The 56344-nt window shown below is 43.8% G+C and carries 60 protein-coding genes, 2 pseudogenes and 1 riboswitch (2 of these 63 running past the window's edge); of the genes and pseudogenes, 23 read left to right on the top strand and 39 right to left on the bottom strand.

The genetic code is table 11. The annotated features are described in order from the left end of the window. A protein-coding gene (locus tag M1K46_RS06190; protein ID WP_256225375.1) for an NAD(P)-dependent oxidoreductase crosses the window boundary here: on the top strand, window positions 1-365 show its 3' end. It extends 502 nt beyond the left edge of the window; only the last 365 of its 867 coding nucleotides appear in the window; its start codon lies beyond the left edge, outside the window; it ends in the stop codon at window positions 363-365. Window positions 366-442: 77 nt separating this feature from the next. Here M1K46_RS06190 and M1K46_RS06185 read toward each other — a convergent pair whose 3' ends face one another. Continuing rightward, the gene (locus M1K46_RS06185; protein ID WP_256225374.1) at window positions 443-1615 is read right to left on the bottom strand and encodes an aminotransferase; all 1173 of its coding nucleotides are present in this window, start codon (window positions 1613-1615) and stop codon (window positions 443-445) included. Then, window positions 1612-2106: an Lrp/AsnC family transcriptional regulator gene (locus tag M1K46_RS06180; protein ID WP_091006006.1), complete on the bottom strand. Its 495-nt coding sequence runs from the start codon at window positions 2104-2106 to the stop codon at window positions 1612-1614. Before M1K46_RS06180 ends, M1K46_RS06185 begins: the two co-directional genes overlap by 4 nt. A gap of 188 nt (window positions 2107-2294) precedes the next feature. Here M1K46_RS06180 and M1K46_RS06175 point away from each other — a divergent pair, with 188 nt between their 5' ends. The 4 genes from M1K46_RS06175 to M1K46_RS06160 all read left to right on the top strand — a co-directional run bounded on the left by M1K46_RS06175 (window position 2295) and on the right by M1K46_RS06160 (window position 6707). Then, window positions 2295-2993, top strand: a complete 699-nt coding sequence (locus tag M1K46_RS06175; protein WP_053355021.1) for a response regulator transcription factor — start codon at window positions 2295-2297, stop codon at window positions 2991-2993. Further along, on the top strand, window positions 2990-3961 hold the full coding sequence (locus tag M1K46_RS06170; RefSeq protein ID WP_256225373.1) for a sensor histidine kinase: 972 nt from the start codon (window positions 2990-2992) through the stop codon (window positions 3959-3961). The genes M1K46_RS06175 and M1K46_RS06170 overlap by 4 nt, the downstream gene beginning before the upstream one ends. 96 nt (window positions 3962-4057) lie before the next feature. After that, a complete protein-coding gene (locus M1K46_RS06165; protein WP_256225371.1) occupies window positions 4058-4828 on the top strand; it encodes an ABC transporter ATP-binding protein in 771 nt (256 codons plus the stop codon). After that, window positions 4803-6707, top strand: a complete 1905-nt coding sequence (locus M1K46_RS06160; RefSeq protein WP_256225370.1) for an FtsX-like permease family protein — start codon at window positions 4803-4805, stop codon at window positions 6705-6707. Before M1K46_RS06165 ends, M1K46_RS06160 begins: the two co-directional genes overlap by 26 nt. 53 nt (window positions 6708-6760) lie before the next feature. On the opposite strand, the gene M1K46_RS06155 is transcribed toward M1K46_RS06160, so the two are convergent. Together M1K46_RS06155 and M1K46_RS06150 are read right to left on the bottom strand one after the other, a co-directional pair. Continuing rightward, window positions 6761-8086: a GntP family permease gene (locus tag M1K46_RS06155; RefSeq protein ID WP_256225369.1), complete on the bottom strand. Its 1326-nt coding sequence runs from the start codon at window positions 8084-8086 to the stop codon at window positions 6761-6763. A 157-nt stretch (window positions 8087-8243) separates the two neighbouring features. Continuing rightward, entirely contained in the window at window positions 8244-8819 is a 576-nt protein-coding gene (locus M1K46_RS06150; protein ID WP_256225368.1) for a GNAT family N-acetyltransferase, read from the bottom strand. Between the two features lie 153 nt (window positions 8820-8972). Here M1K46_RS06150 and M1K46_RS06145 point away from each other — a divergent pair, with 153 nt between their 5' ends. Beyond that, on the top strand, window positions 8973-9875 hold the full coding sequence (locus tag M1K46_RS06145) for a DMT family transporter (RefSeq protein ID WP_091006003.1): 903 nt from the start codon (window positions 8973-8975) through the stop codon (window positions 9873-9875). A 149-nt stretch (window positions 9876-10024) separates the two neighbouring features. Here the strand turns inward: M1K46_RS06145 and M1K46_RS06140 are convergent. Further along, window positions 10025-10648, bottom strand: a pseudogene (locus M1K46_RS06140) (CatB-related O-acetyltransferase). Window positions 10649-10859: 211 nt separating this feature from the next. On the opposite strand from M1K46_RS06140, the gene M1K46_RS06135 reads away from it, so the two are divergent. Continuing rightward, on the top strand, window positions 10860-11396 hold the full coding sequence (locus M1K46_RS06135; RefSeq protein WP_256225367.1) for a DinB family protein: 537 nt from the start codon (window positions 10860-10862) through the stop codon (window positions 11394-11396). Between the two features lie 51 nt (window positions 11397-11447). Here the strand turns inward: M1K46_RS06135 and M1K46_RS06130 are convergent, their stop codons facing one another. The 5 genes from M1K46_RS06130 to M1K46_RS06110 all read right to left on the bottom strand — a co-directional run bounded on the left by M1K46_RS06130 (window position 11448) and on the right by M1K46_RS06110 (window position 13423). Continuing rightward, window positions 11448-11612, bottom strand: coding sequence for a hypothetical protein (locus M1K46_RS06130; protein WP_256225855.1), 165 nt, complete (start codon window positions 11610-11612; stop codon window positions 11448-11450). Next, window positions 11572-11742, bottom strand: coding sequence for a LysR substrate-binding domain-containing protein (locus M1K46_RS25730; RefSeq protein ID WP_256225366.1), 171 nt, complete (start codon window positions 11740-11742; stop codon window positions 11572-11574). The genes M1K46_RS06130 and M1K46_RS25730 overlap by 41 nt, the downstream gene beginning before the upstream one ends. 161 nt (window positions 11743-11903) lie before the next feature. Next, on the bottom strand, window positions 11904-12410 hold the full coding sequence (locus M1K46_RS06120) for a GNAT family N-acetyltransferase (protein WP_256225365.1): 507 nt from the start codon (window positions 12408-12410) through the stop codon (window positions 11904-11906). Next, window positions 12359-12850, bottom strand: a complete 492-nt coding sequence (locus M1K46_RS06115; protein WP_256225364.1) for a GNAT family N-acetyltransferase — start codon at window positions 12848-12850, stop codon at window positions 12359-12361. The genes M1K46_RS06120 and M1K46_RS06115 overlap by 52 nt, the downstream gene beginning before the upstream one ends. 36 nt (window positions 12851-12886) lie before the next feature. After that, entirely contained in the window at window positions 12887-13423 is a 537-nt protein-coding gene (locus M1K46_RS06110; RefSeq protein ID WP_256225362.1) for a DUF1697 domain-containing protein, read from the bottom strand. A 165-nt stretch (window positions 13424-13588) separates the two neighbouring features. Between M1K46_RS06110 and M1K46_RS06105 the strand changes: the two are divergent. After that, window positions 13589-13836 (top strand): annotated as a pseudogene (locus M1K46_RS06105) (hypothetical protein); the annotation flags it as partial. Window positions 13837-13860: 24 nt separating this feature from the next. Then, entirely contained in the window at window positions 13861-14256 is a 396-nt protein-coding gene (comJ, locus tag M1K46_RS06100; RefSeq protein ID WP_091005990.1) for a competence protein ComJ, read from the top strand. 130 nt (window positions 14257-14386) lie between these two features. Here the strand turns inward: comJ and M1K46_RS06095 are convergent, their stop codons facing one another. The 8 genes from M1K46_RS06095 to M1K46_RS06060 all read right to left on the bottom strand — a co-directional run bounded on the left by M1K46_RS06095 (window position 14387) and on the right by M1K46_RS06060 (window position 20810). Then, a complete protein-coding gene (locus tag M1K46_RS06095) occupies window positions 14387-14575 on the bottom strand; it encodes a hypothetical protein (protein WP_256225361.1) in 189 nt (62 codons plus the stop codon). A gap of 110 nt (window positions 14576-14685) precedes the next feature. Then, window positions 14686-15699 (bottom strand): alcohol dehydrogenase AdhP, encoded by a 1014-nt coding sequence (gene adhP / locus M1K46_RS06090; RefSeq protein ID WP_256225360.1) that lies wholly within the window; start codon window positions 15697-15699, stop codon window positions 14686-14688. Between the two features lie 25 nt (window positions 15700-15724). Next, window positions 15725-16168, bottom strand: coding sequence for a universal stress protein (locus M1K46_RS06085; RefSeq protein ID WP_256225359.1), 444 nt, complete (start codon window positions 16166-16168; stop codon window positions 15725-15727). 262 nt (window positions 16169-16430) lie between these two features. Further along, window positions 16431-17396: an aldo/keto reductase gene (locus tag M1K46_RS06080; RefSeq protein WP_256225357.1), complete on the bottom strand. Its 966-nt coding sequence runs from the start codon at window positions 17394-17396 to the stop codon at window positions 16431-16433. 45 nt (window positions 17397-17441) lie between these two features. Next, window positions 17442-18308 carry a pentapeptide repeat-containing protein gene (locus M1K46_RS06075; RefSeq protein ID WP_256225355.1) on the bottom strand — a complete coding sequence of 289 codons (867 nt, stop codon included), beginning with the start codon at window positions 18306-18308 and terminating at the stop codon, window positions 17442-17444. A 40-nt stretch (window positions 18309-18348) separates the two neighbouring features. Next, complete coding sequence (locus tag M1K46_RS06070) at window positions 18349-19203, bottom strand: aminoglycoside 6-adenylyltransferase (RefSeq protein WP_256225354.1); 855 nt, start codon at window positions 19201-19203, stop codon at window positions 18349-18351. Between the two features lie 24 nt (window positions 19204-19227). Next, entirely contained in the window at window positions 19228-19482 is a 255-nt protein-coding gene (locus tag M1K46_RS06065; RefSeq protein ID WP_091005981.1) for a hypothetical protein, read from the bottom strand. Window positions 19483-19559: 77 nt separating this feature from the next. Next, on the bottom strand, window positions 19560-20810 hold the full coding sequence (locus tag M1K46_RS06060; protein WP_256225353.1) for an MFS transporter: 1251 nt from the start codon (window positions 20808-20810) through the stop codon (window positions 19560-19562). A gap of 328 nt (window positions 20811-21138) precedes the next feature. On the opposite strand from M1K46_RS06060, the gene M1K46_RS06055 reads away from it, so the two are divergent. Next, window positions 21139-21789 (top strand): glycosyltransferase, encoded by a 651-nt coding sequence (locus tag M1K46_RS06055; protein ID WP_256225352.1) that lies wholly within the window; start codon window positions 21139-21141, stop codon window positions 21787-21789. A gap of 46 nt (window positions 21790-21835) precedes the next feature. Here the strand turns inward: M1K46_RS06055 and M1K46_RS06050 are convergent, their stop codons facing one another. The 3 genes from M1K46_RS06050 to bglX all read right to left on the bottom strand — a co-directional run bounded on the left by M1K46_RS06050 (window position 21836) and on the right by bglX (window position 28483). Beyond that, window positions 21836-22798, bottom strand: coding sequence for a LacI family DNA-binding transcriptional regulator (locus M1K46_RS06050; protein ID WP_256225351.1), 963 nt, complete (start codon window positions 22796-22798; stop codon window positions 21836-21838). Window positions 22799-22943: 145 nt separating this feature from the next. Next, window positions 22944-26294, bottom strand: a complete 3351-nt coding sequence (locus M1K46_RS06045; protein WP_256225350.1) for a GH36-type glycosyl hydrolase domain-containing protein — start codon at window positions 26292-26294, stop codon at window positions 22944-22946. A gap of 23 nt (window positions 26295-26317) precedes the next feature. After that, the gene (bglX, locus tag M1K46_RS06040) at window positions 26318-28483 is read right to left on the bottom strand and encodes a beta-glucosidase BglX (protein ID WP_256225349.1); all 2166 of its coding nucleotides are present in this window, start codon (window positions 28481-28483) and stop codon (window positions 26318-26320) included. A 434-nt stretch (window positions 28484-28917) separates the two neighbouring features. Here bglX and M1K46_RS06035 point away from each other — a divergent pair, with 434 nt between their 5' ends. The 3 genes from M1K46_RS06035 (at window position 28918) to M1K46_RS06025 (ending at window position 32030) form a co-directional block, all read left to right on the top strand. After that, window positions 28918-30177: a sugar ABC transporter substrate-binding protein gene (locus tag M1K46_RS06035; RefSeq protein WP_256225347.1), complete on the top strand. Its 1260-nt coding sequence runs from the start codon at window positions 28918-28920 to the stop codon at window positions 30175-30177. Window positions 30178-30262: 85 nt separating this feature from the next. Then, a complete protein-coding gene (locus M1K46_RS06030; RefSeq protein ID WP_062239665.1) occupies window positions 30263-31147 on the top strand; it encodes a carbohydrate ABC transporter permease in 885 nt (294 codons plus the stop codon). Window positions 31148-31163: 16 nt separating this feature from the next. Next, window positions 31164-32030 (top strand): carbohydrate ABC transporter permease, encoded by an 867-nt coding sequence (locus tag M1K46_RS06025; RefSeq protein WP_053358320.1) that lies wholly within the window; start codon window positions 31164-31166, stop codon window positions 32028-32030. 250 nt (window positions 32031-32280) lie between these two features. Here M1K46_RS06025 and M1K46_RS06020 read toward each other — a convergent pair whose 3' ends face one another. The 6 genes from M1K46_RS06020 to M1K46_RS05995 all read right to left on the bottom strand — a co-directional run bounded on the left by M1K46_RS06020 (window position 32281) and on the right by M1K46_RS05995 (window position 35788). After that, window positions 32281-33102 (bottom strand): glucoamylase family protein, encoded by an 822-nt coding sequence (locus M1K46_RS06020; protein ID WP_256225346.1) that lies wholly within the window; start codon window positions 33100-33102, stop codon window positions 32281-32283. A gap of 27 nt (window positions 33103-33129) precedes the next feature. Next, window positions 33130-33624, bottom strand: a complete 495-nt coding sequence (locus tag M1K46_RS06015) for a DUF3131 domain-containing protein (RefSeq protein WP_256225344.1) — start codon at window positions 33622-33624, stop codon at window positions 33130-33132. Window positions 33625-33885: 261 nt separating this feature from the next. Beyond that, on the bottom strand, window positions 33886-34242 hold the full coding sequence (locus tag M1K46_RS06010; protein WP_256225343.1) for a hypothetical protein: 357 nt from the start codon (window positions 34240-34242) through the stop codon (window positions 33886-33888). A gap of 338 nt (window positions 34243-34580) precedes the next feature. Continuing rightward, a complete protein-coding gene (locus M1K46_RS06005) occupies window positions 34581-34979 on the bottom strand; it encodes a hypothetical protein (protein WP_248252101.1) in 399 nt (132 codons plus the stop codon). 83 nt (window positions 34980-35062) lie between these two features. Next, window positions 35063-35401 carry a hypothetical protein gene (locus tag M1K46_RS06000; protein ID WP_062239654.1) on the bottom strand — a complete coding sequence of 113 codons (339 nt, stop codon included), beginning with the start codon at window positions 35399-35401 and terminating at the stop codon, window positions 35063-35065. 258 nt (window positions 35402-35659) lie between these two features. Next, the gene (locus tag M1K46_RS05995) at window positions 35660-35788 is read right to left on the bottom strand and encodes a hypothetical protein (protein ID WP_256225341.1); all 129 of its coding nucleotides are present in this window, start codon (window positions 35786-35788) and stop codon (window positions 35660-35662) included. Window positions 35789-35980: 192 nt separating this feature from the next. On the opposite strand from M1K46_RS05995, the gene M1K46_RS05990 reads away from it, so the two are divergent. Then, window positions 35981-36433, top strand: coding sequence for an SgcJ/EcaC family oxidoreductase (locus M1K46_RS05990; RefSeq protein ID WP_256225339.1), 453 nt, complete (start codon window positions 35981-35983; stop codon window positions 36431-36433). Window positions 36434-36515: 82 nt separating this feature from the next. Here M1K46_RS05990 and M1K46_RS05985 read toward each other — a convergent pair whose 3' ends face one another. The 3 genes from M1K46_RS05985 to M1K46_RS05975 form a co-directional block, all read right to left on the bottom strand. Then, on the bottom strand, window positions 36516-36875 hold the full coding sequence (locus tag M1K46_RS05985) for an SET domain-containing protein (RefSeq protein WP_053355049.1): 360 nt from the start codon (window positions 36873-36875) through the stop codon (window positions 36516-36518). Between the two features lie 186 nt (window positions 36876-37061). Further along, entirely contained in the window at window positions 37062-37583 is a 522-nt protein-coding gene (locus M1K46_RS05980) for a competence protein ComK (RefSeq protein WP_256225338.1), read from the bottom strand. Window positions 37584-37888: 305 nt separating this feature from the next. Then, window positions 37889-38098 (bottom strand): hypothetical protein, encoded by a 210-nt coding sequence (locus tag M1K46_RS05975; RefSeq protein ID WP_091005960.1) that lies wholly within the window; start codon window positions 38096-38098, stop codon window positions 37889-37891. Window positions 38099-38274: 176 nt separating this feature from the next. Here M1K46_RS05975 and M1K46_RS05970 point away from each other — a divergent pair, with 176 nt between their 5' ends. Beyond that, complete coding sequence (locus M1K46_RS05970) at window positions 38275-38574, top strand: DUF5316 domain-containing protein (protein WP_256225337.1); 300 nt, start codon at window positions 38275-38277, stop codon at window positions 38572-38574. Between the two features lie 214 nt (window positions 38575-38788). Here M1K46_RS05970 and lsrB read toward each other — a convergent pair whose 3' ends face one another. Genes lsrB through M1K46_RS05950 form a run of 4 tightly spaced genes read right to left on the bottom strand, consistent with a single transcriptional unit; the run spans window position 38789 to window position 43380 of the window. Next, window positions 38789-39844, bottom strand: coding sequence for an autoinducer 2 ABC transporter substrate-binding protein LsrB (gene lsrB / locus M1K46_RS05965; protein WP_256225336.1), 1056 nt, complete (start codon window positions 39842-39844; stop codon window positions 38789-38791). Continuing rightward, window positions 39841-40851, bottom strand: coding sequence for an ABC transporter permease (locus M1K46_RS05960; RefSeq protein WP_375162183.1), 1011 nt, complete (start codon window positions 40849-40851; stop codon window positions 39841-39843). Before M1K46_RS05960 ends, lsrB begins: the two co-directional genes overlap by 4 nt. Then, complete coding sequence (locus M1K46_RS05955) at window positions 40835-41875, bottom strand: ABC transporter permease subunit (RefSeq protein WP_375162175.1); 1041 nt, start codon at window positions 41873-41875, stop codon at window positions 40835-40837. The genes M1K46_RS05960 and M1K46_RS05955 overlap by 17 nt, the downstream gene beginning before the upstream one ends. Further along, on the bottom strand, window positions 41872-43380 hold the full coding sequence (locus M1K46_RS05950; protein WP_256225333.1) for a sugar ABC transporter ATP-binding protein: 1509 nt from the start codon (window positions 43378-43380) through the stop codon (window positions 41872-41874). Before M1K46_RS05950 ends, M1K46_RS05955 begins: the two co-directional genes overlap by 4 nt. 195 nt (window positions 43381-43575) lie before the next feature. Here M1K46_RS05950 and M1K46_RS05945 point away from each other — a divergent pair, with 195 nt between their 5' ends. From M1K46_RS05945 to lsrF, 4 genes are read left to right on the top strand one after another with little or no spacing between them, the layout of a single operon-like run. Continuing rightward, window positions 43576-44538, top strand: coding sequence for a sugar-binding transcriptional regulator (locus M1K46_RS05945; RefSeq protein WP_256225829.1), 963 nt, complete (start codon window positions 43576-43578; stop codon window positions 44536-44538). After that, window positions 44523-46085, top strand: a complete 1563-nt coding sequence (lsrK, locus tag M1K46_RS05940) for an autoinducer-2 kinase (protein WP_256225332.1) — start codon at window positions 44523-44525, stop codon at window positions 46083-46085. Before M1K46_RS05945 ends, lsrK begins: the two co-directional genes overlap by 16 nt. A gap of 34 nt (window positions 46086-46119) precedes the next feature. After that, window positions 46120-46482 (top strand): cupin domain-containing protein, encoded by a 363-nt coding sequence (locus tag M1K46_RS05935; protein ID WP_256225330.1) that lies wholly within the window; start codon window positions 46120-46122, stop codon window positions 46480-46482. 4 nt (window positions 46483-46486) lie between these two features. Beyond that, window positions 46487-47281 (top strand): 3-hydroxy-5-phosphonooxypentane-2,4-dione thiolase, encoded by a 795-nt coding sequence (lsrF, locus tag M1K46_RS05930; RefSeq protein ID WP_256225329.1) that lies wholly within the window; start codon window positions 46487-46489, stop codon window positions 47279-47281. Between the two features lie 265 nt (window positions 47282-47546). Here lsrF and dnaN read toward each other — a convergent pair whose 3' ends face one another. After that, window positions 47547-48677 carry a DNA polymerase III subunit beta gene (dnaN, locus tag M1K46_RS05925; RefSeq protein ID WP_256225328.1) on the bottom strand — a complete coding sequence of 377 codons (1131 nt, stop codon included), beginning with the start codon at window positions 48675-48677 and terminating at the stop codon, window positions 47547-47549. A 170-nt stretch (window positions 48678-48847) separates the two neighbouring features. Here dnaN and M1K46_RS05920 point away from each other — a divergent pair, with 170 nt between their 5' ends. Next, window positions 48848-49741, top strand: coding sequence for a diacylglycerol/lipid kinase family protein (locus M1K46_RS05920; protein ID WP_256225327.1), 894 nt, complete (start codon window positions 48848-48850; stop codon window positions 49739-49741). Window positions 49742-49801: 60 nt separating this feature from the next. Here the strand turns inward: M1K46_RS05920 and M1K46_RS05915 are convergent, their stop codons facing one another. Together M1K46_RS05915 and M1K46_RS05910 are read right to left on the bottom strand one after the other, a co-directional pair. Further along, on the bottom strand, window positions 49802-50551 hold the full coding sequence (locus M1K46_RS05915; protein WP_175501964.1) for a gamma-glutamyl-gamma-aminobutyrate hydrolase family protein: 750 nt from the start codon (window positions 50549-50551) through the stop codon (window positions 49802-49804). A 445-nt stretch (window positions 50552-50996) separates the two neighbouring features. Then, a complete protein-coding gene (locus M1K46_RS05910) occupies window positions 50997-51755 on the bottom strand; it encodes a TrmB family transcriptional regulator (RefSeq protein ID WP_091009115.1) in 759 nt (252 codons plus the stop codon). A gap of 143 nt (window positions 51756-51898) precedes the next feature. On the opposite strand from M1K46_RS05910, the gene M1K46_RS05905 reads away from it, so the two are divergent. Then, window positions 51899-53092 carry an MFS transporter gene (locus M1K46_RS05905; protein WP_256225326.1) on the top strand — a complete coding sequence of 398 codons (1194 nt, stop codon included), beginning with the start codon at window positions 51899-51901 and terminating at the stop codon, window positions 53090-53092. Window positions 53093-53124: 32 nt separating this feature from the next. On the opposite strand, the gene M1K46_RS05900 is transcribed toward M1K46_RS05905, so the two are convergent. After that, window positions 53125-54948: an APC family permease gene (locus M1K46_RS05900; protein WP_053355066.1), complete on the bottom strand. Its 1824-nt coding sequence runs from the start codon at window positions 54946-54948 to the stop codon at window positions 53125-53127. Between the two features lie 109 nt (window positions 54949-55057). After that, a riboswitch (cyclic di-AMP (ydaO/yuaA leader) is annotated at window positions 55058-55201 on the bottom strand. A 144-nt stretch (window positions 55202-55345) separates the two neighbouring features. On the opposite strand from M1K46_RS05900, the gene M1K46_RS05895 reads away from it, so the two are divergent. Together M1K46_RS05895 and M1K46_RS05890 are read left to right on the top strand one after the other, a co-directional pair. Beyond that, the gene (locus tag M1K46_RS05895; protein WP_139223431.1) at window positions 55346-55483 is read left to right on the top strand and encodes a hypothetical protein; all 138 of its coding nucleotides are present in this window, start codon (window positions 55346-55348) and stop codon (window positions 55481-55483) included. 200 nt (window positions 55484-55683) lie between these two features. Continuing rightward, entirely contained in the window at window positions 55684-56247 is a 564-nt protein-coding gene (locus M1K46_RS05890) for a hypothetical protein (protein ID WP_256225325.1), read from the top strand. Between the two features lies 1 nt (window position 56248). Here the strand turns inward: M1K46_RS05890 and M1K46_RS05885 are convergent, their stop codons facing one another. Then, a protein-coding gene (locus tag M1K46_RS05885) for a hypothetical protein (RefSeq protein WP_256225324.1) crosses the window boundary here: on the bottom strand, window positions 56249-56344 show its 3' portion. It continues 417 nt past the right edge of the window; 96 of the gene's 513 nt are visible here — the last part of the coding sequence; the start codon falls outside the window, past its right edge; it ends in the stop codon at window positions 56249-56251.

Raw genomic sequence — 56344 nt, 5'->3', positions numbered from 1 at the left:
TGAAACTGGTTGTCAACTTAATGCTCGCTCAATCCATGGCTGTCTTTGCCGAAGCTGTCAATTTTGGAGAATCACTCGGACTGGAGAAAAAAAACGTCCTGGAGACGCTGATCGGCGGGCCAACAACTGGAGCGTTTTTAGCCGGCAAAAAGGACAAACTGCTTACCAATCAATACGAAGCAGAGTTTCCTCTTGAACACATTCAGAAAGATCTTAACCTGGTAACCGGAGAAGCGTATCATAACGGAAGTGCTTTACCCATCGCAAACCTGACAAAAGAAATATATGGTTTGGCGAACCAATACGGATTAGGAAAAGAGGATTTTTCCGCCATCTACGAATTTTTACGCACGCCACAGAAATAGAATACAAGTTTAGGTGTTTATATAAACAAAAAAGGCTGTGCACAGGAAACCCCTTCCCGTGCACAGCTCACCTGCAACTATAATGTCTTCACAAACCGATCGATTCGGCGCATGGCTTCTTCGAGCTTTTGAATCGAAGTGGCATATGAACATCTTACATGCCCTTCCCCGCTCACACCGAATACACTTCCCGGAACGACTGCTACCTGCTCTTTCATCAAAAGCTGTTCGGCAAACTCTTCGGAACTCAGTCCCGTCTTCACGATGGAAGGAAAGACATAAAATGCTCCCCCTGGAATATGGCAGGAGAGCCCCAATTCCTCCAGGGCATGGGTGACCAGACTGCGGCGCTGGCGATAGCTTTCCTTCATTCTCACAACGTCCTTCTGTCCGTTCACAAGTGCCTCAAGGGCAGCATGCTGCGCCATCGTCGGCGCGCACATCATCGTATACTGATGAATCTTAAGCATTGCCTGCAGGATATCTTTTGGTCCGCAAGCAAAGCCCAGTCTCCATCCAGTCATCGCAAACGCTTTTGAAAAACCCGAGATCAAGATGGTACGTTCACGCATGTACCTAACCGCAGGAAAACTTGTATATGGTTCATCATAGGTTAGCTCAGCATAGATTTCATCTGAGATGACGAGCAGATCATGCCTCTCTACTACTTCTGCAATTTTTACTAGATCACTTTTGGACAAAACGGTTCCTGTAGGATTGTTCGGGCTGCATAACAGGATGGCTTTCGTTCTTTCAGTTACCGCTGCCTCAATATGCTCAGGCTGCAGCTTGAACTCATCTTTACTGTATGTATGAACCGGAACGGGTACACCGCCAGCCAGCGTTACGGTTGGAGCATACGAAACGAAGCTCGGCTCAACGACAATGACTTCCTCACCGGGATTTACGACGGCACGCAGCGCAATGTCGATCGCCTGTGAGGCACCCACCGTAACAACCATTTCATCCTCTGCATTATAGGTAACGCCAAAACGCCTCCTCATGTAGCGGGAGATTTCCTTTCTCAACTCGAGCAGCCCTGCATTCGCCGTATACGCTGTGTATCCTTGTTCAAGAGAATGATAGCTCGCTTCAATGACGTTCCAGGGCGTCACAAAGTCCGGTTCACCAACCCCCAATGAAATAACATTTTCCATGGATGAAGCAAGATCAAAAAAACGGCGGATACCGGATGGCTGGATTGCCTGCACGTTATTCGATAAATATTTTGACGTCTGTTCTGTAATCATGGCGACACCACAATTCGTTTATCTTCCTCATTCTCACTGAATACAAGTCCGTCATGCTTGTATTTTTTCAAGATAAAATGGGTGGTCGTGGAAATAACAGAATCGATGGTTGATAGTTTTTCAGATACAAATCTTCCGACTTCAGCCATTGTTTTTCCTTCAATGGAAACTGACAAATCGTAGACACCTGACATGAGATAGACCGCTTTCACTTCTGGAAAACGGTAGATCCGTTCAGCCACTTTATCAAACCCTACTCCGCGCTTAGGTGTGACCTTGACGTCGATCATCGCGGTGACTGCTCCCTCATCTGTCCCCTTTGTCCAATTGATGATGGCTGAATATCCGAGAATGACTTTTTCGTTTTCAAGCTTTCCAATAATCTGTTTCGTTTCCTCTTCTGATATGCCCATCAGTTTGGCAATCGTTGATGTTTCCAGGCGGCCGCTTTTTTCAATAAGCTGCAGCAATTCACGTTCTTTCGCATCCATTCCAATCACTCACTTTACGTAGAATATGATGAACATTATAACAAATCCAAAGACCATGGCCACCTGGAAATTTATTTTTTAATGCAGATGTAATTTCCTTGCGCCCCAAATCAGTGGTACAGAGAGTATTGGAATTATTTGTTTCTTCTAGTACACTTTAAACCAAAGATTACTTAAGGAGAGTACAAATGTTTAAAATCTTTATCGTTGAAGATGACAGCCGCCTTGTCGAATTACTGGAAAACTTTTTGCAGAAGTATGGATTTGTAACGTTCGCAGTCAAAAACTTTGATGCTGTGACAGCAGATTTTCAAGCGTTCGATCCCCATATCGTTCTGCTGGATATAAACCTTCCGAAGTTTGATGGCTTCTATTGGTGCAGACAGATTCGCGTGGTATCCACATGCCCTGTCCTGTTCGTATCAGCAAGAGAAGGAAAGATGGATCAGGTGATGGCGCTCGAAAACGGAGCCGATGATTATATTACTAAACCCTTTGACTATGAAATCGTACTGGCCAAAATTAACAGTCTGCTCAGACGAGCCTATGGAACTTATGCCTCAAATCAAAACGGCCGAAATATTAATGTTCACAATCTCATCCTGGATGTTGAACGTTTATGCATCAGTTACGGAGAACAGCAGGCAGACCTCAGTTATACAGAAGCCAAAATTCTCGATGAGCTGATGAGAAAATCTGAACATGTCGTAAGCCGTGACCGTCTGCTTGAAAAGATATGGGACGACCAATCCTTTGTAGACGATAACACGCTTAATGTGTATGTTACGAGAGTTCGAAAAAAACTGGCTCAGCTTAAGATCACGGATGCCATTCAAACCGTCCGCGGACAGGGATACCGGCTGATGCCGAACTGGAGCAGCAGATGAAGCTTTTTATTCGTGAACAACTGCCGCTTGCTTTGATTTACATTCTTCAGCTTCTGGTCATTCTGTTAATCTATCGTTTGGACGGGCATACCGACTGGAAAATCAGCCTGTATGCGTGTCTTCTGAGCTCCAGTCTATTCGGTGGATATCTGGTTTACAGATATATAACCAACCGTTCTTTTTATCAAAAATTAACTACACCCCTTTCATCGTTGAATGATTTAAAGTTCAGCCCGCAGGATGCTCCTTTGCCTGAAAGCCTGGAACAGTTTCAAAAGGAGCTCATCCGGCATTATACAATGGACATCTACAATTACAAGCATAAGCTTGACCACCATATTCAGTTCATCAACCAATGGGTGCATCAGATGAAAACGCCGCTGTCGGTCATTCACCTTATGGTTCAGGACCGGGACGATGAATTTTCGCAGTCGGTGGAAGACGAATTGGACCGGCTGAAAAAAGGATTGGAAATGGTGTTATATACTGCACGGCTTGATACGTTTGACCGTGACTTTTATGCAGAGACCCTCGATCTTTCAGAACTCGTAAAAAAAGTGACGTCCAGTCAGAAGCGGCTGTTCATCCGTAACCGGATTTATCCGGAGCTGGCAATTGAAAAAGGCAGCAGCATTACCTCTGATGAAAAATGGGTTTCTTTCCTCATCACCCAGCTTATTACCAATGCGGTTCGCTACACAGAAACCCCTGGAGAAAAGGTAGTTTTCCGCTCCTTTATACAGGATGGAAAAACGGGATTGGAAGTGATCGATCATGGAGTAGGAATTCCTAAAAGCGATCTTCCAAGGGTGTTTGATCCTTATTTTACGGGTGAGAACGGCCGTCATTTTCAGGAATCTACAGGAATGGGCCTGTTTCTTGCCAAGCAGATCTGCGATAGACTTGGCCATCGGATTTCCATCGACTCGGTTTCCGGTTCAGGCACGACCGTCAGAATTCTCTTCTAACCTTACAAAACTGTAAGCTTTCTGTAAGATAACCGCATGGCAGCATCTCACATCTCCAAGCTACAATAAAGTTAGAAATAGACAGGAGTGATATAGATGCCCATCTTGAACGTAAAACACCTTACCAAAGTATACGACGGCAAAGCCTCCCATAAAGCATTGGAAAACATAAACTTTTCCATTGAAAAAGGAGAATTCGCAGGAATCATGGGACCTTCAGGCAGCGGTAAAACTACGCTGCTGAACCTCATTGCTACCATTGACTCTCCGACGTCCGGAGAAGTTATCATCAACAATCGCAATCCTCATCAATTAAACCGTAAAGAAACCTCACTCTTCAGGCGTCACGAGCTAGGTTTTGTATTTCAAAACTTTAATTTGCTCGATACGCTGACAGTGGAAGAAAACATTGTTCTCCCGCTTACCCTTGATGGTGAACCGGTAAAAGTGATGGAACAAAAACTGATGGCGGTAACAAAAAAATTAGGAATCGACTCCATCCTAAAAAAGAGAACGTATGAAATTTCAGGAGGACAGATGCAGCGGACGGCCATCGCCCGGGCGATCATTCACGAGCCTTCACTCATTTTGGCGGATGAGCCGACAGGAAATCTGGATTCCAAATCGTCTCGGGATGTGATGGAAACTCTCTCTGCTATCAACAAGAATGAAGGAGCCACCGCGTTAATGGTCACACATGATGCCGTTGCCGCAAGTTATTGCCATAGAGTCATCTTTATCAAGGATGGCCAGCTGTATAATGAGATCTACCGTGGTGATAACCGTCAGGCGTTCTTCCAGAAGATCATTGATATGCTTGCTTTGCTTGGAGGTGACAGCCATGACCTTTCCACAGTTCGCCTTTAAAAATGTGCTTCGTAACAAAAGAACCTATGCTGCCTATTTTCTGAGCAGTGCCTTTTCTGTCATGATTTTCTTTGTTTATGCCCTTTTTATCTTTCACCCAGGCATTAAAAAAGGCATCACTCAGAGCCTGGCGATTCAATTAATGATCACCGCCGAATTTGTCATGTACTTTTTCGCCTTTTTCTTTGTACTGTACTCCGTCAGTACGTTCCTTAAAACACGAAAAAGGGAATTCGGTATTCTGATGATGCACGGTATGACGAAAACTCAGCTCAACACGATGGTCTTTTTGGAAAACATGATCATCGGTTCAGGCGCAATCCTGATTGGAATCGGAGCAGGTATCCTGACTGCTAAATTATTTTTTATGATCGCTGCTCATTTGCTTGATATTCATTCACTTCCATTCTACATGTCATGGAAAGCGATCGCGTTGACGGTCGCGGCATTTCTCGGACTTTTCCTTGTGATCTCAATATTTACCGCTTTTCTAGTCCGGACAAACTCGCTTCTCAGCTTGTTTCAATCGGGTCAAAAGCCGAAGAAGGAACCTAAAGTATCCGTTCTCCTCTCTTTGTTGTCTGCGGTTCTGCTGCTTGCAAGCTATTATCTAGCAGGAACGGCTACTTTGAATTCCTTGTTGATCCGAATGCTGCCTGTTATCGCAATGACCATTGTGGGAACATACTTTTGCTTCTCGCAGCTTTCCGTCTTTATCATGAGAGCACTTCAAAAAAATCGCTTTCTGTTCTGGAAAAAAACCAACATCATTACCATTTCCAGCTTAGCCTACCGGCTGAAAGACAATGCCAGAATGTTTTTTATGGTTTGTATCGTCTCCACTGTGGCCTTTTGTGCTGTTGGATCTCTCTCATCGATGAAAATACTGTCAAAGCAATTTAATGAGGACTATGCCGCTGAAATCAGTTATATTGCCAGAGATCAGCAGCCCCTGCACCATGATAATCTAAATGAAATAAAAGATGAATTGAAGAAAAAGCAGCTCAAGTATTCTACCTACAGAACAACCCTTAAAATCTTGGATGTAAAAACATCCAATGATCGATTTTCACCCAAAACCATGCCGGTAATGTCTTTCAGTGCTTATAGAACTATTATTCAAAAAGCTGGCGGCAAAATCACCGAGCAGCCGCTCACCGGCAAACAGGTGCTCAAGATGAAAACGTCTTCCACTGAAACGTTCTCCCCCCATATGTACATGTTTAAGCAAGGAAAACTTAGTGTGAATGCAGATGTCTCTACAGAGCACGTCGCCATGCCAAGGGAATTAATTGATAGTGAGGGAATCGTTGTCAGTGACGAACTTTTTAAAAATATTAGACCAGCATCCACACTAGAATTTACAGGCTTTTTTACTTCCCGTATGGAAGCAACGAACGGAATGCTAGATGAACTCGCTAAGGATGGAATTGTAAGATATTACAAAAAGACACCATACACGATGGCGGTAAGCGGAACACTGGCTGATCAAATGATGAAGCTGTACAGTGCGCTGCTATTTGTAGCCTTGCTGATCGGTGCCGTCTTTTTCGTGGCAGCAGGAAGTTTCCTGTATTTCCGGCTTTACGCAGATCTCGATTATGACACCCGCCTTTATTTAACCATTAAAAAAGTAGGTTTGACGGACAAAGAACTCAGCCGCATAGTTACAAGGCAGCTAGCTTTGCTTTTCTTCGTTCCAATCGCAGTGGCGTTCGTCCATAGTGCGTTTGCCTTCTCTGCCCTGCAAAGTTTTTTCACACTCTCAATTGCTGGACAGGTATCCATTGTACTTGCAGGCTTTCTTGTTGCTCAGGTGCTCTACTTTCTTTTCATCAGGCAGCGATATTTGCGCAACTTAAGAAAATCACTGATCTAAAAAAATCCAGTAAAAAAAGCAACGGAAAATCATTCCGATGCTTTTTTGCCATCTTATACAAACATATTCAGTATCAGTGCTCCCCCGAAAGCAGTGAAGGACAGGATAGTTTCAAGCACAGTCCATGTTTTAAAGGTCTCATTCACTGTTAAGCCAAGATATTCTTTTACCATCCAGAATCCGGCATCATTGACATGAGAGAACATAAGAGAGCCGGCACCCGTTGCAATAACAAGAAGTTCAAGGTTAACGCCAGACATATGTTCAATAATTGGAGAAACGATGCCAGCCGCTGTTGTTAAAGCGACGGTTGCAGACCCTGTTGCGATCCGGATCAGACCCGCAATTAAAAAGGCCAGGACGAGTGGAGAAAGCGATAAGTGCTGAGACATCTGCCCAATCGTATTCCCTACGCCGCTGTCAATTAGGATTTGCTTGAAACCTCCGCCAGCACCGATGATGAGTATGATGGAGCCAACAGGAAGCAGGCTTTCTTCAGAGAATTTTTTCAGCATATTCCTGTCCATTCCTTGACGGATACCAAGGAAATAAAATGCAGCAAACACCGCGATCAGCAAGGCAATAATCGGACTTCCGATAAACGCCATAATCTTTTCTGCCCCTTTGGAAATCGCCATATAAGGTGCGGCTGCTGCCAATACCATCAATAGGACAGGCAATAAAATAATAAAGAATGAAAGTCCTGTATGAGGAAGTTTTTTATAATTGGTATTGAAGCGGATCAGCTCAGGCTCCCCCTGAGGCACAACACGTTTATGAACCCATTTTGCAAAAAGCGGTCCTGCAATTATGGCAGCTGGAATAGCGATGATCAGAGAGTAGATCAATACTGTACCCAGGTTCGCCTTGTAAATGCTAATCGCTGTCAATGCTCCAGGGTGCGGAGGCACAAGTCCGTGCACGATAGATAATCCTGCAATAACAGGCAACGCGATCAATAAGATATTTTGTTTTGTTGTCTTATGAATAGAAATAACAAGCGGCAATACGATCAGGATTCCGACTTCAAAGAATACAGGTATACCGATGATGAAACCTGAGAAAAGCATCGCCCATGGCAATTTCTTCACACCGAACTTTCGAACGAAGAAATCAGCAACCTGCATTCCAGCACCTGATTCAGCCATCATTTTTCCTAAAATTGTGCCTAGAGCCAGAATACCGACTAAATGGCCTAAGACTCCGCCGACCCCTGTTTCGTAGGCGCTTACAATTTTGTCAAGAGACAAACCTGTAGCGATGGCCAGAAATAAACTGGCCACAAGTAAACTAATAAAAGCATGCCACTTTAACCATGATACGCCAAGAATAACGATTACAATGGCTAGTAACGTGACGAGAAGCAAATAAGCGTCCAAAATCGTTCCACCTTTCTAGAAAACCCTTTCATTTACATTAAACATTATGCTGCTTGTTTCACAAGAAAGAAGCAACACTTAAAATTTAACACGCTTAATTTTATCAAAAAATTGCACAGTTTGCACAACTATTTGCTTATGGTCTTTTTTACCATTATCATGCCAAAGTTCGCTGCTGCTTAGCGTTCCTAAAATAAACAAGATGATCGGTCCATTCCCCAAACTCAAAAATAAAATCTCTCCTTACACATTCGAATTCCATACCAACAGATTCAGCCAATTTTATAGAGGCAGTATTGTCCATATTAATGTGGGCTTCAATCCTGTGGTATCCTAGCTGGGTAAAGGCCATATCCAGTACAGCTTTGACTGCTTCTTTTCCATAGCCATGCTCCCAGTATGTATTTAATATCGTATAGCCGATCCTTCCCCATTGAAATTCATTCTGCATCAAGGTTGATAGATCGATAACGCCGACATGTGCTCCATCGTCTTTTCTGAACACACCGAGGATATAGGCTACATCCTTATCCATTAATTGCTGGTGTTTGTTTACCATTTCATCAAACCAGGCTTCGGTATAATCAGACAAATCGATTTTGCCTTCATCAAACTTATTGCGCGCTGGATAACAATGAGAATAGTGAGTGTACCAATTTCTATAATCATTGGTTATATAAGGTCTGATCACAAGCCGTTCTGTTATTTCTTCAAGTTTTATTACACGAACCATGGTCTTTCAGCTCCAACCTTTTCATTGTAAACTCTTCCAAATTATAGTAACGAACGTTCTTGGAATCGGAAAGAGGAAAGAGACCTTTCCTTTTTCCGTCATTTGCATTACGATAAATGAATTGAAACCGTTTATGAGAAAGAAGGAAAAAACATGATTCGTTTATATGGTGCACTTGCGGGCTTAAGCCTTATTTGGGGACTATCTTTCGTGTTTATGAAATGGCTGCTTGAGCCTGCTGGCGTATGGGGAGTCGTATTTTTACGGACACTGGCGGGAGCACTTATTCTTTTACCAGTTATTTGGAGCAAGAGAAAAGAGATAAAAAACAAGCTTCCCATTAAATGGCTGATCATTACCGGAATTTTCAACTGCGGTTTAGCTTGGGGACTGATCTCATTAAGTGAGACAGTCATCCAGTCCAATACGGCTTCCATCCTAAATGCGACGACACCGATCTGGACCGGTTTAATTGGTTTCTTTTTGTTTTCCTACAGGTTAAACAAGCAGCAGTGGATCGGAATTCTCATTGGATTTTTCGGCATACTGGTTCTTATGGACTTTCAATTCGGCCATTTGTTTGGAACTCAGTTCGTAGGAATCGGCACGATGCTTCTTGCAGCCGTCTGTTACGGCCTCTCTGGACAGCTCACCAAAAGATATTTGTCAGGAGTCGGCGTTGCCGTCATTACATTTTTCACCTTACTGACTGGTGCAGCCGTCGGCCTAATCGGCGTACTTTTTACCGAACCTGTTCATTTCCAGCAACTTCTTCATCCTAAGCCGTTGTTTGCCTTGATCGGCCTCGGTTGTTTTGGTTCCGGTCTGGGCCAGCTTATCTATTTTTACTTGAATAAAAACGGAAGCCCTGAGTTCGCAGCTACAGTCACCTACCTGATCCCCGCCAGCGCCATGATTTGGGGATATGTCCTTTTGAGAGAGCCGGTTACCCCCAACTTGGTTATCGGCCTCCTCATCATCTTTGCCGGGGTTTATCTCTCATCGAAAAAACCCAGAACAAACAAAGCAGGAGTGAAACTGAAGAAATCTTCTTGAGTTAAGTGGAATACGCGCCGATTGAGCACCTTTACGCGCCGAACTCACAAGAATACGCGCCGATTCCCGAAAAACACGCGCCAATCTTCAACAAATACTCACCAATTCAAAAAAGAGGCACTCCATTTTTAATCGGGTGCCTCTTTCAATTATCCTCGTATGTGCTCTTTATATAGTTCTTTTATTCTCCCAGAACAGAGGAGTTTCATATATCTCTTTATTTTCTCTTCTGGCCAGTCCCACCATCTCATCTCCATCAGCATACTAATCTGAGTATCAGTAAACCTCTTCTTAATCACTTTGGCAGGGTTTCCGCCTACGATCGTGTAAGGTCCGACGTCCTTTGTAACCACTGCCCTCGCTGCAATAACCGCTCCATCACCGATTCGTACACCGGGCATAATCATTGACTCCGTTCCGATCCACACGTCATTGCCTATTACTGTATCACCTGAAGGTCTGTACCCGTCACAGCTCCCTCCCCAGTCATCATCTGTATAAAAGAAAGGATAGGTTGTCGTCCAGTCGTACCGATGACCTTGGTTTCCTGACATGATAAAGACAGCACCTGAACCGATCTAACAGAATTTGCCGATGATCAGCTGGTCTTCACCCTTTTTCTCAGAAAGGTATCGAACACAATAATCTTGAAAATGTTCCTTGTGATAAAAACCAGAATAATAGGTATATTCCCCGACTACAAGATTCGGATTGGTTACATGCGCCTTCAGCATATGGCTTTTTTTCCAGCTTTCAAACTCGTTCTTTTCCATTGTTTTTCCCTCCTGAAAAGTATTGACTATTCTTTTGCAGGAGGGTTATTTCACTGTTTTCACCATCTCTTTCACCCCAAACTTAATTATCCCTAAATTCCATATACATCCATTCTAACTTTAATCTCCATTCTGATGCCAGACAATTTTGTTTATTCTTTTAAAGGTTCATATTATAGTTACAATAAAACGATTAGAGGGGGATATTGCATTGCGAAGCAAACCAGATACCAATGAGTATAATTCTTATTACGAGAAATACATAAAGGCTCTGCCTGATCAGGACATCGTCAATTTATTAGATGAACAGGCTGAAGAAATGCGGCAGTTGGTTCAAAACCTTACAGAACAGCAAGGACTGTTTAGATATGGGCCTTACAAGTGGAGCATAAAAGAAGTCATCGGGCATATGACGGATACGGAACGAATTATGGGGTTTCGGCTGCTTTCGATCGCACGAGGCGATAAAGGGATGCTTCCTGGTTTTGATGAAAATGCCTATGTGGAACAGACCTACTTTGACAGACAGCCGCTTTCTGAGTTATTACAGCAAGCACAAATTGTCCGCCAGTCTACGATACTGTTAATAAAAAGCATAGATGAGGAAACATGGACCCGAAGAGGGAAAGCAAATGGTTCAGACGTTACTGTCAGGGCTATTGCTTATATTATCCCAGGCCATGAGAAACATCATCTTGGGATTTTAAAGGAGCGTTATTTTAGCAGCGAAGATTTTCCAAGGCAATAAGAAAACAAGCTCTCATCCCCTTTAATGGGTGTAATGAGAGCCTGTTTTTTATTAAAGTGATCTTCTCAAAATATCCATCACAGATTCCGGATCGAGCTCTTTATAAGTGCCCACTCCAGGTTTGATAAACGTTTTTTCGACGATGCTGTCAAATTGGCAGTCGTCTATGCCATAGTCACGAAGCGTACTTGGTGCACCAAGAATGGATGCTATCATCTTCAAATGGAATCCTTTGCAGTTTTCCAGAAGCCAATTCCCTTTGGACTGCGATTTCGGGTACAAGGGCTACACCCAGGTCATCAGCTACACACTGCTTAATGGCTTCCAGGCTGCTGAAAGAAATCACGGATGCTGCCCCACTTCGCCACTTCCTTAAACGTATAAAAATAGTTTAAATCCATAAAAACCTCCGTCGCCATCTTCTCATCTCCCGTTATTTTACCATGGAAGCAGGAGGATTAGTCTTTTGCAGAAAAGAGTTGAGATGGTCAGCAGCTTAGATTACCGTTATTTCACAAACAGTTCCATATGGTCCTCATCATAAAAAACGCCGTCGACCTGCATTGCCCTTGTTTCCGTTCCATACGATGCAAAGCCCAAGCTGGTATACAGCTTTTTTGCGCTTTCGTTGCTTGAAACGACGATCAGGTTGATCTTCTCGATTTCTTCCATATCCTTTGCTTTTTGGATCGCAGCTTCCATTAAGGCTGTTCCTGCACCTTTTCCCCTGCTGCGGGAGGTAACATACATGGCAAAGATATTGGCTTTATGGCTCATTTTCCTATGGCTTTCTTGTATGAGGGTGACGATGCCGACCATGTCTCTATCTAAAAAGGCGCCGAATGTATGGCTCCCATCAGCACTGAAATTTTCTTTTACTCGTTCAATCGGATTCTTCCGCTTAACCGCTTCCTCATAACTCGTTGCAAATGCCTCAGGAGAAAGCATCAATGCCTCCAGCCTTAGAGTCCAATATTCCTCAGCGTCCGCTGCTGCCAGTTCTCTGACTTCCATTTGAACTCCTCCTTTTTTTCCAGCGATTTGTAAAACCCTGCCCCTGTCTCTTCAAAACCTCTGTTTTTATAAAAGAGATGGGACTCCACTCTCCGTTTTCCGGTATTCACAGCCAGTTTTCGAACGCCCTGTCTGCTTGCCCACCCTTCTGCCTGTTCGAGCAGCTGCTGGCCGATCTTTCGATTACGAACCTCTTCTTTAACAACCAACGCAATAATTCGTATGTACGGTTCGTCTTTTTCATAGGAAAGGCCTCTAAACATTCCGATCATCCCAACAAGTTCTGCGTCTTTTTCTGCTACAATTGTGTGGTAATCAGGATGAACTGCGATTTTAGCAAACCGCTCCTCCATCGCTTTTGTTTCTGTCGGATACCCCAGTTCTCCCATCAAATCTGCAAGTTCAGGGATATCCTTCTTTTCGGCTTCTCTCAATAACATATTTCTTCTTCCTTTCTATTGATCCATCTTTTCTTTCTATTCGTCGATGGTTTTCCCCAAGGCTGCCATCTTATTGACGGTGTTCCAATTTCTCATTGTGCCGGGAATCTTCAATTTCTGAACAGGAAATTTTATGTCTCTAAGGCTTTTACGGTATAAAAGATAAAGTTCCCGGTTCCTGACCACAAAATCCAGGTCCTCATTTTTATAAGGCTTCAATATTTCAATCGCTGAGTCCACTGGCTCTTCCGGAAAGAAAATAACGTGTATCGTTTCACCCTCTTTTAATTTATTGAGATCAAAGGGAACAGATGAGATTGCTTCCTCTAACTCATGCTGAGTTCTCAGCATGACGGTTACGTCAAAACCAAATTCCTCAAGAATTTTGTCTTCTATTTTTTTCTGAAGTGTCTTCTCCTCTTCATCAGCTTGAAAAATGACATTCCCGCTCTGAATGTATGTTTTAACCTTTTGAAGCCCCATCGATTCCAAAAGTCCACGCAAAGTTTCCATCTTTATCTTTTTATGGCCGCCTACATTAATTCCCCTCAGCCATGCAATATAGGTTTTCATAGCTCTTCCTCCTTTTGCTTTATTTTAATAACACGTCAGCTTAGGGCAGCCTTCCTAGTTTTTCATTAAAAAAAGCGTCAATTCTACAATGGTCCTATCAACCGACAAAATGACTTAACATTCCAGTAAAACCAATTTAATGATATAGCACTATAATTTAAGAGTACAATAAGTAGCGGGGGTGCCGATCAGCGCAGAGAAAAGTCGCTTAAAGGCATTCCTACCAAGTCGGGCTACGATCGTGATGAGTGGCGTATGACGATGTGCGAAGAAGCCGGATACGGGGCAGACATCCGCTATGTAACTCCACCGATAATCGTGGTGCAGGATCTTGGGTCGGCAACCAGCTGGAAGACTATCCTGATGGAACTAATTGTTCATCGTTCAATAAGGTAAACATGAAGAGCGTTTAACTTTTTAAAAGGAGGCACACCGATTTGATAAGTGAGCTAACCGTTTCCTATTCCCAATTAATTGTATACAACAAAGGGATCAAAAAACCCTTTTTAGACTGGACAGATGCCGATATCAAACGTGGCTACATCCTGAGAGACGGAGTCATTTCTTTCGAGGCAGTGTCGGACTACAAATGTGAGATTGCTGTCTCTTCACCTCTCCATTATGACGAAAACGTGAATTCCACGCGCACGTTTTCTCTTCCTTTCAAGGTTGAAGCAGAAGGAATTATGGTATCAAGCGTTGGTGCCAACAGCTTGGAGTTCACCGTTGAACCTGGTGAATATACACTCTATGCTGATACCGTTCCACTGGGGCAGCCGAAAGCGAACGGCCTGTATAAAGTGCGCTATGAACTGCAGTTTGTACCAAATTAAAACGAAGTGAGGTGAGGAAGGCAGTGCTATGCGCACTGCCTTTTTGCATTTGGAAAAATAAACTGAAAAACAATGCCGCACGAATATTGCACCCAAGTGCTAGAAAGCGCTCAATGCACTAATAAAGATTTCAAAGTTCCTTTCTGTTTGCACTTCGGGGATCATTGACAAGTGTTCCGCTGTGAAACTTGTGATTCATGGCGTTATCCCGCCATGCTTTAGTAGAATCATAGTACTCCTGGTTCAGGTCGACGGTTGAGATCAAGATCCCTGCTCTATTCTTTGCAAGTCTTCCTGTTGTAACACCATCCGGCCTCATCCCTCCCCGCTTTTCTTTTGTATTCGGTCTCTTTAGCAGAATTCCTACTTTGAGCTTTTCAGTACGTAAAAAGAAAAAGAGGACAGACTTTAAATCTGCCCTCTTTACAATCAATCTATTTTTAGAACGATTCTGCCATTAATCGGTCCGTTTTCCATTCGCTCAAAAACTTCATTGATTTTTTCAAGCGGCTGTACTTCAATCATGGTTTTAACTTTTCCCTCTGCTGCAAATTGCAGCGCTTCTTGAAGATCTTTGCGTGTTCCTACGATGGAACCGACCACTTTAACTCCATTTAAGACTGTATCAAAAATGGGAATCGGCAATTCTTCCGGCGGAAGGCCAACCGCAACGAGAGTTCCTCCTCGTTTAACAGACTGATAGGCTTGGCTAAAGGCCGTTTTCGATACAGCGGTACAAATAGAGGCCTTGACACCTTCCAGTTGTTTTTGAATGATGGCTGCAGTATCCTCTTTAACTGCATTTATAGTAAGTTGAGCTCCTAAATCCTTTGCAAGTTCTAATTTATCATCACTCGTATCCACTGCCACAATATGAAATCCCATGGCTTTCGCATATTGGACGGCTACATGGCCAAGACCCCCGACTCCGAATATCGCTACCCAATGACCAGGTTTAGCTTCACTTACTTTTAAAGCTTTATAGGTGGTAACACCTGCACAAAAAATGGGTGCAACTTCTTCAAAAGATAAAGATTCTGGTACTTTAATCACATAATCAGCATCTGCTTTGCAATATTGAGCATAACCGCCATCTACTGAATAACCGGCATTCTTCTGATCTTTACAGAGTGTTTCCTGACCGCTCAAACAATACTCACAATGTCCGCATGCTGAATACAGCCATGGAATACCTACACGATCTCCAACTTTCAGATGGTGAACGCCAGGGCCTACTTGTTCAATCACACCAACACCCTCATGGCCCGGAATAAAAGGCAGCTTCGGCTTAACAGGCCAGTCGCCATGAGCGGCATGCAGATCGGTATGACAGACGCCGCATGCTTTAATCTTAACAAGAACTTCCCCGTGTTCGATTACGGGTGTCGGCATATCTTTTACTTCTAAGGATTGTTTAAATTCATTTACTACAGCAGCTTTCATTAGAATTCCTCCTCATAGACTGGTGTTATTGATCATTTCTTACGATCAGCACATCGCATCTCGCATAGCGAGTCGTATGCTCAGATACACTTCCCATGAACACCCTGTCTACCGCATTCATACCCGTCGCTCCACAAACTATAAGATCGGCTTTAACGTCGGGAGCAATGGATTTAGCAAGCGTCACTTTCGGTGAACCCAGCTGCATTACTTTGTTTACGTACGGCACCCCGGCGTTTTCTGCTTTATGTGCAAAATCGGTTAACAGTTCATCGCCGTATTCTTGTGCTTTTTCAGCCATAGCTGCATACCAGTCGTAAGCTGAGAAACTTCTTGTATCCACGACATGTGCTAGTGTTAATGTTTCTGCTTCATGTTCGAGCACCATTTCTACTGCCCGTTTAAAAGCCTTTTCTGAAGCTTCAGAACCATCCAATCCAACCAGTACATGTTTGTAGCGTTTAGCCATAACGCATTCCTCCCGAATATTAGTCTGCCTGCTCAACACACGCTTTGTTCCTGCTCTCTTAGTACACCTTGATTGTAATGGATTTACTTGCAGGAGTATGTGATGAACTTCACATATAAAACTAAAAAAAGACAGACCAGCGGCCCGTCCCCAAGACTTATTTACTTCCCTTTATCCAATCCGGCTTTAATAATGAGTACACACGCTGATCCCAAATTTCATCATCTGCTGATCCCTTCTGCTTTTGAACGGTGTGAACCTCTTAAACTACTATTTCATTCACTTTCTGCAGCAACTCTTCACTCCATCGCCAATCGCTGATCTTTACAGCATCTGTGACATGATGCACTTTGCTTGCCCCAACGATGGCTGAAGTGACTGCAGGCTGATTTAAAACCCAGGAAAGAGCGAACTGTGAGAGGCTCACCTTGTTTTTCTCAGCCAGTTGGCGATACTGGCTGACAAGTTCAAAATTTCGGGGAGTGAAATAATTTTGAATGAGCCGCTCTCCCTTTGCCGCCCGGCTTTCTTCAGGAACATCATCAGCATTCTTATATTTACCGGATAACATCCCTCTGCCCAATGGGCTGTATACCATCACGCCGACCTCTTCAGACTCACAAAACGGCAGCAGCTCCTGTTCAATCTCTCTGGACAGCAGATTATATTGCGGCTGCACAGAAACGTATTTCTCCAGATTCATTTTTTCACTAATTCCATGTGATTTCATGATCTGCCAGGCGGCATAATTTGAACAGCCGATATATCGCACTTTACCGCTTCGTACGAGATCATCAAGTGTTCGAAGCGTCTCTTCCAATGGTGTGTTGTTGTCAAAAAAGTGAACCTGGTACACATCGATGTAATCGGTTTGCAGGCGGCTCAGAGATCGATCTACTTCCTTCATTATATGACCTCGTGATAGACCCGATTCATTCTTGCCATGGCCCATTCGAATGCCCACTTTTGTTGCTAGGACAACGTTCTCCCTTTTTCCCTTCAGTGCCCGTCCGATAATTTCTTCAGACTCTCCTGTTCCATAGGGGATCTCCGTATCCTGGCCTTTTCCATAATAATTGGCCGTATCAATAAAGTTGATGCCCTGTTCCAGCGCGCTGGCTATGATGGAATGCGATGCCTCCTCGTCAATCCACCTGCCAAATGCCATCGTTCCTAAACAAATCGACGATACTTCCAATCCTGTCCTGCCTAATTTTTTATAGTGCATGCTATCACCTCTTAACTACAGTTCTACCACACCTTTTCAGAATGTTTAAATTTTTCGGCTTGCATGCACCCAATGTGCTGGCTTTGTAAGAAGCCGCGGCAGCTTTGTCCGGGCATCTCCTTTTGCTGCATTCACTTGGGCTTGGGTGAGGAAAATACTTTCCGTCAGATCAGCGCCTCTAAGATCAGCATCCCGGAAATCTGCTCCGATAAGGTCTGCCCCCCTAAGATCGGCTTCTCTCAGATCGGAAGCAATAAAATAAGCCCCTCTTAAGCTGGCTCCTCTAAAATCTGCTTTTCGTAAAGCAGCTCCCATAAAGTCCGCTCCCCGGCCAAAGCTTTTCTTATGATGTTGGGAGTGAATATGCTTTCGATACAATTCACTGACTTTTAAAAGAAGAGCATTAACAACTGCCCGGTGTGCCGGTATATCCAGTTCAACAATATCCTTAGGATCAAGCAGCGTAAGCCGTTCTGTCTTACTGAACACTGATCTCAGATCATCACGAATTGGAAGCGAGGTCTCCAATGTCAGTGCTTCATCCAAATACCAAAGCATTTCTTGAAGCTGCTGCATTTTAGGAAAGACGGTAAACATCAGATCTGCTCTGACTGAATCTGTTCGCCAGTCTTTGCCCTCGAACGTTACTTTTGAAACTTTTTGCCCCGCTCCAAAACAGTCATATACGGAACAGCCTCTGAACCCTTCCTGTCTTAAATTTTGATGGATCGAGCATTTAAAATCCAGTGTTAAATTAGAGCAAGGAACCCCACCGTCTTTATCGACTGGGAAATCTGCCGATGCAGCAAAAGGCAGTGCCGTACAGCACAATCCGAAGCAACTCTCACAGTCAGCACGTAAATCATTTCGGTTTGTTCGTAGCTGGCTTGTACCATTGGCAGTGTTGGACAATACGTACACCCTCTTTGTTTAAATTTTTATCGTTTCAGTTTCAATACATCCTGTTCGTATCTGCAGGCAGGTGACGGATATATTTTAAATGTGCGGTTACTTTTTGGTCTTCCTCATAGGGATAACTGAATCCCAAGCAGTCTGCAAGTTCAAAGGCTGCCTTCCGGAAAAGGCTGCCCATCTCGAAAAGGGCTTCCCACATATTCTCATACTCACCGTCCGTATAGGTTTTAACGAACTGATCATACTGCTCAGGCTTAAGCAAGAACATGAAATACTTGCCGTGCTTTCCGGAATCTACAGAAAAGTCGTGCCTCATTCCAATATGCCATTTCAGCATAAGTACGAGCATATCGCGGACTGGCCCGTCAAACATCGCTTTGGCATATGGAAGTTCACGCCTCCATAATCCTTTGGCAATATAGGTACTCACCCACCAGAACTCGTTGCAGCAATCCGAAAAATCTTTTTCTGAAGGACGATTTGTTATGTAGTCTCGATTACTTGATTCAGGCAAATCAGGAAAAATCCCGTCCTTGTCCAGAACCACCTTACTCAAGCTGTCATGCACCATGTCTTGGACCTTTTCTTCAGAATAAAAAGTAAGATCGATGCGTTCACCATCCATAAACTGCATCAGATACGTAAACTTTTCGTTCGTTCCCCATAACTCCCGCGTCCCCATGGCATCAGGGGTCTGCATGATCATGATTTCACCGAATGATGAAATCCAGCTTCGGTTTTTAATATAGTACGGTACATCTTTTGTAACAAAAAGAACATCGTAGTCTTGAAAAATATCCGGCGGCACGTTCGGATTTACACGGGAACCATTCAAAATAACAGCTCGAATCCGTTTTTCCTTCTTTGCAAACTCTACTATTTTTCCAAGCATGTTTTCCTTCTCCCCCCTTTACTGCTACATTCCTTTTCTTCGGCTTTTTTTCTTTTTTAATTCGTAAATGCTGGTTACATTGTCCTTATGTTTTTTGGAAGAATTTCCGGATCCCGGGTACATTGCTGTGGCTGCGACCATACTGAACAGCAGCAGTACGGACCATAAGGTTTTTTTTACCCAGGCAACATCAATCCAGACGGTAAGCAGTCCAATGAAAATGGTCAACACGAACAAACCGATCCATACTTTATATAAAGAATCGCCCTTCTGCTTCATATACTCTCTCCTTCAACCAATGCTTACATTAATGTATGAAAAAAACGCCCGGTTCTATAACCAGGCGTTCATTCATTCTATACTTCTCCCCTAATCTCCTGCTTTACCCCGCTCTTTTTCATAAGCGGCAGCAAGGTGGCCACTCCTACAAAAAGGAGGAGTGCCGCCACTTCATAGATCAGAACGATCGATAAGTGCGATTTCATCCAGCCTGCGACCGACATGGTAATCACCATCGCTCCCATAAAGAGCGGATTTAAGATGCCGTTGACACGCCCAATGAATGCCTCTTCTGTATTTTGCAGAATCATTGTATTGATCCCGATATGGATGCATGGCATAAAGAGACCGGAAAAGAATTGAGCTGCAAGTGTGAACCATAGTACAGTTGAGAATCCCATTCCGATAAAACCAATCGCGCTAGCCGCCAATCCCATCGCTAATAGCACCTGTGGCATGATTTTTTTAGACATGGAAATGGTCAATCCTCCCCCAAGAATCATACCAATTCCAAAGGCCGCCATCAGCCATTGCAGCTGTTCTTTAGGAAGTCCGAGCCGTTCAGTTATCAAAAAGACACCGAGCGGCTGAGTCAGGCCAATCGCGAGCCCGGCAGCTGCAAAACAGCCCCCAAGCAAGGTTAAAGGCTTGCTGCCTAACACATAACGAAAGCCATCCTTCATTTCCTGCATTAATGTCGTGGTTGCTTTTTCCTCATCATCTACACGGTCTGCAGGCAGCATAAGAAGGGTACCCGCTGATAATAAGAACGCCACGCCCATGACACCAATCGCTGCCATGATGCCGAAATGCTGATACACGAATGTACCGATAATCGGTCCAAGAATCATAAACAGAGCAAATACCGTTTGATACATCGACATCCCCATTTGGACAAGTTCTGCCGGGACATGAAGCTTAAAGAGCTTCATTCCTGACGGCTGTGAAAACTGAGAAAGGATGGAAGATACGAGGGTCGCAAAGAAAATGACCTTCCAGCTTCCTAGTATCAAGGTTAAAAGAACCACAAATACTGATATTGCACTTAAAAGATCGCACCATACCATCGTCCGCTTCGGTCTCCAGCGGTCTGCAAACGTCCCGCCAATAAAGGAGAACAGAAAGATTGGCGCGAATTCCGCTACCGAGATGAGGGAAACGGCCACTGGATTTTCGTTTGTTTTTTCAATAACGTACAGCAGGATGGAATAGTTCCTTACCCAAATGCCAATCTGCAGAAAAAAAACAGAAAGCAATATCGTCCGGATAAAACGGTTCTGGAATAATGCACCCATGCTTACTTTTGGTTGAGATGTTGTCTCGTTCATAAAAAATAACCTCCTGATCCATCATTCTGGACAGGAGGCTCTTGTTACGCCGCAAAAAAGACAGAGAACATGCGCGCAATTCGGGCATGCTTCTAATTGGGCTGAATCAAAAGGCTGTACTAATCCTATCCAGAAAAAAATGATCGCAATTGTTTATACGAATGTTTTTCTAAGAAATAAGATTAGTTATTCATCGCCCTTTGTTCACCCTTCCGATTAGCATTACTTTTATACTACTCCATTATAGTCAAAAATTCAAGATACATTCATAAAAATGACCATTATTTCCAAAAATAATACAGTACTACTATTAAAGGAGGAAAACAGCATGAAAAAACACCTTTTAAAATTCTCGCTGCCGCTGTTTGCTGCCTGCTTAATCTTTTCACCTTTAAGCGCGCAAGCTAAAACAGCACCCCGTGTCCAGCAGCAGTGCCTGAGCGTTTCGGCCGTAAAACTTCAGGGAGACTTGCGAAAGCTCTGGATCGACCACACCATCTGGACAAGAAGCTATATTGTCAGTGCAGTCGCAGGATTAAAGGACCAGGATCAAGTCCTGGCGAGGCTTTTAAAGAACCAAAAAGACATAGGAAATGCCATCAAACCTTACTACGGAGAGGCAGCAGGCAATAAATTGGGCGAGCTGCTGACCGAGCACATCGTTCTTGCAGGAAAATTAACAGCGGCCGCTAAAACAGGAAATCAGGCAGACTTCAAAAAATACAACACCGCCTGGTACAGGAACGCAGACGATATCGCACGATTTTTAAGCTCTGCCAATCCGAATTGGCCGGAAAAAACGTTAAAGGAGATGTTATATATCCATCTCCAATTCGTTACCGATCAAGTCGCTAATCGCCTAAAGCAAAATTGGAACGGCGACATTTCAGCGTTTGATCTTGGCGAGGACCATATCATCAAGATGGCCGATACACTAACCGGCGGAATCATTAAGCAATTTCCTAACAAGTTTCAATAATGCCAAATGGGAAGGAGCCACCAGGGCTGCCTTCCCTTTTTACTGATTAAACCTTTTGGAGAGACTCTCCCTCTACAAGAGTTACACCGATTTTTTTAGAAGGTGCTGTTTCCTTTCGGATGAGTTTGATCAGCTGCTCCGCCCCTGCCGCTCCCCACTCCCGCTTGGAGTAATCAATAGTTGTTAGGCGTGGATGCGTATATTGTGCGACTTCAATATTGTCAAAACCGATAATGTGAATGTGCTTTCCTATGCGGTACTCTGTTTTAGACAAAAAATTGTACATGCCGATCGCCATCTCGTCGTTCAGACAAAAGACAGCGACTGGGCCGGAGTACGATTCAACGATTTTTCTCGCTGCTTTCTCTCCTGTCGGTTTGTTAAAATCGCCTTGGATGACATGGCATTCAAGGCCGTTCTTTTCAGCCGTGGCCAGTGCCTGCTGCAGGCGCTGATCGGAATCAAAGGACGCTTGAGGGCCTGTCACGATGATCAGCTTCTTATGACCTTGATCTGCGGCATGTTCAATCGCAAGCTTTGCTCCGGTTTTATTGTCAAGTAATACTTGAGTGATATTTTCATGCTCCAGTTCACGATCCAGAACAACAAGTTTATGGCCTCGGTCTGCGTAACTGATCAGTTCTTCACTTGAAAAATTGGCGTCCAATATAATGGCACCGTCGATCATTCCTTCAGGGAGAAAACGGTGGGATTCCTTGCCGCTGCATACGATCAGCTCATATCCATGGTGTGCCAGCTGATCGAGCATCCCTTGCTGCAGTTCACCATAAAAAGCACCACTGTAATTGGTTAAGAAAACACCGGCAATTTTTGTTTCCCGCTTCTTTAGCGTTCGAGCCGCTGCGTTAGGAATATAGTTCAATTCCTTTGCGATTGCTAAAATTTTAGCGGTGGTTTCCTGCGTGACTTTCCGGCTTCCATTCAAGGCATACGATACGGTTGAAATGGAAACACCAGCTTGTTTTGCAATATCCTTAATACTGACCACCTGGACACACTCCAATCTGTCTATGAAAACGTTATCTCTATTATACATCGTTCTGGCATTTTGATGGTAATTGCTGTTAGATTTGAAAAGTACAAGCGCCCTGTTCAAGTCCGACAAGCGCTCGAGCTGGACACGGTTCCTGCAGTTACAACCTGACCTCAATCACATTTGTTACTGACTTATCCTGTTGATATACAGCCTCAAGCTCACTCTTACTGATCTTAAAACCGCCTTTTCGGTAACGGTTAGAGAAACGATCAGCAGAAATCGGATTTCCATTAACGGACACTCCGCTCTCATGTTCCCCGCTTAGATCATAGTGGAACGAAACGGGCACTCCATTCACATGAAAATCAAACACTAAGCCGTCCAATTTTTTAGGCAGAACAGGGTCAATGACAAGGATATCTCCTTCTTGCCGGACGCCAAGACAGCTTGAGATGAGCTGATTCATAAAGATTCCCGGACCGCTGGAATAAATGCGCCATCCGCCCTTTACCTGAACGGTCCCCTCTCTAAGTTCTTTAAAGCGTTCTTGTGCTTCATAACGTGTATTGAATTTACCGTCCGAACTGCTGAAGTACGCATTGCTTTGTCTTCGCTCAGCGTTTGGTACCACATTCTGGATACCGATCGGATTGATTACAGCCAGTCCGTCCCAAGCTTCTTCAGTTTTTCCAAGCTTGGCCATCGCCTCTACAAAACGGATATGAGCGTGGACATATTGAAGGCCCACTTCTCTTCCGAAATTCGCTGCCTGCTCCGCACGTTTAAAATGGGTGCTGACACCTCCTGCATAATGGGCCGGTTGGTTCATGAGCCTTACACCATCCGGGCAGAGCATATGATTTTTGATCAGCTCATAATGTTCTGCTGCCTGTTCTGGACTTAAGAGTTCACTGATCATGCTTCGCGTCATCGGAAGCAGGCGATACTGAATGCCCGTCTTTGTATCCTTCGGGTGCAGCATCAGTTCTTCTTTCCCTGGTTCCTCCATGTAAATAAAGCCTGGAATCACACCGTCTGAAAGAATGTATCTGTTAAAATCAGACTCAATCCCCGCAGCCAAGTCCTTAAGCTCATCCGCCTGGGCTTGATCAATCGCTGCAAGCTGCCTGGAAAATTGAGTTATCACTTGATAGGTTAACGACACGGTCCAGCTGCTGATCATATATTGTTTCAATTGAGCATTTGCAGGCTGAAGCGTATCATCCCAATCCCCGTCTCCATATGACGAAAGATAGGTATCATGCAAAAAGTTTTTCTTTATATAGTCGATTTGTCTCTTTACGTGGTCAAAAAGGGATTCCTCTTTCACCGTAAACTCACCGTTGTTTTCAGTGTACGGAATGATCTCCTCAAGCAAGCTGTAATCACTTGTTGCCGCTAAATAATCACTGAGCGCTTTTAACGGCCAAACGATAATATCCCCGTGGCTCTCCTGCTGCTGTATTTTGTAATAACGGTCAAACATGAACCACTGCGGCCAATTGCCGGTGCTTTCGTATTGGTGGGAGTAGACTGTCTTAATAATTTCACGAATAGCTTTATAATTTTGTGTCGCTGTAAAATATTCTGCAGGCCCCTGGCATACGTCTCTCGTTCCCCAAGCGGCGCCTCCATACTGTTCCAAACCATGGGGCACAGAATAATGAACGAGCATGTTGTGCGTATACCACCATGAGATCGCGTTCACCTTCTGCAGTTCTTCATTATCACCGCTATGCTGGCTTACACGAAAGCCATTGTTAACAGAATGGTAGAATTCCCGAAATCGTTCAATTTCTTTTTCAGTATCTTTCTTGGTGAAATGAGATTCTTCTCCGTAAAGCTGTCCCTGAACAGAAAGCATCCATTCACTTGCTGCTTCAAGTTCAAGCACAGCGAGCGAACTTGATCCTGTTTCAATGCTCTCGCCAAACAGCTCCTCATCCCTTACTCTCATGTTTGTTCCCGTTACATTCATGTCATATCGAAGGTTCGGATACGTCTTTGCACTGTCTGATGATTCATCTGCAAAGAACGAGAGAACATTCCCGCTTTTCTCCATACGGTACGGGACTTCATATTCATTGTTGTTCATAGAAATCTGGTTCGTTACAAGGAAACGATATGGCTTCCCGCTTAACGATTGGACTTCCAAGTGAATAACAGGAGAATCAACAGTTGTATAGCTGGTGATTCTCAATGTCTCCTTGGCAGTTTTATAGAACCAGCGGGCATAATTAAATCCGATCTCGTAGATGGAAGGCATGGTGAGCAAGCGATACTGCCCATCCATTTCCACATAGATCCGCTGTCCGGAAGTTTTCATCACATTCAGCGCATTTCTCATATTCGTCATCATTTTATTGAACGAGGTATTGCCCTTAACGATATGTGAGTTAAAAACACCATACATGAAGGAAGTGGACGTAATGACTTCTTCCGTGATGCCTGCATTGTTTCCGGATACAATAATATGTCCGTGGGGCCGTTCGACGATCAGCTCTTTTTCCTTCAGAACCACGTGCTCATACGTTGCAGTAAAAAAAGAGAGCAGGCTTTCACCGTCGTACTCTTCCAATTGGCGGTCAGGGTAGAGTTGGTTAAGTTCTTCTTCTGTGAACGAAATAGACGTAAGCGGATCTCCGAATCTGGAGGATAACTGTACTGGCTCTAAAGCATTGTATTCTTCTGGCTTCTGACCTTTGACCTTATCCCAAGCACTCAGTAACTCTTGTTGAAATGCCAGTTCAGCTACCGCTTCTGGATGATTTTCTTTAAACAGTCCGTAAAAAACAAACCGTTCTTTTCCGGATAGTAATACTCGAGATGACTGAAGAGCTGTGAATACAAATTCATATTGATAGACTTCATTTTCAAGCTTTTCTTTTTTTAGGATCTCAGGCTCATTCGTTTCTTTATAGGAAAGCCCGAAGAACTGATATCCATCCGTCGAAAAGGCTGTGGCCTTTGTTAAAGAACCTTGCTGCAAATAAGGAAACCCTCCGGAGTTCGGCTGGTTTTGACGCGAGCAAACAACATAGCCCTTTTCCTCATCTTCGTAAACAGAATGATCAATATATTGAGAAACGAAAGCTTCATTCGTCCGTACTGCTCCTTTATCTGCAAGCCCGATATCCTGTGCATAAATAACATCAATATCAACGCCTTTGCCTTCCGTTTCAACCTCCCAGAACCAAACGCCCTGGCTGGTAAGGGAAAATGTAACCTTATAGTGCACATCTGCTGACTTACCTTCCCAAACCACTTGTGATGCTGAATGGCTGACCTTGCTGTTGGAATGGCTGCCGAGCATTGGAAAATATTGAATGCTATCCCCACTGTGAATGCGCAGATACAGATTGTTCAGCGCGCCATCAATTGGATTGGACTGCCATTGGTTAATCATGATTCCTTGATGAACCGCTTCGAAAAGATCTCCGCTGTTTAAAAAAGTAAACCTGTAGTTCCCTGCCTGTATATCAAATGTGGGCATTGTTTTGGTAATCATGGATCCCCCTCAAATCTTTCAATTTATTTAACTAACGAAAACGTTACTTCTTTCACATTGGAGCTGCAAGGGCCCACATAAGCGGTATAGGCTCCGGGATCGCTCGCTAACGTTAAATCTGAATGATGGTATCTCAGTTGTTCTTCTTTTAAAGTAAAGATGATTTCCTTTTTCTCTCCTGACACAAGCGCCACTTTCTCGAACGCCTTCAACTCTTTCAGCGGACGGACAACTTCACCCGCCATGTCTCTCACATAAAGCTGCACCGTCTCTTCTCCATCCCGATCTCCTGTGTTCGCGACTGTAATGGATAGCTGAATCGCTTCACCCGGTTTTAAAACATTACTTGATAATACCGGCTCTCCGTAGCTGAATGACGTGTAGCTTAATCCAAACCCAAACGGATAAAGCGCTTCGTTTGGCACATCAAGATACTGAGAAACATAGCGTTCTTGTGCATCTGGTGCACCTTGAGGCCTCCCTGTATTAAAGCAGTTATAATAAACCGGCACCTGCCCCACCGAATGTGGAAACGACATTGACAGCTTTCCGGACGGATTTACTTTTCCTAAAAGAAGTTCTGCCACCGCGTGGCCTCCTTCTGTTCCAGGAAACCAAGCTTCGAGGATAGCGTCTGACTGCTCAGTAACATCCCTAAGATCGAGAGGACGGCCGTTAAACAAAACGGTGACAATTGGTTTGCCAATTTTTTTTAAAGCTGAGAGCAGTTCGTGCTGAATTTCAGGCAGTCTGATGTCGCTTCGGCTCCCGGCTTCTCCGCTCATATCCGAGTTTTCGCCAAGCGCAAGAACAACGATATCTGCATGAGCTGCTGTTTCCAGAGCCTGCTGAAGCTCTTCCTCCGTACCAGTTTCAATACCGCAGCCTTTTGCAACGGATAATCTATCATGAGCCAGTCTTTCCTTCAGCCCATCAAACAGTTGAATCGCTGCTTCTCTAGAACCTTTCCATGACCAGGGCCCAAGAATATCTCCGTTTTGTGCAAATGGGCCAATCAGTGCAACCTTTTGGCCGGATTGAAGAGGAAGGACATTTTCATTTTTTAATAGAACGCAAGACTTGGCTGCAAGTTCTCTCGCCACTGCTCTGTGCGGCTCACTCATGATCACTTCCTGCTCTCTTTGTTCATCCGTTCCGCGATGAGGGTTTTCAAACAGCCCGAGCTTCTTCTTTAATGCAAGAATGCGGAGTACAGCTTCATCCAGCAGATCTTCTGATACTTCACGGTTTTCAATTAACTCCTTTAAGTGATTCACATAGCACAATGTCATCATTTCAATATCGACACCCGCCGTAAGCGCTTTGGAGGCTGCTTCTTTTTCATTCACTGCCACACTATGGGGAATCAGTTCTTTTACTGCACCCCAGTCCGAGATGAGGACGCCGTCAAAGCCCCATTCCTCTCTCAAGAGACCGCGCATCAGCCTTTTATTTCCTGAGGCTGGTATGGCGTCCACCGTGTTAAAAGCGGTCATGACCATCTCACAGCCTTCATCCAATGCTGCTTTATAGGCCGGCAAGTACATTTCCCTCAGCTGCCGTTCAGACATGTCTACAGTATTATAGTCACGTCCCCCTTCCCCGGCTCCGTACGCCGCGAAATGCTTGACGCATGCTGCAACACGGGAAGTATCGGATGTTAGGTCATCTCCTTGAAAACCACGAACAAAAGCGCGAGCAAATTCACTGTTTAAATAAGGATCTTCTCCTGTGGATTCCATGACTCTTCCCCATCGCGGATCGCGGACGAGGTCGACCATCGGAGCAAACGTTACATGAACACCTGCTACAGAGGCTTCAGCGGCGGCAATCTCCGCACTTTTTTCCGCAAGCTTGATATCCCATGAGCACCCGATCGCAAGCGGTACCGGAAAAATCGTCTGAAATCCATGAACAATGTCCGCCATGATCAAGAGCGGAATGCCCAGCCGGTTGGTTTTAAGATGTGCTTCCTGTATCTCACGCACCTCTTTCGCGCCGGATGCCCCAAGGACCGAACCGCTATTTCTGACTGTTTCCTTCGTAACGCCCATTTCTGCCATCGGCCCCGTTATCTCTCCTTGTTCTTTTGATCCTTCAAAAAAAGGAGCGGCCAGCTGCATAAGCTGAGCAATTTTTTCATTTAGAGTCATTTCTTTTACAAGAGAATGTAATGTTTGGTCTGACATTTCATTTCCTCCAATCGGCTTTATGTGCAATATAGATGTAACTTATCATTCCGAAATACATAGAAACGTTTCGATTACTATTCAAAGAGGATTATAAAGGGTTCAAAACATCATCGTCAATGAAAGAATTGAAACGTTTCACTTATGTCTCTTGCTGAATCCCTTGCAGGCAAAGGGATTCATAAACATAAATAGTTAGAATACTTATTTTTTTAAAAATACATTTGAAAAATTCAGTTGTAAACGATTTCATTATGAATTATAATAGCCCTGTCGAAACGTTTCAATAAAAAGCATTGAAAATCTTCTTCTATATTTTTTTGCTAGTAATAGAAACGTTTCACTGAAAAGGAATACTTTACTAGAATTAACCTGCAGTGAAGAAGTAAAATGGAGAAGACCCAAAAATTGATCAACGTATAGGGGGAGCAAATATGAAAAACTGGTTACCTAAACTCAACAAAAAGCTAATCGTCGGTTCTTTGGCAGGAGCATTACTCATGTCAGGTGCGCTCACAGGCTGTTCAGCCAGTTCATCAGGAAGCGGAAAGACAGTGATTAATGTCTGGGGAATGGGAGAAGAAGCCAAATCATTACCCAAGATTGCCGAAGCCTTTGAAAAAGAAAATCCAAAAATTGATGTTAAGGTTCAGGCGATCCCTTGGGAGACTGCCCACGATAAGCTGCTAACAGCTGTTGCTGCTAAAAAAGGGCCTGATGTTTTGCAGATGGGAACGACATGGATTCCAGAATTCGGATCCGCGAAAGCTTTGCTGGATTTAAAACCTTATGTGAAAAAATACCCGGAGCTCGACCCGTCCAACTATTATGCCGGTTCTATAGAAACAACCAATTATAAAAACCAAACGGTCGGTGTTCCATGGTATATCGACACACGCGTCCTCTTCTACCGTACCGATCTTTTAAAGAAAGCCGGTTTCAGTGAGGCTCCAAAAACGTGGGAAGAACTAAGTGCAGCTGCCAAGAAACTGTCTGAGCGCGGCAAGAATAAGTACGGCATCAGCCTTGATGTCAAAGAACAAAGCTTAGGCTTTATGTTCGCCCGACAAAACGGAGCGGAATTGCTCGATAGCCAAGGCAAACCTCATTTCAATGATCCAAAGTTTGTGGAAGCGGTCGATTATTTAAACAGCTTCTTTAAAAACGGATCTGCGCCAAAAGACGCTGGTATTGATATCGTACAAGGATTCCGCGGCGACGGTATTCTGCCAATGTTTATAAGCGGTCCGTGGATGGTTAAACTCATTAACGACCAGGCACCAGACTTAAAAGGAAAATGGGCAACCGCTGTCCTTCCTAAAAAGGAAAACAATCTATCAGCACTTGGCGGTTCCAATCTTTCTGTCTTCCAATATACAAAACACAAAGATGCTTCACTGAAATTCCTGGCATTTATGAACAAGCCTGAAACTCAGCTGAAATGGATGAATATGACAAATTCTCTTCCTTCTACTAAAAAAGCATGGGAAGATCAGTCACTGAAAGACAACAAGTTCTACACAACGTTCGGCGAACAGATGAAAGATTCCAAACCAATGCCTGTCATCAAACAATGGGAGCCGGTCGCTCAAGAATACTTAAGCAGCTTTGAAAAGATTTACCGCGGCCAAACCACACCGAAAAAAGAAATGAACGCGTTCAACAAAAAAGCGGAGGATCTTTTAAATAAATAAAGACAAACCCGGATAACTAGCAGACTTTCTGCTAGTTATCCCTTTACATCCCCAGATTAGATCGATGTGCAGAAAGGAGCGAAACATGAAAGCCATAAACACCAAAACGCCTTACTTATTTATCGCACCTGCCCTTCTCCTTTTAGGCCTGTTTTCTCTGTTTCCAATCGTCGTTGCTCTTGTCATCAGTTTTACGGACATCAGTCTCGAAGGTTTGGGCGACTGGTCGATGATTCATTTTGTCGGATTGGAAAATTACATTCAGGTTTTTAAAGATCCTATTTTTATGAAGTCCTTGTTTAATACGCTTTTTTATGTAGTAATCGGTGTGCCTTTGGTCATTGTTTGTTCTTTGGCCATCGCTTTGTTGATCAACTTCGGCAAATCACGCATTTTCCGGGCATTCCGTGTGATCTTTTACATGCCTTCGATCACAAACGTGGTAGCAGTCGCCGTTGTATGGAGCTACCTGTACAATCCACAGCTCGGACTATTCAATTATGTACTGAATTGGCTTCACCTGCCTCCTGTTCCATGGCTCACCGATCCGAACATGTCAAAAGTATCACTGATCGCACTCGCTGTCTGGCGGGGAATCGGTGTGAACATGATTATCTTTTTGGCAGCTCTCCAAGGGATACCGAAAACTTACTATGAAGCGGCACAGCTTGACGGAGCAACCAACTGGAAGCAATTGACGAAAATCACCCTTCCGCTCCTGCGTTACGCGATCTTTTTCGTTTCAATCACTACCATGATCGGCTGGCTTCAATTTTTTGAAGAACCGCTAGTCATGACAAAAGGCGGCCCTCTCGACAGTACCACCTCTGTTGCGCTGTTTATTTACAGAAATGGCTTCCAGCTCAGTAATTTCGGATATGCCGCTGCCGGATCTTTCATTTTGTTTATTGCGATCATTATCATCACACTGCTTCAATTCCGATTGCAGAAAAAAGAGGTGGACTATTAAGATGGAGAATTTAGAGATGACTGCGATAAAAGCAAAGACGCAAGCTAATGCTTCAGTTAAAGCCCGAAGAACGGCCAGTGGCCAGCAATGGGTAACCGGCATCATTTTGGCTCTCGGTGGATTTCTCGTCTCTATTCCATTTATTTGGATGATCTTATCTGCGTTCAAACCGGAAATGGAAGTCATGCAGATCCCGCCAACCTTTTTGCCACATGAATTTACGCTTGAGAATTTTACCAACCTGTTTGAAAACATGAACTTCACGGTTTATTTGCGGAACACAATCATCGTAGTGCTTTGTTCATTCGCGGGTTTGTTCTTAAACGCGATGGCGGGATATGCTTTTGCCAAGTACCAATTCAAAGGGCGGGAAAAATTGTTCTACCTCGTACTCGCTACGATGATGATTCCCGGGCAAGTAACGATGATCCCCGTATACCTGATCTTGAACCAGCTTCACCTGACGAATACGATGGCCGGAATTGTTTTACCAGGATTAGTCGGGGCGTTCAGCATCTTTTTGTTCCGTCAGTTCATGTCTACCATTCCAGATGAGCTGCTTGAAGCCGCACGCCTCGATGGAGCCAGTGAATTCCGGGTGTTCATTCAGATTATCCTGCCGATCTCTAAACCCATCCTGGCTGTTCAGGGGATCCTGACATTTATCGCCGGCTGGAACAGCTTCCTATGGCCTTTGATCATCGCCAACGATGAAAAACTGTATACCCTGTCTGTCGGGCTTTCTCTTTTAAAAGGACAATATGGCGGCAACTTCGCCTTGCAGATGGCCGGTTCAACCTTTATGGTCGTACCGATCGTGATCATCTTCATGCTGTTTCAAAAGCATATTATTGAGGGCTACACCATTTCGGGGATGAAATAAAGCCAAGCACGCAGACTTTTAGCAGTCTGCGTTTTTTTTTGTGTGTGCACCTGCCAGTGTGAGAGTTCGTAGTTTACTATAATCAGCTTTTGGCGGGTAAATGTGGTGTTTTGGCGGGTATTTTTTTATTTTGGCGGGTAAATCTCTCATTTCCGCGGGTATTTCTCACGTTTTCGCTGGTAAACAGCAATCAAGCATCCAAATCACACAAAAAAAGAGCGGCATACCCACTCGGGCAGCCGCTCTTTCATTATTTAATCGAAAACTCTTCCCTTTTCAGCAAATCTAGTGGTTTTTCCGCGATAGGATCTTGATGGAAGTAATTACGGATCACATCATGCTTCACATGGTTGGCGATCGATACCATGATCATTCCCTGATCCAGCGCCAGGTAGGCTTTGGCCACTTCCCCGCTCTTTACATTTACGGAGTCATAAAACCCATATTTCCCATAAACGTGCAATTTACTAAGCTCATCAAGGTTTTTACGGACGGCTGTTGGTGCATAGTCCAGTGCAAGAAACGATGCATGAGCCGTTACCGTACCATCATCTTTATAACCCGATGTTCCAAGCGGTGTTGCTGCGAACTCACTGTAGCCTTCAGGAGTGGCAGCAGGAGAGAATCCCCAAGCCCTATAGCCTTTCTCCTTCGCAAACGCCATTTGCAGCTGCACATGCCGCTCGTTATTTAACCCAAGTGCGTTCTTGCCATATTTTTTCTCATTTAACACAAGGCCCGGCATCAGCCCTTCAAACATGCTTCCTCCCCAGCTCGGTACATACTTTACACCCTTGTACTCATAATGCCCCTCGAAAACTGAGACACCGTCATACTCTGCAGTTGGTCCTTCTGGAGTCTGTGACTGCCAATCCCATTCAGGCGGAAGGGTTCTGTACATTTTCCACCAATGATCCCTTGGTACATCTCCTTTGCCGATGGCGATATAACTCCCCAGTCTTGGCTCGGTATAAAACATCCCATAATGATGTTCAGTCAATTTACCCGTCACAACATCATAGCCGCCACGGAACTGTCCAACTTCCGGATCATAAAGTGTCTTGTAATCCATCGCCTTTACAAGTTTGCTTGTTTGCGGCTAGAGCTCCTTATACGCCTGTCCTGCGGTCATTAATCCCGCCGTCAGCCAGCTATTGTCTACCTGCGAAATAAATTGTCCCCAGTCCGTTTTAAGAGAGCCGTCCGTATTGTACCAATTGTAAAATAAGCCGTTCCACTTCTTTAAGCTGTTCAGTGTATGGAGTGTTGTTTGGATGCGCTGAACGGCTTCCTTTCGCGAAATAAAGCCCATTTCCTGCGCAGATATGGTACTCAGGAGATACATTGAAATATTGGTGGGTGATGTATGTTTGGCTTCGTCAACTTTCCCGTTTGGGAGCCTGACCGTATCACTCGTTAACCCCGTTTTTGGATCGGTATAATCACTAAAATAAGAATAGGTATCCTTTGCAATCGCTTTCAAATCATTTTGAAATTCAGCCTGGTTATGTTCAGAGGCATGAGCCGCAGTAGCTGAACAGAAGGGAAAAAGAATACAAACTGAAGCGATCACCACATTCATTAGTTTCTTCATTTTTTCTCCTCTCACTGATTTATTTTATTTTATCGAAACGTTTCACCAACATTTTATCATTCTATAGTTTTAACGTAAACTTATTTTCTGAATATTTAGTATCCATCCATTAAAACAGTACTTTTGACATCCGCAAAAGGTTTCACTTTCATTTAAACTATTGGCTGAACTGCTTTTTCTTTCGCTTGCCCCATGGCTTAATCACAGAAATAACAATGACAAAAAGCAATAAGCAGGTCTGAATAACCGCACTGAAAATCATCATATTTCGATCATGAAGATAGGTGGATCCTTTAAGGCATCCAGCCCTTGTATTGATGTTATCTTGATTGTGCTTTGGACCCAAATGTTTAAAACACTTCCGATGCCCAGTGTGATGAGAGTGATGATTTCTTTCGTGATAAGCCAGTAATGTTTTACTAATCCCCAATGGGTTTTAATCGACAAAAAGATCCCTGTGATCGTGACGCCTAAAAGGCCTGGAATGATCATGGATATGTCGGTTAGATGCATAAAGTGATGCAAGACTTTGAGCACATCGGGGTGATTTGCCGTTACCGCCGTAAGGATAAGGAGCCATTGTGTAAAGCGCTTCAGCAGTTGTTCATGGTGAACCACAGTTTCTGTTTGGCCTGCATGTTCTATTGGACGGCCTTAAACATAATAAAAAGCTCAACTCTTAAAAGTGCTGAGCATTTTATTGTTAAAATAGCTTGGACACCTGGGTTGAAGAAAATAAACGGTAAAGAACCGTATATGGCTTTAAAATTGTAAAAGGAAGCGGAAATTGCGAATTGTGTGCCATGGGAACAACCACCCATATCGTTGTACATGGGAGGATTTCAAACCCGTACCCTTTAACAAAGCATTTCCTTGATGGGTTCAAAAATATGAAGAAATTAAAAAGCAAACAAACTAAAAACGGAACACCTCTAAGAGGCCTTCCGTTTTTGTCTTCATTTGAGCTGCCACCAGCGTTTTTTTGAAGCCTCTACAAGCTGTGCTATCGCTTCTTTCGTCTCAGAGATCTGTTCTTTAATGGCAACCAATTCTTCCTTCAGCTCAATATTTTGATGGGTGAGATCATGCAGCTGCCGTGACAGCCACTCCAGCTCACTATTCTGCTGTTCATCTTCGACGAGAGCATCGGAGGCTTGAGCAAAACCTAAGTTTCCAAGAAGGCCATCGTCTTTTAACAAGTTTGCAGCCATCATCATCATGCTGCTAAGATCAATGGAATCATCGTCTTTGTTGAGAATGCTTCCTGCTAAATTCATTATGCCGTTAACATCCAAAGCCTCTCTGCCGCTAACCTCTTCACTCTCTTGTTCTTGAATGTCATTTTTTTCTGTCATACTATCCGCTCCCCCTGTATGCATCGTAGGCAAATACCCATAAACATCGTATGCACCGCAGAGGAATTTTGTTAAAAAAACTTTTAATATTCGTTTGAAGCGATAGTACCCACCTGTTTTAAGAGAGGCGATGGATTTTGCACCATGCTGTTTACCATATTCATAAGTTCAGGAACAAAATGAACATCACCTTGTTCCCACCGCACACTCCATTCTCTCAAATTTTCTTGAGCGGACTGAATTTGCTCCTGTTTTTCTTCTTGCAGCAATTCAATGACATGCAATAGGACATTAATATGATTGACTGACAGCAGATCGGTCCTGTAACACTCTTTATTGGCATATTCTGCAGCATCTTTAATGATGTGAGCAACGTCTGTAGGATCCGGCTTATTGGGTTCAAATGTTAGGATGCGTTTCATGGTGATCCCTCCTGCATCTGAATTGAATTTTAAAAGTAGGAATTCTCCTACACGCTTTATCTTTGACATTAGGAAAGCCAGTCCTGCTTTTTCTTTTCGTATTTTTTCGAAAGTTTCCGATTGATTTATGGAAATTGGAAGAAAATCTTAGGGGAATACGGCGATAACATTCAGAACGTGCAGAATTGCAATAAAAAATCTCCGGAAACATGAGCTTCCGGAGATTTTTCTCATAAGGGGATCTAGTTTCTATGCTGATTAAGCACTAAGAATCGCAATGAGCGCATCCCGGATAATTGTTTGCTGCTCTTGTGTACCAAGAAGTACCGCTACGAGCAATGCAACCAAAAGGAGTAATGCAAGCACAATTGTGACTAGAGTAATCATTCCCTCACCTCCTTATAAAGAGGATACAAAGGGAAACCCTTATGAAACTAGTATATGCGAGTCTATCAATCCCGATTGGTGCAGCTATCCCTAGAAATAAAAAAAGGCTGTCCAATTTGATAGAAAGCAGGACTTGACGATAGACTTGTATAAGGCCAAGCTATAAGTATACTGTACTTGGAGGGATATTCTATGGGTTCTACTGCTCTTGAAGATGTAATGCAGCTATACCGCCAGTTGATTGAAGCCTGGAACGAACGAAACAGTGCCGGCATGGCGGAACTGTTTCTGACAGGGGGAGAATTAATCGGATTTGACGGCAGCCACGTCATCGGAAATAAAGAAATTTTTTCTCACCTTGAGCCGATTTTTGCAAATCATCCGACTCCCGCCTATGTCTTTAAAGTTAAAGGCATTAAGCTATTAAGCAATGAAAGTGCCCTTTTACGGTCGATCGTCGGAATGGTGCCGGACGGGAAAGATGATTTGAACCCCGACCTTAACGCTCATCAGACCCTTGTTGCCGTTAAAACGAATGGAATGTGGAGAATCGAACTCTTTCAAAATACACCTGCTCAATTTCATGGCCGGCCTGAGCTCATCAGGGAAATGACAGAGGAATTAAAGAACAGCTTTTTTGAGTGAATGACCTTCAGATACAAAAAGGAGTCCAATCGGGTATGATTGAAACTCCTTTTTTTATGTCCTAGTTAGGCGGATACCGCCTTCATATCGGTTTAAACCATAGTTCTCTGTCATCCTCAGGATCCCCATTATAATTCACCAGAATTTCTTCATCCGCATTAATGTCTTTATACGCGTAAAAATCAATCATTAACTCACTTTTTTTAAGTTTATACTTGGCATTTGGGGAATAGGAATGATTAAACAGCGATCCGTAACCCAGTGCGATGGCATACCCATCACCCCAGTTAAAAACATAGTCCGCCAAGACCGTTTTAATCATATATTTGCATTCTTCTTTAGGACTCGCTATAACGGGAGCTCTATGGATCAGCTCTCCTTTTTTTATGCTGCGGGTAGCAAAGATGCCTCTGCCAAACCGCGATGGCCTTATTTCAAACATGAATACACAACCTTTCTTTCTTCGATTGTTATATTCATCGTATTCAAAGTTCACAAGCCCTGTACTGGATAAAATAAAAAAGGGCACATGGTGCCTGGCACCTTTAATCAATAAGTCCCAGTCAATCTCTTTAGATACAATAAAACCCTGGCGCGCAGAGCAACCAGGGTCTTCATTTGGTTAAATTTAAGGCCGGAAAAAACGATGTTCATAAATCGTTTTTTTCTCATTGATCCGCAGTTCCAAAATAAAACGATAATGTGACGCCCGATGGATTTTAGCTTCAAGCGTACTTTTAGCCTGGTTGACTGAAATGAAGGTATCGTTCGAAAAAATGATGTCTGATGTGTCGGAGGAGGTTGCCTTGACCTGTTTTACATGGGCCTGAGCAATCCAGATGCATGTGTCATTGTTCGGAGATTCAAGAGGAATGAAAAAGATGCCCAGCTGCTCACTGATAACAATTGGAGCCCGAGACCGGATTCCCATTATATGAGAAGCCCCATCCTTCCGGCCCTTATAGCTTGACCCATAGTAACCGCAGCTAAAAGTGATAACAGACTTGGGTTTTCCGCAAACACACAACGTTCTGTTTCTTTCAAGAACCTTCGTATGTAACTTGCCATACTCATCGCAGAAAGGCAGTAATGCCATGGTGTCTACATTGATTTCATATTGTTTATTTGGAACCATCACCTTATTTGTCATTAACCACTTACCCCTCTCAATTGAAAGATCCCCAGCCCCCTGGGTGATATAGACACTGCATTTTACCTCAATAACATTCCTCCTTCTGTGAACCAATCAGTTACACTTCTTAATTATACCAAAAATTCTGAACTTTTCTACAATATTTTACAAAATAATCCTTTTATCTGTGAAAAAAGACTCAGTTCGACAAGAATCTATTGCAGCTTCAGATCCTCTTCCTCCACATCCCGCAGCTGCACGCCGTGTACCATTCATTGTGGTATCCGCTATGTCTTGCCTCCTCTTCTTTTATAGCCAGCCAGCTATTTCTGCTCCATGGTCTCCGCCCTTTTTATCCGGTCCCACTGCTTTCTGGCATCTTCTTTTAACTTTTGGTTGGTACTGCTGTTCAGATCCCGAGCTGTCGCCCTTACCAAGCGCTTACCCTGAAAATCCATAAACTGAATGATAATCTCATTGGTAACGGCCATTCTTTCCTTATACATAAAATGATACCGAATTTGCTCATCCAATTTAATCACCTCAATATAACGAACGTTTGTTCTTATTATAAATTGTCAGCCTGCCATTTTCAATGGAATTTTTAGTAAATATACAACATTTACAGACTGGATATAAATGGTATTATTGTAGTAATGGAAAAATAAAAGATGTGATCAGTATATCCAAGACACAGGAGGCTGATTTTATGAAAAAGTTTTTTATTGCGGGGTTGATTGTCGGTGCTGCTGTTTTATTAAGTGCATTTATTTTGAATGACTGGAGCTTGCTGCTCAATGTGTCTGGCAGCATTGGCCTGGTTTCGCTATTAGCTGCGGGTCTTTTCACTGGGGCTTTTATTGACGGTGACCGGTTCCGGGCAAATTACTTCAGTGAGACCAAAGAGAATCGCCAAGACAGAATACGCTATTCCACCCTCTTACTATTGTTCGCTTTGCCAAACCTGATCGTTGCAGTCAGCTATTACGTAGTACAGAATTACCTTTAATAAAAAGAAGAGACTCAGATTTGAGTCTCTTCTTTTATTTGGCTGAATTAGTGGGTCGCTAGTTTACCATAACCCGGTTTTGGCGGGTAAATGCTCTGTTTTCGCGGGTATTTTTTTATTTTGGCGAGTATTTCCTTCGTTTCGGCGGGTAAATCACTTGTTTGGAGGGTAAACGGTAATTTTGCCACACTCCCTCCAAATCCTAACTGCAGAATTAAAATTTGTACTTATCAATATTATCTTTCGTGAATATGACGCGTTCAGGGAGCAAGATAATGCCACTGTCTTTGGATTGATAATCATAGCCCTGAATGGTATTTGGCTCAATTTTTACTTTTCCTATACCCGGCACTTCAAACGAGTCTCCTACTTTGAGAGTCTTGCCTTTGACCGTCATCAGGTAGGAAACGTAGGTAGCGAGTGCTCCCTGCTGTTTAACATCCCATAAGCCGAATTGTTTTACAGTACCGCGTTTAACAAAATCACGCATGACATTTGGTGTTGAAAATCCAGTGACAGTTACCTTTCCGGCTTTTTTGAGGTTTTCAGCGGCTTGTGCCATGGCAGGCAGAGCAGTAGCATCCGGACAGATGACCGCATCCACATCAGGATAGGTTTTCAAGATTCCCTCACCCACGGATAATGATTTCTGCGCGTTGTTTTCACCGTATTGAGTTGTGACTATCTCCCATCCTGGATATTTTTTTGCGATAATGACTTTCGCTTCCTTTACCCATTGATTTTGATCAGTAACCGTAGGACTGGAATAGAAGAAAGCTACTTTCCCTTTATCGCCAATCTGAGAAGCCGTCATATCGATGAGAAGCTGGCCAAGCTGCTGCGGTGTTCCCTGATTGATATAGAACGATCGGTCCTTTGGATTTACATCTGAATCCCAAGTCAGTACCTTCACTCCTTTTTGCTTTGCACGCTTTAATGTTTGAGAGAGGCCGTCAACTGAGGTTGAAGACACCATGATCGCATCATAACCCTGGTTCACAAAACTGTTAATGTATTTTACTTGCCCGGAAACAGTAGCTTCTGAAGGTCCGTCGTATTTCAGTTTGACGCCAAGTTTGTCAGCCATTTCCTTGGCCCCTTCACCACCAGACGTGAAGAACCCTACACCTGTCAGCTTCGGGATGAACGCCAGCTTAACATCCTTGGCCTCTTTTGCCTTCGGTTTACTGCCACCGCTGCTGCAGGCAGCCATCAATGAAATCATTAATGCAAAAATAAGGAACAAAGATAAGGCACTTCTTCTTTTCATCTCATTTCCCCCTTGTACGTAAGATCAGAAGAATTTGTTTTACTTTGCCTGAACCATTGATTGACTTTCTGATAGGAACTTTGCCTTGCCATGACTGAAATAATCAGCATAGCCCCAATTACAATACTCGCCTGTTCACTCGTCAGACCGATCATTTGAAGGCCATATTGCATAAAGCCGATTACAATACTGGCAATCACGGTACCTGCAATCGACCCTTTGCCGCCGATGATGCTCGTTCCACCCAGAACCACTGCAGTAATGACAGGCAATACAGCTTCAGAACCTAAATCTGCTCGAGCTGAACTGAAGTAAGATGTTAGCAGTACGCCGCCTAAACCACCTCCCAATCCAGATAAGATATACGTGCTTAGCGATATCCACTTGATTCGCAAACCGCTATAGAATGCAGCCTTGCTGTTAATGCCGACAAGATACACACTTCTTCCGTATTTCGTAAAATGGAGCAATGTACAAAAGACAGCTGTCATACCGATCAAGAACCAGAGCGGATTGGGAATACCTATGAAACTCCCATTGCCAAGCTGTACGAAGGCATCTGGAAAACCACTGATACCCTCATAGCCTGATGCCTTTGATCCGCCGGAAATAACAAGCGCTAATCCAGAAAAAAGAAACATACTGCCTAATGTCACCACGAGCGGCTGTACTCTGCTATATAGAATGATCAGGCCATTGAGAAGACCTGCAGCCAATCCGGAGGAGATTGCAATCAATACCGCGAGCCACACATTCACTCCGTGAGACCAGGAGACTCCCAGAATAATAGAACAAAGACCCATGATAGAACCGATCGAAACATCAATTCCCCCTGATATAATGACGAGGGTCATTGGAATGGCTGCAATGCTGATAAATATGAAATCATTCATACTGAACAGCAGGTTGTTCACATTGAGAAAACCTGGGCTAAGCCATCCGAAAATGCCTATTTCCACGATGAATATAAGCAGGAGGAAGAACTCCCATCTATAGAACGACTTTATCTTCATATCCGCCCTCTCCTGACTTCGGTAGTTTAGAACGGCTCATATTTTCCTGTTCTTGCTGTTTCTTTTTCCCATTGCTTTGCAGCCAGAGCTGAAACCTGCTGTCTCCTGTTACGATCAAAAGCAGAAGAAATCCGGATATGGCATTGTTCCAGTAGGCAGGAACCTTCAGAAAGACCAAAGAATTATTGATCACCTCAAGAAAGATGGCTCCCAGTGCTGCACCAAACAAAGAACCCTGGCCTCCTGAAAGACTTACACCTCCAAGGACGGCTGCCGCAATGACCTGCAATTCAATTCCTGTACCAGTTTGATTCGGCACAAAACCGATGTTCATGACAAACAGACAGGCGGCAATCGATGCCGATAAACCGGAGAAAGTAAACGCCAGCACGGTAATGGATTTAACAGGAAGACCGATTAGCCTTGCTCCTGCCTCATTATCCCCTACCGCGTAAAAGTAACGGCCCACTGAGGATCTGGTAAGAAAGAGGTAGGCCATTACAGCGGCTATGATTCCAATCCAAACCGGAAGTTGAATCCCGAGAAATGCTGCTGATGAAAGTTTTTTAAAATAGAATGGAATATCCTCAATCCATTTACCCTCTGTATAAAACAGCATATATCCTCTTACAATTCCCAGAGTCCCTAATGTCATGATGATTGACGGGATACGAAAGAACGAAACGCCTAAACCATTGGCAGCCCCAATACATGAACCTATAAGCAAAGCAGCAGCGACGGAAAGAGATCCTGACACCCCATGAGTAAGCATCATCCCGCAGACCGCTGCAGAAAGTCCCATAGTAGAACCAACTGAAACGTCAATATTTGCGGTTATTAAGACAAAGGACTGGCCGGCTGCCAAAACGAGAAGAATCATACTGGACTTCAAAATCAATCCGAGCGAACCCCCACTTGTAAATGCAGGATTCACAAGGCCAATACAGCCTACAAATAAAAGAATGAACAAAAAGATAGATGCCTCTCGGATTTGCATCAATCTCAATAGGAGTTTCATGGAGCAGTTACCTCCTCCTCCACACCAAAGGAAGCACTCGTAATCTGATCCAGTGTAATGGCATCGTCCTCCAGTTTTTTGACCAGCTTTCCTTCGTGCATCACCCAAACATGGTCACTCAATGCCATAATTTCCTCTGGATCCGATGAAATGAGAACGATACTGATTCCCTTTTTCTTCAGCTCTGATATCAATTCATAGATATCCAGCCGTGCACTCGCATCTATTCCTCTTGTGGGCTCATCAAACAAGATTACCTTTGGCTTGGCAGCCAGATACTTTCCTAATACAATTTTCTGCTGATTTCCTCCTGATAAGGACTCGGCAGACTGGCGGCAATTTAACGCCTTCACATTGAGCTGGCTGATGTACTGTTCCGCTATCTTTTGTTCTTGCTTAAAGGGAAGGATCCATCCTTTTCCCTTATGAAGTATTGCTGAGGTTAAATTTCCTTTTAACGATGCAATTGAAAATACACCGTGTGCATATCGATCCTCCGGGATATAAACGAGGCCTCTGTCGATTCGCTCTCTGACAGAAAAAGTTGTTATATCTTCGCCCTCAAGACAAACTTCTCCTGAAGCGCACTGTGATATGCCAAAAATCGCTTCAGCTAGTTCAGTTCTCCCTGCCCCAACGATTCCTGCTATTCCGACCACTTCACCCTTGCAAACAGTGAACGACACAGAATGAAAACGCTTACCAAAAAGATTTTTTACAGACAAAATTGGAGTTTTGTCCTCTGCCTTTCCTTCCTGTCTACAAGGACTGACTGATGCTTTTGAATCAAATGTTTTTCCTTCAGGCATAAGGTTCTGAACCAGCTTTTCATAGGAAAACTGAGAAACGGGGCCAGAAGCGCTGATCACTCCGTCACGCAAAACGGATATATGATGGGCAAGCTCGAAGATTTCCGAAAAGCGGTGAGTAATATATACAATTCCCTTTCCGCTGCTTGCCAGCTGTTTAACAATCCTGAACAGGCTTGATATTTCATGGTGGGTTAGTGTGGAAGTCGGCTCATCCAAAATCAGCAGCTCAGCATCACGCATAAGGCCTCTCAGCAATTCAACCAGCTGCTGCTCGGCAATGGAGAGCGTCGATGCCGATCGAGAAAGATCCAAATTCCAGCCAAGTTTAGAATTAAGTTCCCTTATCTTTTGTTTAACGGTCTTTTTCGGCTGTTTGAGGCCAATCGAAATATTTTCCTCCACTGACATATTTGGAAAGATTAAAGGTTCTTGCGGAACCAGATAAATGCCTTTCTTATGTGCTTCTGCCGGAGAGTTGAAATGTACCTGCTCCCCTTTCATCAGCAATTGCCCGGAATCTGCTTGATACAGCCCGGTTATGATTTTCATCAGGGTAGACTTTCCTGCTCCATTTCCTCCAATCAAAGCATGAATTTGGCCGGATAATACACTCATGTCCACGCCTTTCAAAACCAGATTCTCAGAAAATTGCTTTTTGATCTCAGACATTTGTAACAGGGATTCTTCACCCATTGGATTCACCTGCCTTTCAATCAAACAATTTTTATTGCCACTAATTTTTGTTGAGAAAAGATTAGTGGTATTTGTAGCATTTTATCTTACCAAATGATTCCTTAGAACCAATTTTCACACTTTGAATAGCGGGCATAATCATTTTTGGAGGAACATATGTTGAAGCAACGGTCATATGTGGAAAGGATGGAACTCATGAACAGGTCCACTTATGAGGAGAATTTAATCGTAAAAGTAGCCTGGCACTACTATAAAAACAACCTGACACAAAATGAAATTGCCGAACTGCTGGATCTTTCCCGAAACAAGATCGTCCGTATGCTGGAAAAAGCTCGTTCTGACGGAATTGTTCAATTTAACATTCGAGGGAACGGAATCAACTGTTTGAGCACCGAAAGAGATGTTATAGAAACATTTGGTCTCTCCGATGCCTTCATTATTCCAACTCCTGCTTCCAACCTGTCAGACTCCTTAGCAAAAGCGGCGGCACAATACCTTGAAAGCACCCTGACTTCCGAACAGCTTCTCGGGATTGGCTGGGGTGAAGCTGTTACACGTACACTGCAGCACCTGTCACTTGACCCGGCAGCCAATGTATCCATTGTTACGCTGACTGGCGGAGTCAACTATTATTTTCAAAAGAAAAATTATTCTCTTGATGGAGGGCTAAGCAAGTTTCAGGGCCGGTTTCATATTATCCCAGCACCATTTCTTGCCTCCTCTCAACAAATGGCCTCAAGCATTCTTTCCGAGCCTGCTGTAAGTGATATCCTCGAGCTTGCAGGTGTTTCTTCTGTCATGCTTGTCGGAATTGGCGGATTGTCATCAGATGCCACCATTATTAAAGAAGAAAAAATAACCTTAAAAGAAATGACGACAATCAAGAAACTGAATGGCGTCGGTGATATCCTCGGCCAATTTTACAATGCTGCCGGAGAACTCCTAACTCTCCCTCACCATGAACGCAGAATTGGAATATCCATCTCTAAACTAAAAGGAATGAAAAATGTGGTCGGAGTTGCAGGGGGACAAACGAAAATCGATGCCATTTACGGAGCATTGAAAGGCGGATATGTTCAAACTTTAATCACGGATGAAGAAAGTGCTATTCAATTAATGAAGAAGGAGGCGACAAAAAAAGAATGGATGCCATCCTAGCACTTGATGCAGGAACGGGTAGTATTCGTGCGGTTTTATTCGATACGAAAGGCAATCAACTTTCATTGTCACAGCAGGAATGGGATCATCCGGCAGATTCGCGCTTTCCCGGCTCTATGAATTTTGATGTAAAAGAGAACTGGAGAATAGCTGTGGAATGCATAAAAGATGCCGTGCAGCAAGCCGAAATAACGCCTCAATGTATAAAAGGAATCAGTGCAACAAGCATGCGGGAAGGTTTTGTTCTTTACAACAAAGAAGGCCAGGAAATTTGGGCATGCGCCAACGTGGACTCACGTGCTTCAGAAGAAGTGACAGACTTAAAACAGCTTCGCCCACTTATTGAAGAAGACCTGTACAGCCTTTCCGGCCAAACCTTTGCGCTGGGAGCATTGCCTCGTCTTTTATGGATCAAGAAAAATCAGCCTGAAATCTATAATGAGACAGCGGCCATCACGATGCTTAATGATTGGCTCCTCTATAAGCTTTGCGGAAAACTGCAAGCCGACCCTTCCAATGGCTGCACAACCGGCATCTTTAATATAAAAGAACGCACTTGGGATGAGCAGATTACCAAGGAATGCGGAATGAAGAGCAGCCTTTTCCCACCTGTTCATGAAGCTGGAACATTACTTGGGCATGTTACAGCTGAAACTGCAAAGTTCACCGGATTGGCTGAAGGTACAGCCGTATTTTCAGGTGGAGGTGATGCTCAGCTCGCCTCCGTAGGTGTTGGAGTAGTGAAGGTAGGTCAGACTCTTGTTTCCGGAGGAAGCTTTTGGCAGCAAGAAGTTAACGTGACTGCCCCTGTCCCCGATCCTAAACAGCGCATACGAATCAATTGTCATGCAGTGTCCCATCTTTGGCAGTATGAAACCATAGTCTTCTTCCCTGGCCTCGTCATGCGCTGGTTTCGGGATGCCTTTTGTACAGAAGAAAAGAATCGTGCAAGAGAGCTTGGAAGAGACCCCTATGAATTGCTGGAAGAACAGGCAGCCGAAGTTCCTGTGGGCTCTTATGGCATCATGCCTATTTTTTCAGATGTGATGAACTTTATTTCCTGGCGCCATGCCTCCCCTTCTTTTACGAATCTTTCTCTCGATCCCGAGCGCTGCGGCAAAAAGGAGTTGTTCCGGGCGATTGAAGAAAATGCAGCCCTGGTGACGCTGGGAAACTTAAAAATGATACAGGAGCACACAGGCTACTATCCTGATGAAGTCATTTTTGCCGGAGGAGCTTCTAAAGGCAAGCTTTGGTGCCAGATCCTTTCTGACGTGCTCGGAGTCAAGGTGAAGGTTCCGCTTGTGAAGGAAGCTGCCGCCCTCGGAACAGCGATCGTCGCTGGTTATGGAGCGGGCATTTACTCATCCATTGAAAAAGCTGCCCTTGAAATCGTTCAATGGGAGAACACGTATGAACCAAATAAAGAAAATCATAGCCTTTATGCGAAGATTTTTGAGAATTGGCAGGCCGTATACAAGGAGCATCTGGCACTCTCTGACCAAGGGCTGACCCATCATATGTGGAAAGCACCTGGTTCTGTTTGACCGTCATAAATACAGAGGAAGAGGGGTGGCTGTTTTGCTGAAAGTGAATGAGTCAGAAAATGAATTCCGCTTCGGAGATCATGGCCCTAAATATTTAACGAAAGGTCCAAATGTAGACCTTGGTGTCGTCGTGCTGAAGCCTGGCCAGGACTTCCCAAATCACTATCATACGACATGCGAAGAAATTTTTTATGTACTAGAAGGTTCCATAGATTTCTATATTGATGGTGTGCGAGTGCCTGCCAAAACTGGTGACATGCTTCAAGTCCGGCCAAACGAAGCTCACTATCTCATCAATCAATCTCAACAAAATTTTAAAGCTGTATTTATTAAATCACCGCATTTACAAGAAAAAGATTCTGTTGTTGTAAACAATCCAGATCTTGAGAAGGAGTGATCATATGAGTTGGGGATTAAAAAACCGAATGAATCAAATACTGCCAGAGGGAAAAGCAGTCATGCTTGCCATTGATCACGGTTATTTCCTGGGTCCAATTCACGGGCTAGAGAAACCGGGAGAAACCGTAAAAGAGCTGCTCCCCTATACAGATTCCTTATTTGCGACAAGAGGAGCCCTCTCTGCCTGCATACCTGAAAACTGTGAAAAACCAGTGTTAATGAGGGTATCAGGTGGCCCTAGTGTAGTAGGCAAGGATTTGGCTAATGAACATATTGTCACACCGATGAAAGAAGCTATCCGCCATAATGTCCTAGGTGTTGGCGTTTCGATCTTTGTGGGCTCAGACCATGAAACTCAAACCGTTTCAAACTTGGCCTCTGTTGTGACCGAAGCTCACGACTACGGCATACCTGTCCTTGCGATTACTGCTGTTGCAAAAGAACTGCAAAAGCGCGAAGCACGCTTCCTGGCCCTAGCCTCTCGAATCGGTGCAGAAATGGGCGCTGATATTATTAAAACCTATTATTGCGAAAACTTTGAAAAAGTAACGGGCACTTGCCCCGTTCCAGTAGTCATCGCTGGCGGACCTAAGCTGGATACCATGAAGGATGCACTAAATCTGACGTATAATGCCATGCAGGAAGGCGCAGCCGGCGTTGATATGGGCAGAAACATCTGGCAGTCAGAGCATCCAGCCGCCATGATTCAGGCGATCCATGAGATTGTCCGTAAGAATGCGAGTGTAAAAGAAGCGCTGGAAGTTTACGAGAATGCTGCTAATGTGAAAGTGAAATAAGCGGAAAAAGCACCGGGAGTGAAGTGACCCCCAAAAGTTAAGTTTTTACTCTAACTTTTGGGGTGCAGTATAGAGCGCCGGTGCTTTTTGTATTGATTATCCGCTAGTTTACTATAATGAGGTTTTGGCGGGTAAACGTCCTATTTTCGCGGGTATTTTTTTATTTTGGCGGGTATTTGCTTCGTTTCGGCGGGTAAATCACTTGTTTTAGCGGGTAAACGACAATCCGCCTTCCAAACCCCAAGAGCAAACCCTCTTCTCCCCATCAATACGCTCTCACGGGAGAAATAAGATGCTGATAAGGCGAATCAGAAACAGATTCGATCAAAACAGGCTTCATGGACCCGCTGAAACTGATTTTGATTTCTTCATCTTTTATTCCGCGCAGAGCTTCCGTCAGAAATTTCCCATCAAGAGAAATACTGAGTTCTTCCTCGCCTTCTAAACTGTTAATGTTCTGGATCTCATGGATGGTGCCTGATTCCATAGATCGGGAAGAGATCCCGAGCTTTTTCCCCTCCAGAAGAGTTAGATTCACATTATTATTTTTCCACTCCCCGGCAAACAATGCTGCCCGGTCAATTCCTTTTAAGAAATCACTGGCCTGCAATGTAATAACCGTTTTAAATTCGTTCGGAATCAAGGAAGCCGTGTTCGGATACTTTCCGGCGATAAGCCTCGAATAAAAAGAAAAAACATCGGTTGAAAACTCGATATAGCTTTCAGTAAGCTTTAAGGTGACTTCACCCGTGTAGCTCCCCATTAGCTTTAAAAACTCATTCAGAGCAGGCTGAGGCACGATAAATGAGCCGGTCAAACTGGCGCCAATATTGCGTTTATAGGTTGCCAGTCTCAGAGAGTCGGTAGCGGTGCTGCAGAAAAAATTTTGATCAAAGACAAAATGCACACCCGTCAGGACAGGCCGTGCTCCATTTTTACTGACAGCAAACATCGTTCGTTTGATCATATCAGCTAGGACGGTGCCTGGTAACTGATGGCTGGCTTCAGGCTGGGACATCGTGAGGCGAGGAAACTCCCCTGCATGAAATCCTTTTAGTGATACAACAATATCTTCTGATTGAATGGATACCGAATGATTTTCCCCAACCTTAACCAGCAGATCACCCGGCAGTTTTTTGATAAGGTCATTTAAATATTTTGCAGAAACAACTATACTTCCGGTTTTATGTACTGCCATCATGCTCTCACCTTGCACATCGGAATGCAGCACACGCTCAATCACGATCTCAGCATTGCTTCCTGTCAGGGTAAGGCGGTTATAGTCAGCAGCCATCTTAATACCCGACAGGATTGGTAATGTCGTCCGTGCGGATACAGCTTTACTGACATCCGAAACCGCTTGGCTCAAATACTCTTTATTTATGGTAAATTCCATGTGATACTTCCTTTCGACATCCACTACCTTCTATCATTCGACAGAGAACATCTTTTTCCTTTCATGAAAGGGACTGTAAAGCACGAAAGCTTTACTGCCCCTGCAAGTTAGAAATCAACCCGTAACGGGTACTCTCTTATTTAGGAATACAGTAGAAAAAGGGGGGGCCTATGACAAAGGCGATGATTATCTTGAATCCTTCTTCTGGAAAGGAACAAGCGAAGGATCTTCTTCCGGAGGCGGAACGAACACTTCAAAAATTTCATGAGGAAGTGACCGTTAGTGAAACAAGAAAAGAAGGCGACGCTGAGGAGTTTGCAAGAAAAGCATGTGAACTTCACTATGATACCGTAGTATCCATGGGCGGAGATGGTACAGTTAGTGAGGCAGTCAACGGACTCGCTGAACAAGAGCACCGGCCCGATTTTGGAATCATTCCGCTCGGTACGGTCAACGATTTCGCAAGAGCGCTGAACATTCCGCTTGACCCTTCTGAAGCTATAAAGATTCTTCCTTCCCAGCACTATAAAAAAGCAGATATCGGTAAGATCAATGACAGACACTTTATGAATGTTCTGGCGGTGGGAGCCATTGCCGAAGCCTCCTACAACGTGAGTACAGAGCAAAAAACACTGCTCGGGCCGTTTGCTTATTTTGTGGAAGGAATGAAGGCTATCATTAATAAAACACCATTTTCATTGACCATCTCGCATGATCAAGGCGAATGGGAGGGAAAAGCGTATTTATTAATTACCGCACTTACCAATTCCGTAGGAGGTTTTGAAAAGCTTGCGCCACATGCGAAGGTGAATGACGGGATCTTTCATATTTACGTGGTCAAAAACATTTCTTTTCCTGGTACGTTAAACATCATCCCAAAACTGATCAAGGGTGAGCTAAAAGAACACAATGATGTGGAATATATCAAGTCGGCTTCACTGAAGGTTTCCGCTTCAGAACAGCTTGTGGTCAATATTGATGGAGATGAAGGCGAGCCTCTTCCGTTTCAAGCAAATGTGCTGAAACAACATGTCTCACTGTTCGTCCCCCCTGAAGGAAACTAAAAAAAGAGCTGATGAACAGCTCTTTTTTTATGACCTGATTTCCTATTAATACATTACTGATTAGAGAGCGGGCTGTTCCTTCTCCAACAACTCATGGCATTTTTGCACGAAATGAACAAACAATTGATGCATTTCATCACTTACTTCTGTCATATCTTCCGGATGCCATTGAACTGCTAGCATCCAGCTTTTCTCTAGATCCGTGCTTTCTAAAGCTTCAATCACTCCGTCTGAAGCATAGGCCGCAGCTTTTAAGCCCGGTGCCACTTCATCTACTGCCCCATGATGAAAACTATTAACCGATATATCCTCAGTTCCAAGAATTTCGGATAAAAGCGTACCTTTATCTACGCTGATGGAATGAGTAGCAGCCGAACGCGCACCGTCCTGATAATGTTTAATGACATCCCCTCTCTCTTCATTTAGATCCTGCACCAGCGTGCCACCCAAAGCTCCGTTCAATACCTGAATTCCCCGGCAGATCGCAAAGATAGGAATATTATTATTCTGTGCATAGTTGATGAGGTTGATTTCTGTTTCGTCTCGTTCCGGAATGACTTTTCCAAGATTAGGATGCGGTTCTGCTCCAATTTGCTGTGGATCCATGTCCTCTCCCCCGCTGAGCAATATGCCGTCACACAGGGCTGCCCATTCTTTCACCGTTTCTTTGTCACCCATTGGAAGTATGACTGGAACGCCACCCGCCTTCATAACGGAAGTAGCATAGCTATAGTGCAAATAGGCCGTTTCCTGACCTCCAATGTCCTTTGTTGAGCATGTAATCCCGATCACTGGCTTCTGATTCTCCAAAATAACATCTCCTGTCTGATTTTCGTTATAGGAGTCTTTACCCTTTTTGGGGCCTTTTCAATTCGTTAAATTTCTCAAAATAAATAGGGACTGTCCAAGAAGTCTGTAAGCTGTTGATTTCCGTTCCAGGCTGCTCGCTTTCCGCGGGGCGTGCGGTGAGCCTCTTGGTGCAAGCACCGGCGGGAGTCTCACCTGTCACGCTAGTCCCGCAGGAGTCTCGCATCTTCCACTTCAATTAACTTTTCATTGAAGATTTTTCAAGCCAAAAAGGGGCTGCCTGAAGGTCAATTTTCGACTTTCTGGACAGCCCCTTCATTCTTATTACTATCTTGGCTTCGCTAAAGCATATTGGTGATTTTCCATCATAATGGGCATCGCATACTGATGCTTAAAAGAGACCCTCAAGTCTTTTTCTCCAATACCACACCACCATTGCCTAACAGAGCTAATATCTTAAGTTCAACAGCACATTCCTTACAGCTTCATCCTTCATGACGGTGTCTTTGTATTTTCTTGTGATTTCTGTTAGTGCCACATCATGATAAAAGAATTCCGCGAAGAATTTGACGAGAGGACGTGATTTCGTCCGAATGGCTTGCCAGGCCGTATCTTCCATCCCAGCAAAGAGCATCTCCTCTTCGTCCACGATCAGGATCCGGCTTCTCTCCAACGTTCCGTGCTGCGTATCTGGTATTAAGGTTGAGACGTCCGGAATTTCCGTGGAGAGTTCACCGATCACATGAATTTTTACTGAAAGCCCGTTTTTATATTTCTCCTCCAGTAATGGGAGATAGCCTGTTAAGTCATCCGCCCACCCAGAAATGATAATGGATTGTTCCGCTCCCTGCAGCAGACCTTGCAGGACAGATTGGATGGACTGATTGTCTTTCAGCGTCCATACCCGGTCGTCGGTTACTGTTTTTTTTATCTGTGCTTCTCTGAGCTGCTGTACATTGGTCTCAAAGTCGGCTTTGAGCTTTTTAATCGTTGCCTCGATCGGCAGTGCGGTATACAGCCGCTTTTTTTCCACCGTTGATTCCATGATCATTCCTTTTTCCGCCAGACGGTGAAGCACCTCATACACTTTGGAACGGGGAACTCCAGAACGCTTGACAATACCGGTAGCATCCAGCGGCTGATCCTCGGTGATTAAGGATTGATACACCTGGCTTTCATATTGAGTAAATCCAAATTGCTGCAGCATGTTTTTGACTCCTTGACTTTAATCACTATGTAAATCATAACACAGTCCTTTCCAATTTATGTACAAACAAACTTTTATCTTGTTTTTCTTTTTATAAATGTTACTATTACAGTGGTAACTTTTTCACAAAAGGATGAATAGCTATGAATAAACGTGTTTACTTATTGACCATCGTATCTTTTGTTGTAGGTATGGTTGAATTGATCATTGGCGGAATACTTGATCTCGTGGCGGAAGACTTACATGTCAGCATCGGCCATGCCGGTTTTCTGATCACAGCATTTTCGCTTGTTTTTGCGGTCGCCTCACCTCTTCTTCTTATGATGACATCTAAAGTAGAAAGAAAACGCCTTACCCTGCTGACACTGCTCGTGTTTTTTGCCGGAAACGGCATTGCGATCTTCAGCCCGACATACAGTGTGCTCTTGATTGCTCGAATCCTATCAGCGGCAAGCGGCTCTCTGCTGGTTGTTCTGTGCATCACAATCGCATCTAATATCGTATCTGAACAATATCGTGCTCGTGCCATCGGTGTCGTTTTCATGGGAATCAGTGCCTCGCTCGTGCTTGGAGTTCCGATCGGATTAATGCTTGGAAATGCATTCGGCTGGCGTGCTCCTTTTATTTTGATCGCCGGATTGACGCTGCTTTCCATGGCTGGGGTTTACTTTTTTATGGAGCAAATGGCTTCAAAACCTGCTGTTTCCCTTATGATACAGATAAAGACGCTGAAAAACCGAAAGCTTCTGTTCGGCCAGTTAACGTCCTTCCTCTTTTTGGCCGGCCACTTGACGCTTTATGGATATTTAACGCCCTTCTTAAAAACAGCCCTTGGCCTGAACGGAACGTGGGTAAGCATTGTTTATCTCGTCTTTGGCTGTGCGGCGGTAGCTGGCGGAGGTGTTGGAGGTTTTCTTGCTGACCGTTTGGGTACGAAACGCTCTATTATTGGATTTATCATCCTTTTCGGGTTTACGATGTTCGTTATTCCTTATACAACGTTTTCCCTTCCGCTTTTCTTGAGCGTGATGATTATCTGGAGCATGCTGAGTTGGGCCATTACACCCGCGATGCAAAGCTATCTTATCGAATCCTCCACTGCTGAAACGTCAGATATCCAGCAAAGCCTGAATAACACGGCGCTTCACTTTGGTATTGCGTTCGGTTCTGCCATCGGCGGTTTTGTGATTGAGCAATCTACCGTAGAATCCAATGCAACCGTCGGCGGATGTTTCATTATTATCGCCCTGGCTACCGCTTTGATTTCAATGTCAGAACGCAAGCGGAGCTTATCAGCCTTACAAATCCATCCTAAAACAGAAAAAACACTTCCGTGAGGTAAAATCTTCGGAAGTGTTTTTTTCATCAACTATTTTTTAAAACGGTAAGGCACGGTCGCAATAACCACATCTCGTTTAAAGAGCAAATACGCTCGAATCAGTAAGCTTGACTGGTTATGAAGAATATTATGCCAGCTTTTCTTCGTAATGAACTGAGGTATCAATACGGTTACTTGATAGTTATTTTCATTCGCTTTATGCTGTACCGTGTCAATAAATTTCGTCAATGGCTGGATAATGCTTCGATAATGGGAATGCAGCGTAACGAGGCGCACATTCGGCTGCCATTTCTTCCATTTTTCTTCGAATATTCTTTCGTCCTCACGCTCAAATGCAACATATACCGCTATGACCTGATCTGTAAGTGAGGTAGCAAAATTGATGGAGTTTTCAACAACTTGTGTAATTCCTGCTACAGGTACGATAATGACGTTGCCTTCAATCGTCTTCGGCTGCTGATCCGGTTTAATTCTTAATTGTTCCCCTACTAATTCATAATGTGTTTTGATCTTATGAAAGATGATGACGATGATCGGCAAGAAGATTAATACCGGCCACACCTGTGGAAATTTAGTAAAGAAGAACATCAGGGTTACCGTTAAACTGATGAGAGCTCCGGTTGCATTGATAATAAGCTTTGATACCCATCCCTTTGGTTTTTCCCTGATCCATTTCACGATCATGCCTGACTGAGACAAGGTGAAGGGGATAAACACCCCGACGGCATAAAGCGGAATAAGATGTTCTGTCTGTCCTTTAAACAGGATGATCAGGATAATCGCGCTGACTCCCAATGTAATGATTCCATTTGAGTAACCAAGCCTGTCACCCCTAATGGTAAACATCCGCATGATAAATTTATCTTTTGCAAGGTTAACTGCGAGCAACGGGAAAGCGGAATATCCTGTGTTTGCCGCCAAAATTAGAATTAATGCTGTTGTTCCCTGAATAAAATAATACATATAGTTTCTTCCAAATGTATGGTCGGCAATTTGAGAAACCACTGTCTCCTTTACACTTGGAGTAATTCCATAATAATAAGCCAAATAAACAATTCCTGAAAATAGTAAAGCCAATAATCCGCCCATGGCCATCAACGTCTTTGACGCATTGTTGGGGGCAGGATCCTTGAAATTCGGTATAGCATTGGAAATGGCTTCTACACCTGTTAACGCTGAGCTGCCTGAAGCAAAGGCCTTCAGCAATAAAAACAGACTGATTCCGGCAACTGGTGTTCCAACAGACGTATGTAAGTCAGCAGGCACCTGGCCCGTTGAAATTTGATACAATCCAACACCTATCAAGATAAATAAAGCTAGGACAAACAGATAAACGGGATAAGCTAAAATTGAAGCAGATTCTGTTACCCCACGCAAATTTAAAGTTGTAAGGAACAAAACAAACACAATCGCAATCGGTACAGTATAAGAATGCAGCGCCGGGAAAGCAGACGTAATAGCATCTGTACCCGCTGACACACTAACTGCCACGGTTAAAATATAATCAACCAGCAGCGAGCCGCCTGCGATTAATCCAGGATTCACTCCCAAATTATCTCTTGAAACAACATAAGCCCCACCGCCATGTGGATAGGCAAAGATGATCTGCCGATAGGATAAAATAAGGGCAGTTAAAAGAATAAGTACACCAACCGCAATGGGAATGGAATACCAGAAAGCCGCAGCACCAACCGTAACTAAGACGATCAAGATCTGCTCCGGTCCATACGCAACAGATGATAACGCATCTGAGGAAAGAATGGCTAAAGCTTTTGTTTTGTTAAGCTTCTGCTCCCCCAGCTCATTTGATTTGAGCGGTCTTCCGATTAATAGTCTCTTTAAATAAGAAAACACTGTTTTTCCTCCGCCGATAAAAAATTTGTGTATAGATGCACATGAAAAAAGCCCCCAAGCCAATTTTAATAGACTTGCGGACGTTTGTTTACCAGTCTCACAAGCTTCATTTCCTTCTCATTAACGCTTACGAGGTTAGCTGTCGGATTCGGGCCATTGAGTAGCCCTACCTGCTTAAGGATTCACCCCCAGGACTTTTTAAAAAAGCCCATTATGGTTCCCCCGCACCAATTGGTTTAAGCGATTTAAGAATTTGAAACTTAGATAATAATACTCCTCTCTTAAAAAAATGTAAATACAAAGATTAAAAACTTTACTTAAAGGTAATTTTAAAGATGTGGGTAATATTTAATATACAAAGAAATTTTGAACTTCCCGAAAAAAAGGAGGATTTAAAATGTCTAAAAAAGAGGGGCACTTATTCTCAGATGAGTTCCTGGAGCAACTAGCTAAAGAGATCAACGAGCAATACGGCGGACCGGAATTTAACAAAAGCGACGAAGAACCAGATATAGAAACAGAAGAAATGATATAAATCAACATGAATGATGAAGAGCCGGGAGCGTTGAAATCCCCGGCTCTTTCAATCCTCCATCGTGGTTATTCATAGCATCCTCATTTGAAGTGCCCGTTTACGGTAAACCTTCATATAAAAATAGGTAAAAATAGGAATGTCCCTTACGTTCAGGACTATATTGATTAGTCACGTAAAAAAATGAATGGCAGGAGGCTTCTATGCACCTTTTTAAAAGAATGGATCGCCTTGTTGAAATGGCAGCATACTCTGTTCAGAACCGCTTTTCTAAAACTGCATTACTCGTAATGACTTCCATTGCTTCTGCAGTGACTGCACTCCTGCAATCTGCTGGAGGTACTCTGCCGATGATCGGACTCATCATCAGCCCCCTTTCCACTCTTCCTGTTGTTTTGATCACCATCATCTCTCCGCTTCTTGGGTTTTACTCCTTCGTTTTAACATGTCTGCTCCTTGTTATTGTGCAGCCTAGTGAATTATTGATTTTTATTTTTACAACCGGTTTGCTTGGATTGGGATTGGGCCATGGCTTTACTTTTTTTAAAAGACGTATTTTGATTGTAACCACTGGTTCCATTTGTCTTATTTCTGGAATTTGCATCATGCTGATCGGATTTCAATTTCCTTTATTCGGGCCCGCATTCCACAGTACCGGCAACTTTTATCTTTGGCTGTACCTATTGCTTTTCACGTGGGGATATAGTTTGGCCTGGCTGGAAATCACATGGTTTATTCTAAAAAAATATGTGAGGAGACGGCTATGATCTAAACTTTAAAGTTTTGTCCGTTCAACGTAATATCCTGGCCCGGATAATCATGAAAATACCTGAACACCTTCAACCATCCTGAGTCTTTCCCGAC

Source organism: Fictibacillus sp. WQ 8-8 (assembly GCF_024494405.1).
Taxonomy (GTDB): Bacteria; Bacillota; Bacilli; order Bacillales; family Fictibacillaceae; genus Fictibacillus_C; species Fictibacillus_C marinisediminis.
The sequence above is the reverse complement of the archived record's forward strand: the minus strand, read 5'-3'. Positions and strand labels throughout refer to the sequence as shown.

What these genes read in the sequence shown, in the direction of transcription:
- M1K46_RS06185 (WP_256225374.1), bottom strand. Translation starts at nt 1,615, where the DNA reads ATGATTACAGAACAGACGTCAAAATATTTATCGAATAACGTGCAGGCA.
- M1K46_RS06180 (WP_091006006.1), bottom strand. Translation starts at nt 2,106, where the DNA reads ATGGATGCGAAAGAACGTGAATTGCTGCAGCTTATTGAAAAAAGCGGC.
- M1K46_RS06175 (WP_053355021.1), top strand. Translation starts at nt 2,295, where the DNA reads ATGTTTAAAATCTTTATCGTTGAAGATGACAGCCGCCTTGTCGAATTA.
- M1K46_RS06170 (WP_256225373.1), top strand. Translation starts at nt 2,990, where the DNA reads ATGAAGCTTTTTATTCGTGAACAACTGCCGCTTGCTTTGATTTACATT.
- M1K46_RS06165 (WP_256225371.1), top strand. Translation starts at nt 4,058, where the DNA reads ATGCCCATCTTGAACGTAAAACACCTTACCAAAGTATACGACGGCAAA.
- M1K46_RS06160 (WP_256225370.1), top strand. Translation starts at nt 4,803, where the DNA reads ATGACCTTTCCACAGTTCGCCTTTAAAAATGTGCTTCGTAACAAAAGA.
- M1K46_RS06150 (WP_256225368.1), bottom strand. Translation starts at nt 8,819, where the DNA reads ATGGTTCGTGTAATAAAACTTGAAGAAATAACAGAACGGCTTGTGATC.
- M1K46_RS06145 (WP_091006003.1), top strand. Translation starts at nt 8,973, where the DNA reads ATGATTCGTTTATATGGTGCACTTGCGGGCTTAAGCCTTATTTGGGGA.
- M1K46_RS06130 (WP_256225855.1), bottom strand. Translation starts at nt 11,612, where the DNA reads ATGATAGCATCCATTCTTGGTGCACCAAGTACGCTTCGTGACTATGGC.
- M1K46_RS06120 (WP_256225365.1), bottom strand. Translation starts at nt 12,410, where the DNA reads ATGGAAGTCAGAGAACTGGCAGCAGCGGACGCTGAGGAATATTGGACT.
- M1K46_RS06115 (WP_256225364.1), bottom strand. Translation starts at nt 12,850, where the DNA reads ATGTTATTGAGAGAAGCCGAAAAGAAGGATATCCCTGAACTTGCAGAT.
- M1K46_RS06110 (WP_256225362.1), bottom strand. Translation starts at nt 13,423, where the DNA reads ATGAAAACCTATATTGCATGGCTGAGGGGAATTAATGTAGGCGGCCAT.
- M1K46_RS06095 (WP_256225361.1), bottom strand. Translation starts at nt 14,575, where the DNA reads ATGAGGCCGGATGGTGTTACAACAGGAAGACTTGCAAAGAATAGAGCA.
- adhP (WP_256225360.1), bottom strand. Translation starts at nt 15,699, where the DNA reads ATGAAAGCTGCTGTAGTAAATGAATTTAAACAATCCTTAGAAGTAAAA.
- M1K46_RS06085 (WP_256225359.1), bottom strand. Translation starts at nt 16,168, where the DNA reads ATGGCTAAACGCTACAAACATGTACTGGTTGGATTGGATGGTTCTGAA.
- M1K46_RS06080 (WP_256225357.1), bottom strand. Translation starts at nt 17,396, where the DNA reads ATGCACTATAAAAAATTAGGCAGGACAGGATTGGAAGTATCGTCGATT.
- M1K46_RS06070 (WP_256225354.1), bottom strand. Translation starts at nt 19,203, where the DNA reads ATGCTTGGAAAAATAGTAGAGTTTGCAAAGAAGGAAAAACGGATTCGA.
- M1K46_RS06065 (WP_091005981.1), bottom strand. Translation starts at nt 19,482, where the DNA reads ATGAAGCAGAAGGGCGATTCTTTATATAAAGTATGGATCGGTTTGTTC.
- M1K46_RS06060 (WP_256225353.1), bottom strand. Translation starts at nt 20,810, where the DNA reads ATGAACGAGACAACATCTCAACCAAAAGTAAGCATGGGTGCATTATTC.
- M1K46_RS06055 (WP_256225352.1), top strand. Translation starts at nt 21,139, where the DNA reads ATGAAAAAACACCTTTTAAAATTCTCGCTGCCGCTGTTTGCTGCCTGC.
- M1K46_RS06045 (WP_256225350.1), bottom strand. Translation starts at nt 26,294, where the DNA reads ATGATTACCAAAACAATGCCCACATTTGATATACAGGCAGGGAACTAC.
- bglX (WP_256225349.1), bottom strand. Translation starts at nt 28,483, where the DNA reads ATGTCAGACCAAACATTACATTCTCTTGTAAAAGAAATGACTCTAAAT.
- M1K46_RS06035 (WP_256225347.1), top strand. Translation starts at nt 28,918, where the DNA reads ATGAAAAACTGGTTACCTAAACTCAACAAAAAGCTAATCGTCGGTTCT.
- M1K46_RS06030 (WP_062239665.1), top strand. Translation starts at nt 30,263, where the DNA reads ATGAAAGCCATAAACACCAAAACGCCTTACTTATTTATCGCACCTGCC.
- M1K46_RS06025 (WP_053358320.1), top strand. Translation starts at nt 31,164, where the DNA reads ATGACTGCGATAAAAGCAAAGACGCAAGCTAATGCTTCAGTTAAAGCC.
- M1K46_RS06020 (WP_256225346.1), bottom strand. Translation starts at nt 33,102, where the DNA reads ATGGATTACAAGACACTTTATGATCCGGAAGTTGGACAGTTCCGTGGC.
- M1K46_RS06015 (WP_256225344.1), bottom strand. Translation starts at nt 33,624, where the DNA reads ATGAAGAAACTAATGAATGTGGTGATCGCTTCAGTTTGTATTCTTTTT.
- M1K46_RS06005 (WP_248252101.1), bottom strand. Translation starts at nt 34,979, where the DNA reads ATGACAGAAAAAAATGACATTCAAGAACAAGAGAGTGAAGAGGTTAGC.
- M1K46_RS06000 (WP_062239654.1), bottom strand. Translation starts at nt 35,401, where the DNA reads ATGAAACGCATCCTAACATTTGAACCCAATAAGCCGGATCCTACAGAC.
- M1K46_RS05995 (WP_256225341.1), bottom strand. Translation starts at nt 35,788, where the DNA reads ATGATTACTCTAGTCACAATTGTGCTTGCATTACTCCTTTTGGTTGCA.
- M1K46_RS05990 (WP_256225339.1), top strand. Translation starts at nt 35,981, where the DNA reads ATGGGTTCTACTGCTCTTGAAGATGTAATGCAGCTATACCGCCAGTTG.
- M1K46_RS05985 (WP_053355049.1), bottom strand. Translation starts at nt 36,875, where the DNA reads ATGTTTGAAATAAGGCCATCGCGGTTTGGCAGAGGCATCTTTGCTACC.
- M1K46_RS05980 (WP_256225338.1), bottom strand. Translation starts at nt 37,583, where the DNA reads ATGACAAATAAGGTGATGGTTCCAAATAAACAATATGAAATCAATGTA.
- M1K46_RS05970 (WP_256225337.1), top strand. Translation starts at nt 38,275, where the DNA reads ATGAAAAAGTTTTTTATTGCGGGGTTGATTGTCGGTGCTGCTGTTTTA.
- lsrB (WP_256225336.1), bottom strand. Translation starts at nt 39,844, where the DNA reads ATGAAAAGAAGAAGTGCCTTATCTTTGTTCCTTATTTTTGCATTAATG.
- M1K46_RS05955 (WP_375162175.1), bottom strand. Translation starts at nt 41,875, where the DNA reads ATGAAACTCCTATTGAGATTGATGCAAATCCGAGAGGCATCTATCTTT.
- M1K46_RS05950 (WP_256225333.1), bottom strand. Translation starts at nt 43,380, where the DNA reads ATGGGTGAAGAATCCCTGTTACAAATGTCTGAGATCAAAAAGCAATTT.
- M1K46_RS05945 (WP_256225829.1), top strand. Translation starts at nt 43,576, where the DNA reads ATGAACAGGTCCACTTATGAGGAGAATTTAATCGTAAAAGTAGCCTGG.
- lsrK (WP_256225332.1), top strand. Translation starts at nt 44,523, where the DNA reads ATGGATGCCATCCTAGCACTTGATGCAGGAACGGGTAGTATTCGTGCG.
- lsrF (WP_256225329.1), top strand. Translation starts at nt 46,487, where the DNA reads ATGAGTTGGGGATTAAAAAACCGAATGAATCAAATACTGCCAGAGGGA.
- dnaN (WP_256225328.1), bottom strand. Translation starts at nt 48,677, where the DNA reads ATGGAATTTACCATAAATAAAGAGTATTTGAGCCAAGCGGTTTCGGAT.
- M1K46_RS05920 (WP_256225327.1), top strand. Translation starts at nt 48,848, where the DNA reads ATGACAAAGGCGATGATTATCTTGAATCCTTCTTCTGGAAAGGAACAA.
- M1K46_RS05910 (WP_091009115.1), bottom strand. Translation starts at nt 51,755, where the DNA reads ATGCTGCAGCAATTTGGATTTACTCAATATGAAAGCCAGGTGTATCAA.
- M1K46_RS05905 (WP_256225326.1), top strand. Translation starts at nt 51,899, where the DNA reads ATGAATAAACGTGTTTACTTATTGACCATCGTATCTTTTGTTGTAGGT.
- M1K46_RS05895 (WP_139223431.1), top strand. Translation starts at nt 55,346, where the DNA reads ATGTCTAAAAAAGAGGGGCACTTATTCTCAGATGAGTTCCTGGAGCAA.
- M1K46_RS05890 (WP_256225325.1), top strand. Translation starts at nt 55,684, where the DNA reads ATGCACCTTTTTAAAAGAATGGATCGCCTTGTTGAAATGGCAGCATAC.